Below are 51068 nucleotides of genomic sequence, written 5' to 3'. Positions count from 1 at the left end.
CCCGCTCCCCGCCTCGCTCGGCCGGGCGGCCGGGCGGCCGGTGGTCCCCCCCCCCCGCGCCCCCGCCCCCCCCCCCCCACGGCCCGCTGAACCCGGAGGGCCGACCGCCCGACCTGGTCGGCGACCAGGAACCGAACCGCCGGATAAGGGAGTTCCTCACGCCCCCGGACTAGCGGAGCGCCCCAGGGCGTCCCGTACCGCCTCCTGCGTACGCCCGAGAACCGCCGTGCCGTCGTCCGCCGTGATGATCGGCCGCTGGATCAGCTTCGGGTGCGCGGCGAGCGCCGAGATCCACTGCTCCCGCGCACCTGCCTCCCGCGGCCAGTCCTTCAGGCCCAGCACGACCGCCGCCTGCTCCTGGATGCGGGCGATGTCCCACGGCTCCAGGCCGAGCCGCCCGAGCACCGCCCGGATCTCCGCCTCGTCGGGTACGTCGTCGAGGTAGCGCCGCACCGTGTAGTCGGCCCCCTCCTCGTCGAGCATCTGCATGGCGGAACGGCACTTCGAGCACGCGGGATTGATCCAGATCTCCATGCCCCAAAGGTACCTCCCGCCCCACCGTTACCCGGGTCCAAATGCCGTCTGGCCAGCGGCGATTGTCAGTGGTGGGCAGTAAAATGGAGGCAGTTCGAGAGGGTTGACGACCGCATCAGGAGGATGCCCGTGGCCGCTGCCGTACTCATGACGAATACCCTGCCCAAGAAGCCGAGGAAGGCGGTTGGATCCGACCGGGGGCCGCTGCGGAAGAAGCCGCTGCCGGCCGGTCTGCCGCGCGAGTGGTACATCTCCCACAACCGCCGTCTCAAGGCCATGCGCCTGGCGATAGCCCTGATGGACACCGGGGTGTACGTCCCCGAGAAGGCGACCAACCGCAAGATCCGCGCCACCGCCGCCCGCGCGGGCATCCACCCGCCGTCCGCCACCACGTGCCGGATGGTCCGCGATCTGATCCGCGCCGAGCGGGGCTGATCGCACCACCCGCCGGGCCGCACCACCGGGCCGCACCGCCGTGCACACGGCCTCGCCCCGCGCACGACGGAGCCCCGCCACCTCCCGGGAAGGGCGGTGACGGGGCTCCTGTGGCGGGCGCTCCGGCCTAGAGGTCGAAATTTAGGTGGGAAGCGCGTCTGACATGCAGATACATACGAATCATCGAAGATGATTTCACAATCGGCGCACTCCCTGGGGAGGCTCGCGAGCGGAGAGGCCGCGCCCTCACCGGTACCCGCGCAAAGGTCGACCGGCGCGCCACTGGCGATCAGTGTGCACGGGCGATCCTCGGCCTGATCAACCAGCGGGCGTGGTTCGGCGCGGTCGATAGGGCGGCGGGCCAGAGCGGTCGGGGTCCGCAGGCCGAACCAGCCGGGGAGCGGAACGGGTTGACGCCGGGCGCCGCCGATGTCGAGCAGGTCGGTCAGCGCCGGAGGATACCGGCCAACACGCGCAACACGAGGAGCAGTTGGTTGAGCATCAGCTCCAGGATTCGCGCGGCCGCATGTCGACGATGGCTTCGGCGCGACCACACCGCAGGCAGGACAACGCCCAGATAGAGCAGCAGGAAGACGACTAGAACGACGCCCGGAGAGGAGAGCACGGCCGCACCGGTCCGGCCCGCATCGGCGTGTTGCACGAGAGGATCCCTTCGTGGAGAACAAGTCGACCGGACTCTCGCTGTTCGGCGGGCCCGTACGGAACCCGGTTTCTTCGTTTGTACAGTCGAAGCCGAGGGTGGGAGGTCACCGGGCGTACGCCGAAGGGCCGTCCAACGGCGAAGCGAGGCAGATCGGACAGGGAGCGGCATGCCGGGCAGTGCTGAGGAGCGGTTTCGATCGGACCTACGAGCCCTGGGGGAGTGGCGCCTCAGCAGGCTCAGGCCCGTGCCGGCTTTGCGCAGACTCGCGACCAGCGCCGGTGTCGAATCACCTTCGACGGTTGGCGGCTGGCTCCTCGGACGGAACCTGCCGACGTCCGCGGAGCGCCTGAGGGGGCTGGTCCGTGCGATCGGGGCCGAGGCGAAGCGCCAATGTGTGGAGCCGTTGCCCGATGAGCGGCACCTCTTTGACCTCGACCACTGGCGGCGTCGCCATCGGGATGCCGTGGCCGAGCGGATTCACAGGCAGAGCGGCGGGAGCGCGCGGCAGTCGGTGCGCTCGGACGGAGAGCCCGGCAGCATCGGCTCCCTCGATCTGCCACGTCCGATGGCCGACTGGCGACCCGACCGACTAGGCGTGCATGCGGCGATCGCCGATCCGCTGCGAACGGCCGCCACGGGCTTCTTGCTCCCGGAGTACATTGCCCGCCGTCACGACCAAGAGGTGCGAGACCTGCTGACGGTTGCCGCGTCTGAAGGGAACCCTCTCCTGCTCGTGCTGAACGGGTACAGCTGTACCGGGAAGACCCGCACGGCGTACGAGGCGGTTGCGGCCTGCCTTGCCGACTGGACCCTGGCGTATCCGAAGGACGCCGACAGCATGTATCGGCTGCTTGTGGCCGATGCCCTCACCCCACGCACCGTGCTCTGGCTCAACGAGGCACAGGAACTGCTCGGCGGCCCCGGAGGTGAGACCGCTGCCGCCGCCCTGCGCCGACGGCTGGAGCAGCCGGAGCCGCTAGTGGTCATCGCTACCCTGTGGCCGGCCCACCGACACGAACTGACCGAACGTCCGACTGGCGTGCAGGATCGCCATCCCCAGGCCAGGGCGCTGCTCGCGACGGCGCGCGTGATCACCGTTCCTGCGGTCTTCGACAGCTCGGCATTGAGGCGGCTGCACGAGACGGACGATGGTTCGCTGGCCGTTGCCGCGCGAAGCGCTCCGGACGGTTCCGTCACCCAGACCCTGGCGGGGGGCCCGGCCCTGGTCCAGTGGTACGAGCAGGCAGACGGAGCGCAGGATTGCTACGGCAAGGCTGTTGTCACTGCTGCGATGGACGCGCGCCGACTTGGCCACACGTCGCCGCTCCCTTTTGCGCTGCTGGAAGCTGCCGCATCCGGCTATCTCACGGACGCTCAGCGCGCCGCAGCGCCCGCGGACTGGTCCGAGACCGCGTTGACCTTCGCACGGACCAAGGTCAAGGACGTGGTTGCGGCGCTCGGCGACGTGGCGCGCGATCACGGCATGGGCGCTCGGACGGGACTGTGCCGCCTGGCGGACTACCTCGATCACTATGCCCGGACTGCTCGGCGTGAATGCTTCCCGCCTGCCTCTTTCTGGCACGCCGTCGAACACCACGCGGCGACCGCCACTGACCTGTACGAACTGGCCCGCTCCGCAGAGCACCGGGGGCGGCTGCGCCTGGCGGCCGCACTGCTGTGGCGTGCGGGGGATGCAGGGCACGGTCCGGCGTGGGAGGCGATCGTCACGATGATGGCGTACCGGGACCTGACCGAGGAAGCCGAGACACTGGCGCGATCGGTCCTCCGGAGCGGGGATCCGGAGCCGATGCTGGCTCTGGCCTGGACACTCAGCGAGTTCGATGATCCCGACGGGACAGAGCGGCTGGTCAGAGAAGCGGCCACGACGAGGAGGGCTTCCGCACTGACCTCGCTGGCGGCGGTTCTGTCCCACGGGCCGGAGGCAGAAGCGGCATTGGCGGATGCTGTCGCGCTCGGAGATCCGGAGGCACCCTTCCTGCTGGCTGAACTGCGCCGAAACGCGGGCGACCTCGTGGAGTACGAACGCCTCTTGAAGCTGGGCGCTTCGGCGGGTGACCGAAACGCCAAAGGTGCACTGGTGACGCTCAAGTGTCGTGCTGACGAGTGGGACGAGGCTGAGCGACTGGCTCGCACGTTCGCGGAGCGCGGCGACGGGTTCGAATTAGCCACGATGGCGATCGAGCGGGTTCGGGGCGGCGACCGGGCAGAAGCCGAACGGCTGGCCTGGACGGCCATTGAGCTGGCAGACCGGGACGCGCTCGACGCAGCGAAACCGCCTTGGCAGGGTGCGACGTTCGCTGCTGCCACTGTACTTCTGGGTCGGCACTTCGACGACGCGATCGAGGCGGAGCCGATTCTGCACCGGCTGGCGGAGTTCCGGAACCCGCAGACCTGGGCAGTGGCGGCCTGGCACCAGGAGGCACGCCACCCAGACCGGGCTGAGGCTCTGCATCGGCGAGCGGCAGAGAGGGGGGACCTCTACGCGTTGAGGCGGCTGGCCATGATGGAACGGCACCGAAACGCGGTCGACGCCGAGCGCACGCACCGTGCGGCGGTCGATGCTGGCGGTGGCGTCGGACTGCTTGCTGCTCTCTGGGAGGAGGAAGGCAGGGCGGAGGAGGCTGAGCAGGCGCGTTGCTACGGTCTGGAGATCGACGGTTCGATCGCCGATCCCTGGACTTTCTAGCACCTGACCTGCAGAGGTTGGCTTCAGCTGCTGGGCCCGGTGCACCTCGGGTGCATACCTGGTGGGGTCAGCGCCCGGGGCGGGAAAGGCGCCGGGTGAGGCCGGCGATGACGGTGGTAGCCAGGAGCCAACCGGCTATCGCGGTTGCCCAGGCGACCCACGCAGTGTTGCCGGAGGGCGTGAATGCCTTCTCCTGACCGAGGTCCAGGACGGGCAGGATGACGTCGAGGGCGAACGCGACTGGTTGGAAGGCTGGACCGTTGGCGCGGACGGGCTGTGGTGGTACCGCTGCGAAGACGATGGCGACAAGTGTGGTGAGGGCAAAGAGCCACACGAGAGCGCGCCCCGGACGGTATCCGTAGCCGACGGTGAGGTCTTCGAAGTACCCCCAGAGCCGGGTAGGTAGCTGTGCGGAGCTGCGTCGCCTTCGGTGGCGGGCCAGCTGCACGGTTTGGGCATCATCGTCATGGCCGAGCTGCTGGTAGTAGGCGGCCAGGCGCTCGTACGCGTGAGGGCTGTACTCGCTGCTGCGATTGAGCCATGCCAGACGTTGGGCAGCCGGCAGCAAAGGGCGGAGGTCTTGGTAGGTCAGTCCGTCCAGCTCGATTCGCGGCGGCCATGCGTGGGGGGAATCGTTGATACGACCGATGGTTGCAGCACGAAGGTCACACACGGCAGGCCGAGGGCCGGTCGAGGTCATGTCCAGGACCTCCACGGTTGCATGCTGCAGATCGATGGTCGACGCGTCGGCGAATTCGGAGTCGGCCAAGCGCAGCGTGCCCTTGATTTCGGCACGTGGCAAGGTGATGCCGCTTGTGATGGTCGCTCCGTCGTCAAGATTGAGGTTCGCTTCCACGCAGATTCCTGGGGCACGGAATGCGTGACCGCCGTGAGATGTGAGGGTGCAGCCGGAGAATTCGATTGACTCGCCGACGGTGGCAGCGAAAAGGTTGACACCGCCGTGTGCTGTCAGATGCTTGCTGTAGATTCCCCCGCCAACTCTTACCGAAGGGGCACTGACAGCCCAGCCGGTATGGTTGCTTATCGCAGCTCTGTTCAACCACCATTGACCGCCGATGGTCGCCCCGAAAAGCGAGATTCCGCCCCCGTCGATGGATAGTTCTGCACAGTGGAGATCTTGGGTGGTGCGGAGGCCGTCGCAGCGAAGAGAGGCATGTCCAGTGCTGCTCAGGCGGCCTTTGGTCACTTCAAGTGTGAAAGATTGAGCGCCCCAGAGGTTGATCCCACCCACGGCGTTGATGGCGTGTGCGTATAGTCCGCCGCCGACGCGTAGCTGGGGTGCATGCAAGGCATATCCTGAATCCTCGCTGGCCAACTCGGCTCCATTGATCCACATGTCGCCGGTGATATCGGATCTGAAGAGAGATACGGCTCCGCACACCGCTCGGGAGAGGGTGAGGTCGCCCTCTACTTTCATCCTGTCCGCATGCAAACCCGGAAGCGAAGAACCAGTGACGTCAACTGAGCGGAGGGAGGCGTCGCTTAAGTTGACGGCGTGAGTGAAACGGCAGTCAATGAAGGCTACGGGAATCTCAACTCTCGCGTGCGACAGCTGAAGACTTCCCGTGATGGTGGCGCCGATCAGATGCAGTCGTGGCACCGCACCGGGTTGCGGAAGCGGAGGGTGCAGTAGGAGCTGCGCGATGGCTTCTGCTGCTACCTCCCGGCCCTGCCCGGTTGTGCTCTCGGACGTAGGAGCGGAGAGATCCAGAGCCAGGCCCGCGCGAATCGCGTGCCATAACTGCTGAGCGTTGGGCGGCCATTGAGCCGGGGGCGTGGGCATAGCTCATTCCATCACCGCAGTCTCCATGTGACGGAGGGTTGCACAAGATCCTGCGCCTCTACCGGCACGAACTTCGCTGCCCGATGAGTCAGGGAACCGGGCGATCGTGGTGCCTTAACGGGGGCAAGGGGTGGCGGAGCGCCACGTGGCGACCAGAGGGCGAGGGTACGACCAGGCTTGAGGCGCGGAGGGATGACGGGCAGGAGCAGCCCAGGGGCGACGAGGCCGCCGGCGCCGAACACGGTAGTAGAGGCGACGAAGGTGGGGTTGCTCAGTCGGCCGTAGTGCGACCGTGCTCGGCGAATCTGGAGTCCTGCAAGGTCCAGGCCGGTGACTCGGATGCGAGGTGGGGCGGCGTTGTGGCCGGGCCCCAGCCGAGCTACAACACCCGCTTGAAGCTCAAGTCGGGGCTGAGAATCTCAGCGCGTGGTCCGCGTCCTGGTCTCGTCGGTCAGCCCATCCGTAATCATGCAGCCCTCGTCATGGTAGATCTCGGTGGGGCCGTGCCATAAAGCAAGTGAGGCCGCCACCCCCGTGGGGGCGGCAGCCTCACTGTTACTGACGCTACGTCAGGGAATCGGTCGGGCAGTGCGCCAGGGGCAGGAGCAAGCGGGAACAGGGCGCCCTGCGGTGAAGTGTTTTCGCAGGTCAACGTAAGTTCTCGGGATTGCTGCCCAGGTCGCCCAGACCTGATCTTTAGAGGTCGAAGTACAGCTCGAACTCGTGCGGGTGCGGGCGCAGCTGGATCGGGGCGATCTCCTGCGTGCGCTTGTAGTCGATCCACGTCTCGATCAGGTCGGGGGTGAAGACACCGCCGGCCAGCAGGTACTCGTGGTCGGCCTCCAGGGCGTCGAGGACGGCCGGCAGCGAGGTCGGGACCTGCTGGACGTTCGCGTGCTCCTCGGGGGCGAGCTCGTAGAGGTCCTTGTCGATCGGCTCCGGCGGCTCGATCTTGTTCTTGACGCCGTCCAGGCCGGCCATCAGCAGGGCCGAGAACGCCAGGTACGGGTTGGAGGACGGGTCCGGGGCGCGGAACTCGACGCGCTTGGCCTTCGGGTTGGAGCCCGTGATCGGGATGCGCATCGCGGCGGAGCGGTTGCGCTGCGAGTACACCATGTTGACCGGCGCCTCGAAGCCCGGGACCAGACGGTGGTAGGAGTTCACCGTCGGGTTGGTGAACGCCAGCAGCGACGGGGCGTGCTTGAGGATGCCGCCGATGTAGTAGCGGGCCATGTCGGAGAGACCGGCGTAACCCTGCTCGTCGTAGAACAGCGGGCTGCCGTTCTGCCACAGCGACTGGTGGACGTGCATGCCCGAGCCGTTGTCGCCGAAGATCGGCTTCGGCATGAAGGTCGCGGTCTTGCCGTTGCGCCAGGCGACGTTCTTCACGACGTACTTGAAGAGCATCAGGTCGTCGGCGGCGGCGAGCAGGGTGTTGAACTTGTAGTTGATCTCGGCCTGGCCGGCCGTGCCCACCTCGTGGTGCTGACGCTCGACCTGGAGGCCGTTCTTGTCCAGCTCCAGGGAGATCTCGGCACGCAGGTCGGCGAAGTGGTCGACCGGCGGGGTCGGGAAGTAGCCGCCCTTGTACTTGACCTTGTAGCCGCGGTTGTTCTCGGTGGAACCGGTGTTCCAGGCTCCGGCCTCGGAGTCGATGTGGTAGAAGCTCTCGTTCGCCGACGTCTGGAAGCGGACGTTGTCGAAGACGTAGAACTCGGCCTCCGGGCCGAAGTACGCGGTGTCCGCGAAGCCGGTGGAGGCCAGGTACGCCTCCGCCTTCTTGGCGATGTTGCGCGGGTCGCGGCTGTACTGCTCGCCCGTGATCGGGTCGTGGATGAAGAAGTTGATGTTCAGCGTCTTGTCACGACGGAACGGGTCCAGGCGGGCCGTCGACAGGTCAGCGCGCAGCGCCATGTCGGACTCGTGGATGGCCTGGAAGCCGCGGATCGACGAACCGTCGAACGCCAGCTCCTCGTCCGGGTCGAAGGCCGCTGCGGGGATCGTGAAGTGCTGCATCACGCCCGGCAGGTCGCAGAACCGGACGTCCACGAACTTGACGTCGTTGTCCGCGATGAACTTCTTGGCTTCGTCGGCGTTCCCGAACATCCAGCTCCTCCTACTCCCACCCGGGGCCGGGCAGGGTTGCCGCTCTTCTGCGGGTCTTCGTGCGGGTCCAGTGCGGTGGCACACGCTGGCGTCGACCATAGGCAGACGGGATTTCTCCAGCATGACCCATTTGTTTCGCCCAAGTTAACCAGCCCGGTCCGGCGGCGCCCCGCCGGGCCGCGCGACCGCCACCGCTCCGGGCGTATGCCCGCACGCGCTGCGGCCATACGCCCGCCCCGCCCGGACCGTCACGAAAGGGGGCGCAGTACCGTGGACGGGTGGACAACAGGCAAGCAATCGGATCGTGGCTCTCCGGGCCGCGCGCGGCGGCCGAGGAAATGGGCGCCGACTTCGGACACCGGGGCAAGCGCCTCGGCCTGCCCCCCGAGGGGCCGGGCTCGGTGGCCCCGGTGGGCCGCCGCTTCGGCGCCCTCTTCGTCGACTGGCTGCTGTGCCTGCTCATCGCGTACGGGCTCTTCGCCCGCGGCGACTCCCAGGCGGCGGGCAACTGGGCGCTCGGCATCTTCCTGGTGCTGAGCGTGCTGACGGTGGGCACCATCGGCTGCACCCCCGGCAAGCGGCTCTTCGGACTGAGGGTCGTCTCCGAGCACGGCGGCCGGCTCGGCTTCGGCTGGGTCGTGGTGCGCAGCGTGCTGCTCTGCCTGGCGGTCCCGGCCCTGATCTGGGACCGCGACGGCCGCGGCCTGCACGACCGCCTCGCCCGCGCCGTACAGGTCCGGATGTAGTGCCCTTGCCGCCCGGCGTACGCACGACAGCAGGACGGCCCCGGAACCAGTCGGTTCCGGGGCCGTCTTCTGCGTAGAAGGAACGGGAGGCGGGATCAGCGGCCGCGCGGCATCTTCATGCCCTTGGGCATCGGGCCCTTCGGCAGCGGCATGTTGCTCATCAGGTCGCCCATCGCGCGCAGCCGGTCGTTGGTCGCGGTGACCTGCGGGCCCGTGAGGGTGCGCGGCAGCTTGAGCATCTTGGTGCGGACCTTCTTCAGCGGCACCTGGTCGTCACCGTTGCCGACCATGATGTCGGTCACCGGGACCTCGGGGCCGACGATGCGGGCCATCTTCTTCTTCTCGGCCGCGAGCAGCGTCCTGAGCCGGTTCGGGTTGCCCTCGGCGACCAGCACGATGCCTGCCTTGCCGACGGCCCGGTGGACGACGTCCTGGTTGCGGTTCATCGCCACCGCCGGGGTCGTGGTCCAGCCGCGGCCGACGTTGTCCAGCACCGCGGCCGCAGCACCCGGCTGCCCCTCCATCTGACCGAAGGCAGCGCGCTCGGCGCGGCGTCCGAAGATGATCGCCATTCCGAGGAAGGCCAGCAGGAAACCGAGAATGCCCAGGTAGACCGGGTGACCGATCAGGAATCCGAGGCCGAGAAGGACACCGAAAATGACGATGCCCACGCCCGCGACGACAAGACCCACCTTGGGGTCGTTGCGCCGGGTCATCTTGTACGTCAGGGCAATCTGCTTGAGTCGCCCCGGGTTCGCAGTGTCCGCGTTCGCTGCGCGTTCCTTCCTCGCCATACGAGAAAGTTTACGTTGCCTAGGACGTACGAGCGGACACGGCCTCCAGCACGTGTTCCGTCTCCACCCGGTCCTTCGCCCGGCGCCGGTCCTCCAGTACGGAGGTCCAGGCGTTGCGGCGGGCGGTGCGCTGCCCGGTGCCGATCAGCAGCGACTCGACGAGCCGGAGGGCGTCGGTGACGGACGGGACGGTGTGGGCGCGTACGGCCTGCATGTCGGGGGTCTCCCTCGTGGGAACGGCGTATCGGCGATGACCGGAGAACTGCGGTGCGTCAACCCAGGGTCACCGAATGGTGTTACCAGGACGTGACCGACCGGTCAAACACCGATGAAACCTTGACCGTACGGGCGAAAACACCGCCGCGGCCCGTACGACGCCCCGACCTGCGGGAGCGGTACGGACCGCGTCCTTGCGGCCGGAGCCGGCACCGTCGTGCTGTGCCGGGATTCACATGGTGGTCACACCGCGGGCGATGCCGCCACCGGAGTGCCGCGGCGCTCCATCGCCTGGCCGTACAGCCGGCCCGCGCGGTAGGAGGAGCGGACCAGCGGCCCGGACATCACACCGGAGTAGCCGATCGCGTCGGCCTCGTCCTTCAGCTCGACGAACTCCATCGGCTTCACCCAGCGCTCGACGGGGTGGTGCCGCGGCGAGGGGCGCAGGTACTGGGTGATGGTGATGAGCTCGCAGCCCGCCTCGTGCAGGTCGCGCAGTGCCTCGCTGACCTCTTCGCGGGTCTCGCCCATGCCGAGGATCAGGTTCGACTTGGTGATCAGGCCGGCCGCGCGGGCCTTCGTGATGACGTCGAGGGAACGCTCGTAACGGAAGCCGGGGCGGATCCGCTTGAAGATGCGCGGCACCGTCTCCACGTTGTGCGCGAAGACTTCGGGGCGGGACTCGAAGACGACGTCGAGCAGCTCGGGCACCGCGTTGAAGTCGGGGGCGAGCAGTTCCACCTTGGTGCGGCCCAGCTCGCGCCCGGCCGTCTGCTGGTGGATCTGGCGCACGGTCTCCGCGTACAGCCAGGCGCCGCCGTCCTCGAGGTCGTCGCGGGCGACGCCGGTGATGGTGGCGTAGTTCAGGTCCATGGTGACCACGGACTCACCGACGCGGCGCGGCTCGTCACGGTCCAGCGCCTCGGGCTTGCCGGTGTCGATCTGGCAGAAGTCACAGCGCCTCGTGCACTGGTCGCCGCCGATGAGGAAGGTTGCCTCGCGGTCCTCCCAGCATTCGTAGATGTTGGGACAGCCAGCCTCCTGGCACACCGTGTGCAGTCCTTCGCCCTTCACCAGGGCCTGCATCTTGGTGTACTCGGGACCCATCTTCGCCCGGGTCTTGATCCACTCGGGCTTGCGCTCGATGGGGGTCTGGCTGTTCCGGACCTCCAGGCGCAGCATCTTGCGACCGTCGGGTGCGACAGCGGACACGTCCAGCACTCCCTTTTGCCAAAAACGGCTTCGATTCCTCGGCGGACACCAGGGTACGCCCGATATTTGTGCGGCTCTACGTCCGGACAACCTGCGGCCGGACAAGCGCATTCCCTAGGCGGAGGCCGTCTCGGGAGCCTTCTCCACCACGCGGGGCGCGAGGGCGGCCCCGGCCATCACCTCGCGCAGGTGCTTCTCCACCACCGGCAGCACCTCCCCGATGGTGATCTCCCGGCCCAGTTCACCGGCGAGCGAGGCGACCCCGGCGTCCCGGATGCCGCAGGGCACGATCCGGTCGAACCAGGTGTTGTCCGGGTTCACGTTCAGCGAGAAGCCGTGCATGGTGACGCCCTTGGCGACCCGGATGCCGATCGCCGCCAGCTTGCGGTCCTCGCGCCGCTGACCGGCGTTGGACGGCGCGTACTCGGGGCCGTTCAGCCGGGCGTCGAACTCGGGGTCGGAGAGCCGGGGGTCGAAGTCCAGCGAGAGGCCGCCGATCGCCGGACGCCGCTCGACGGGGTCGCCCAGCACCCACACCCCGCTGCGCCCCTCGATCCGGGTGGTCTCCAGGCCGAAGTCGGCACAGGTGCGGATCAGCGCGTCCTCCAGACGCCGCACGTGGGCGACGACATCGACCGGGCGCGGCAGCTTCTGGATCGGATAGCCGACCAGCTGCCCGGGGCCGTGCCAGGTGATCTTGCCGCCGCGGTCCACGTCCACCACGGGAGTCCCGTCCAGGGGGCGCTCGCTGTCGGCGGTGCGCCGCCCCGCCGTGTAGACGGGCCGGTGCTCCAGGAGCAGACAGGTGTCGGGCACCTCGTCCGCGAACCGGGCGGCGTGCACCTCACGCTGCTTCTGCCAGGCCTCCCGGTACTCGACGGCATCGCCGCCGAATCCCCATCGGACAAACCGCAGCTCACTCACGGTGGTGTCTCCTTCGTATCGCCACGCCCCAGCCACTGTACGGCGGCCAGGACCGCGCCCCGGTGGCAGGGCGAGGACAGGGCGCAGGCCGGGATCTCCGTCAGCGCCTTCAAGGAATCGTCACACGATCGGATGAAGCAGAGGCGCAGAGGCCTGTTGGCGGGCCCAGGATCGCTAAATTCGCGCCGTTCCATGAGGGCTGCCAGCCGGGGCCCGGAAGGCAGGAGAGCTCAGAGCTGATGACGGAACGACCTCCGCAGCGCATCCCCAACCGACAGCTCGCCGCGCTCATCGCGGAAGCGGGATTCTCCAACGCAGGGCTGGCCCGACGCGTGGACCAGCTGGGACTGGAGCACGGCCTGGACCTTCGGTACGACAAGACGTCCGTCACCCGCTGGCTGCGCGGCCAGCAGCCCCGCGGCACCACCCCCGCGCTCATCGCCGAGGTGTTCACCCGCCGCCTGGGCAGACGGCTGTCCGCCCAGGACCTGGGCCTGGACGCGTGCGCCCCGGTCTATGCCGGGCTCGAATTCGCGGCCACCCCCGAGGAGGCCGTCGACATCGTCAGCGGCCTCTGGCGCAAGGACTCCGGCAGCCACGCGGAACTGCGCAAGATCGCGTTCACCCCGGCCGGTCTGGTGGTCCCCAGCAGGGACTGGCTGATCGGGCGGGCGGACGACCGGGTGGGCCGGGGCGCCGAGCCGCCGCCGGGCGTGGCCGCCGCTGCCGCCCGGGTCCCCTCCCAGGGCAGGCCGGTCCTCGCGATGCCCCGGCAGCGGCAGACCGACCGGGGGCCGGGGCAGCGGGTCACCGGAGGCGACATCGCCGCCCTGCGCTCGGTGGCCGAACTCTTCCGCACCCTGGACCACGCCTACGGCGGCGGTCACGCCCGCCAGGCCCTCGTGCGCTATCTGGAGCACGAGGCGGAACCCATGCTCCGCGGGGTCTACGGCGAGGCCACGGGGCGGCGGCTGTTCTCCGCGGCCGCCGATCTGACCCGGCTGGCCGGCTGGACCGCGTACGACATCGCCGCGCACGGTCTCGCCCAGCGCTACTTCGTGCAGGCGCTGCGGCTCGCGCAGGCGGCGGGCGACCGGGCGTACGGCTCCTACGTGCTGGTCACCATGAGCCGCCAGGCCGTCTACCTCGGCCACGGGCGCGAGGCCGTCCAGCTGGCCAGGGTCGCCCAGCAGGGCGTCGGCGCCTCCGCGCCGCCGGTCGTCCAGGCCCTGCTGCACGCGGTGGAGGCGCGCGGGCACGGGGTGCTCGGCGAGGTGCGGGCCTGCACGTCCTCGCTGGTGCGGGCGGAGCGGGCGATGGAGGCGTCCAGGCCGGGGGACGACGTACCGCACTGGGCGTCGTTCTTCGACGAGGCACAGCTCGCCGACGAGTTCGGCCACTGCCACCGGGACCTCCAGCAGTACCGGGCCTCGGCACAGCACGCCGAGAAGTCCCTGCAACTGCGCCCGCACGGCTACGCGCGCAGCAGGCTGTTCTGCCGGGTGGTGCTCGCCCAGGCCAGACTCGGCCTCGGCGAACTGGACCAGGCGTGCGCGCTCGGCGCGGAGGCGGCCCAGCAGGCCCTGGAGATGCGGTCCGCCCGCGCCACCGAGTACGTGCGGGAGTTCGAGCGCAGGCTGGAGCCCTACCGGGACGCCGCCGCGGTCCGGGGCTACCGGGACCGGGTCGCCGCTCTGGGCTGACGGCCCGGCTGCGGGCCCGGGCTGACGGCCCGGTTCCGGCGGCGGCCGGGGGTGCGCGGAGCCGTTGTATACGGCGGCGGGCCCGGGGCACCGTCCGCGGGTTACGCGGAGCGGCGGGCTCCGCGTACCGGCCGCCGGTTACGCGCAGTGGCAGACCCCGGGCCCCGGGCACCTGCCGCCAGTTGTGCGGAGCGGCGGGCTCCGCGCACCGGCCGCCGGTTACACGCAGTGGCAGACACCGGGCACCTGCCGCCAGTTGTGCGGAGCGGCGGGTTCCGCACACCGGCCGCCGGTTACGCGGCCCCGCGCAGTTCGTCGGCCGCGTAGCCGGGGCGGATGCCGAAGTCGCGGAGGATCTCCCGGGCGGCGCGGCGGCCCGAGTGCAGGGCGCCCTGCACGGTGCTCGTCTCGCGGTGGTCGCCGCACACGTACAGACCGGACAGCAGCCGCACCGGCCGCCGCACGTCGTGCGGTGCGGGCATGGCCGGCACCGCCTCCGGGTCGTGGTGGACGGCCAGCAGCTCCCAGCCGTCCGTCGGCGTGCCGTAGAGCCGCGCCAGGTGCGCGCGGGCCTCGTCCGCGAGGCCGGGGCCCGGCGTGCCCAGGACCGTGGAGGAGATCAGCGCCCTGCCGTCGGGCGCCCGCGTGGGATCGACCGCGCTGACGACGGCGGTGTGCGAGACGGGGCCGCTCCGGTCGGCGTCCAGGACCAGGGCGGAGCCGGTCGGGGGCGCCGATTCGGCTGTGTGGTGCAGCACGGTGACGGGATGGAAGCCGGGCACCCGCAGCCCGGGCAGCAGTTCGGCGGCGGTCCGCGCCCCGGTCGCCACCAGGAGGGAACGGCAGCCCAGTACGCCGTCCTCCTCGGTGGTGACCGAGGAGATCGACGCCCCGGTGACATGCACCCCGGTCCGTACGGTGCCCGGCGGCAGGGCGGCCGCCAGCAGCTCGGGAAGAGTCGCCGCTCCGCCCTCGGGCAGACAGAGCCGGCCGCGGGCGAAGCCGCGCAGTGCGAGATCGGCGCACCGGCTGGAGGTGGTGAGGGCGGGGTCGCAGAGCAACGCGGAGAGCAGGGGCCGCAGGAAGCCGTCGACCGTGCGGGACGGCAGACCCCGGCGGGTCAGGGCCTCCAGCGCCGGGAGCTCGGGCCGCGAGAGCAGCCGGTCCACCGGGGTGGTCGCGAACCGGCCCAGGGCGGCGCCGAGCCGCGCCTGGTCGAGCGGACCGCCCAGCGGGCGGGCCGCCCCGGACTGCGCGGGGAGCCCGGCCCGGGGATGCGTACCTGCGCGGCCCCCGGCACCCCGGGGGGCGCTCGCGAGGGCGCGCGCCGCAGTGAGTGCGCCCCGCGCGCTCCGTACCCCGCCGGTCTCGCCCGCCCGGTGGCGGCGGCCCTCGCTGTGGACCAGCACGCCCGGGGCGAACGGGCGGAGCACCAGCCCCTCCAGGCCCGGAGTGCGCGTCAGCTCCGGGTACGCGGTGCTGAGGACCTGACCGATACGGTCGAGCCGGAACCCGTCGATCCGTTCGGTGGACATCCGGCCGCCCACGCGGGGGGCGGCCTCCAGGACCCTGACGGTGACACCTGCGCCGATGAGCTGGTGGGCCGCGCAGAGTCCGGCGACCCCGGCCCCCACGACGACGACGTCCGCATGGTGTGCTGTGGTGAGCACGTGCCCCTCCCCGAGGTCGGCCCGGCTGGGCTGTGGTGCAGGGCTCATGCCCCGAACAGCCGTGCGGAATGCCCGCGCCGGGGGTGCAGCGTAGAAGTCGGCACACCCTCTCCGGCAGGCGCGCACCGGCCGGGCACCGGTGCACGGCGGTCGCACGCGACGGGCGGAACCGGACCGTGGACGCGGCCGTGCGCCCCTGCTACGGGACGCTCCTCGGCCGCTTGCGGGGACACGCCGCAGGCCTCCGCGGCGGCCCCAACCGTCAGCGGCGGCCCCCGCAGCGGCCCACACGGCGGCAGTGGTCCACGGCCCCCGCGGCAGCCCACCCGTCAGCAGCGGCCCACACGGCAGCAGTGCCTCATGGCCCCCGCCTCGGCCGCTTCTGAGCCGCGGCCCGTGGCCGGCCGCCCGGCCCGTTCCTCACCCGCTGCGCAGCGCCGCCCCGATCGCGTCGTCGACCGCCGGGAAAGCGAACGAGAACCCGGAGTCCAGGAGCTTGCGCGGCACCACCCGCTGACTGCCCAGCACGTCGTCCGCCAGCTCGCCGAGGGCGACCCGCAGCACGGGCTCCGGCACGGCGAAGAGCGTGGGCCGGCGCAGTACCCGCCCCATCGCCGCCGTGACCTCCCGGTTGGTGACCGGTTCGGGGGCGGTCAGGTTCACCGGGCCGGACAGCGACTCGGTGTCGAGGAGGTGCCGCAGCGCCGCCACCTCGTCGTGCAGGGCGATGAAGCTCCAGTACTGGCGGCCGTTGCCGAGCCGCCCGCCCAGGCCCGCCCTGAAGAGCGGGAAGAGCCGGCCCCAGGCCCCGCCCTCCCGCGCCACGACCAGGCCGGTCCGGGGGAACACCGTCCTGATCCCCGCCTCCTCGGCCGGGGCCGCGGCCTCCTCCCAGTCCACGCAGAGCGACGGCAGGAACCCGTCACCGGGCGGAGCGTCCTCGTCCACCTTCCGCTCGCCGGTCTCCCCGTAGAAGCCGAGCGCGGAACCGCTGACGAACACCCGCGGCGGCACGTCGAGCGAGGCGACCGCCTCCGCGACGGCGGAGGTGCCCAGCAGCCTGCTCTCCCGCAGCTCCCGCTTGTACGCATCGGTCCACCGGTGGTCGCCGATGCCCGCACCCGCCAGATGTACCACCGCCTCGCACCCGACGAGCCCGCGGGTGTCGACGTAACTGCGCTTCGGGTCCCAGGTCACCTCGTCCCGGGACCTGGCCGGGCGTCGTACGAGACGCACCACCTCGTGTCCGTCCGCGCGCAGGGAGCGTGTCAGTGCCGTGCCGATGAGGCCCGTCGAGCCGGTGATGGCGATCCGCATGGGGTCATCCTGCCCCGGAACCGGGCACGCGTGCGCGCCGTGGCACAGTGACCGCCATGTCAGAGCCCGCGCCCCCGCGCCCCGCCGCTCCCTCGATACGCCCCGCCACCGCCGCCGACGACGTGGCACTCGGCCGGCTCGACCGGGAGACCTGGTCCCCGCTGCACGCCGTGACACCGCTGCCCGAGCCGCCGTACGGCCCGTACTTCGACGACAGCCACCGCCCCGAGGACGTCCTGGTCGCCGAGGACACGCCCGGCGGCGAACTCTGCGGCTACGTCCGCCTGGTGCACCCCACCCCGCTCGCCTGCAACATGCACGTCCTGCAGATCAACGGCCTCGCCGTGGCCGAGCACGCCCGCGGCCGGGGCATCGGCCGGCTGCTGGTGCGGGCCGCGCGCGCCGAGGCCGCGCGACGCGGCGCCCGGCGCATCACCCTGCGGGTGCTCGGCCACAACGCGCCCGCACGCGCGCTGTACGAGGCGGAGGGCTACGTGGTGGAGGGCGTGCTGCCCGGCGAGTTCTACCTGGGCGGCGCGTACGTGGACGACGTACTGATGGGACGCCCGGTCCAGGACGGCTGACCGGCGGAGGGGCACCGCACCCCGCCGATCCCGAACGGCGCGAAGGGGACGGCGCGGGCATAGTGATCAGCAGGGTTGCGCGTACGGGACGACTCCCGCGCGCGTCGCCCGCTGTCCCTGTCGTCGGCCCCGAGGAGCCCTGAGCGCGATGAGCTCGGTCCGCGCGCGACGGGGGGACGAGGTCCCCCGATGGCTCAGGGGCGAGAGGGCGCCGCTCTGGCTGCGGCTGCTGCCCGTGGCGGTCATCGTGGTGCTGATGGTGGCCGACCGGGTCACCCCCGACGAGGTGGAGCTGAGCTACTACCTCGCCGCGCTGCCGCCCCTTTCCGCCCTGCTGTACGGGCCGCTGAGCACGGCGGCCGTGGGGGTGGTGGTCGCCCTCTTCGCGCTGCACGGCGGCGACGACTGGGGGCACCGCGACGGAGTGCTGCTCTCCCTGGTGCTGCTCTGCGCGACGAGCGTGGTCATCTCCTGGTCGCGCACCCGCAGGGACGCCCGGCTGGTGACGGTCGGGACGGCCGCCGAGGTCGCCCAGTTCGCCGTGCTGCCCCCGCTGCCGGAGACGGTCGGCCGGGTGCACTGCTTCGGCCTCTACCGCGCCGCCGAGCTGGGCGCCCTGGTGAGCGGGGACCTGTACGACGTGCGCGCGGGACCGAACGGGGTGCGTGCGGTGCTCGCCGACGTGGAGGGGCACGGGCCGGGCGCCGTCGCCACCGTCTCCGCACTCCTCGGCGCCTTCCGCGAGGCGGCGCTCGACGACGCGGACCTGCCCGCGGTGGCCGCCCGGCTGGACCGGCGCCTGGTCGTCGACTCGGCGCGGGTGGAGCACGCGGAGCTGTTCGCGACCGCCGTGCTCATGGAGTTCGCCGAGGACGGCCTGTCCGTACGGGTGGTCTCCTGCGGCCACCCGCCGCCGCTGCTGCTGCGCGGGGGCCGGGTCAGCGAGATGTGCCTCGACCCCGCGCCGCCGCTGGGACTGGGGCTGACCGGGATCGGCCCGCCGGCGGTCACCGTCGTACCGCTGGAGCCCTGCGACCGGATCCTGGCCCACACCGACGGCATCACCGAGGCCCGCAACGCGGCCGGTGAGTTCTACCCCCTGGCCGACCGGCTCGAGGCACTCGGCCCGTCCGGCGGAGACCTGGGCGACCTGGCGGAGGCCGTCCAGCGCGACCTGGTGCGGTTCGCGGTACGGGTCGAGGACGACGTGGCGCTCCTGCTGGTGGAGCCGGACCCGGAGAACTGCCCCGAAGGCCGGAACTGAGTCTGCCCGGGCGCGGGGGCCCGGGCAGACGGAGGGTGGGGGCAGGCCTAAAGACGGCAGAGGCGGTCGCCTCGGCGTTCACGGAGCTGGGCTGGTCGTCTTCGCGGAGCTGGGCCGGTCGTTTTCGCGGAGCTGGGCCGGTCGTCTTCGCGGAGCCGGGCCGGTCGTCTTCGCGGAGCCGGGCTAGTCGCCGAAGCGTTCCCAGAGCTGGGGGTAGCGCTCCGCGAGCGCCGCGTCGTCGTCCAGGTCGATGGCCGTCCCCTCCGGTTCGGCGCTCTGGGCCGGCACCCCCAGATCCGGCGCCACCGACCCCGTCAGCTGTTCGTACGCCTCGTCCGCCGCGTACCCCAGCTCCTCGCCGTCCCCGTCCAGCTCGTCGTCGAAGTCGTCCAGCAGAGCGGCCAGGTCGTCCGGCTCGTGCAGCGCGCCCTCGAAGACCTCCCGGCCCTGGCCGATCAGCCAGCACCGGAAGTAGTCGAACGCGTCGTCGCTCGCGCCGCCGAGCAGCACGACCGCCGCCCCCCACAGATCCCACCGGTACGCGCGGTTGTAGCGCACCTCGAAGTGTCTGGCGAAGTCGAGCACGGAGTCGGGGTCCGACTGGAGCAACCTTTCGACCAGCAGGTCGGCGTGGTCCTCGGGGTCGCCCCCGGCGGCCTCGCGGGTGCTGTCGACCATCTCCCAGAATTCCGTCTCGTCCATCACGAGGTACAGCATCGGGCTTCGGCGGGTGCGGCGCACGCGGAGAGCCCGGATCACAGCTGTCTCGTTACTCACGTTCCCGCTGGTGGCGTTCGCCGATGCCGGTCCGGGCGGCCTCCCGTTCGAGACACACCACTTCCGGTGGGTACTTCGTGTGACCGTCCCAAGATTCACTCGTTTGAAGGGCAAAGCGACGCACACACACTCACTCGCGAAGGGGATGCCCCCGCCATGGACACCGAAGACCGTACGGAGCCGGCGGCCCGGGCCGCCGCCCCGCGGCCCCCACTCAGCGTGGAACAGGCCGAAGCGGCACTCGTCGAGCACTACCCGCGCCTGGTCCGGCTCGCCTTTATCACCCTCGCGCCCTCACTCGGCCGCCACCGCAGGGTCCTGGCCGCCCACGGGATCGTCCAGCGCGCCCTCCCGGCCCGCCGGACGCGCAAGAGCCCGCCCGTCCCCGCCCCGCGCACCGGCCCCGCCCCACCGGCCTCCGCCCCCCACAGCGCCGCGTACGCCACCCTCCGGGCCCGGGTCCTGCGGGAGGCCCTCGCGTACGGCAAGCGCCCCGGCTGGTGGCCCAGGAGGGGCCCGGGGCCCGGGACGCTGCGCCATCCGCTGCCCGCCGTCTGGGGGCTGCGGATCTTCCCCGCCGCGGGCGGCGCCGACGAACTCACCCTGGAACAGGCCCTGTCCGGGGCCGACGCCGCCACCCGCGCAGCTCTCGCCCTGCGCCGCGTGGAGGGCCTGGACGAGGGGGCGGCCCGCACCCTCCTCGCCGAGGCGGGCGCCCCCGAGCCCGCCCTCTCGGTACGCACCGCCGAGCGCCTCGGCAGGCAGGCCCTGGGGGAGCAGGACCGGGAGGGGAGCGCCGGAGCCCGGCACCCGCTGCTGTCCGGCGAGTTCGACCCCTGCTTCGTGCACACCCGCCCCACGGACCTGCTGCGCCGCCGCCACCGCGTCCGTACCGCCGCGGCGGCGGTCGTGGTGGCCGCGGTGGCGGCCGCGACCCTGCCGCTCGTGCTGCGGGACGGCACGGGGGACTCCGCTCGGCGGGCCGCGGCCACCGGCCCCGTCAACGCCTCCATAGCCCAACGGGTTCTGGACCCCGCGAACCTGGTGCGCGCCGGGAGCCAGGAGTGGGCCGACACCTCACGCGTCGACTTCACCGTCTGGCCCGCCAGGGGCGACCGCAAGGACGACACCGCCCTGCTGGGCCGCGCCCTGAAGGTGTGGTCGAGCCCGGCCCCCGCGGTGCGCCTCACCAGCACCCCCGGCACCGGAACGGAACCTCCCACCCGGCCGCCCCGGCTGCTGTACGCGGGAGACGTCGACGGCACCTCGGTCGTCCTGCTGAACGACGGCGACCGCACCGTCCGCTACGCCGAGCCCGCCGGACCCCCCGGGGCGGAGCAGGCCCCGGCGCTCGACTTCGTCCGCACCGACGACGCCGACGTGGTCACCGGCGCCGCCCTCGTCGTCACCCGCGACGGCGCCCGCACCCGCTTCCTGCTGGCCCCCTGGATCGACGAGAGCACCACCCGCGACCTGCTCAGGCCGGGAGCGCCCGGCCGCGGCCTGGACGTACGCGGCGACGGCGTCACGGACCCGGTGCCCCGCCCCGGCGCGAGCGGGACCTGCGACTCCTGGCCGGTGCTCCAGCTCCGCTCCTCCGAGCTGATCGTCGAGAAGCACGCGTTCCTCCTCACCGACCTCGGCGACCTGGCCCCCGTACACCTGACGTACACCCCGCCGCCGGGCAGCGGCGCTCCCGCCAGGCAGCCGCGTGAGGCGACCGGTGCCTCCGCCCTGCGGAGCTGGGCGCGCACCGCCTGCCACCTGCCGTCGCTGCGCGGCGCGGGCGTACGGGCCGTCAACAACTGGGTGTACGCCCAGCAGACCCTCCCCGAGGCGGCGGGCCGGGCCGACTGGGTGTGCACCCGTGCGGACACCTGGCGGGGCCCCGGCCGCGTACTGGTCCAGCTCCAGCTGCCCGGGACCGCGCCGACCGCGCCCGGTGTGCCGGTCGCCGCGGTGCGCGACACCGCGTCGTGCAGCCGGTTCGGCCAGCACGTGGTCGCCGGGGCCGGCTGGCGGGCGCCGAAGTCGGGCGCCTGGTACCTGCTGGCCGCGGGCAGCAGGAAGGTCACCAGGGTCGAGGCGAGCGGTGGGGTGAGGGCCGCCGCCGCCGGACCGTTCCTCGCGGTCCGGGCACCGCAGGGGGTGAAGGCGGAGCTCCTGGCCCGGACGGCGGACGGATCCCGGCTGCCGGGGCTGCGCTGAAGTTCCTCGCGGCCCGCCGGAAAACCGGACAGGAGCTGTCCGGTTGGGCAGGAATGCTCGGTCGTACCGCACGAGGACGACGAAGGTCGTACCGCACCAGGACGACGAAGGAGCACACCATGGGCGATCTGACCGGCAGGACCGTACTGGTCGCAGGAGCCACCCGGGGCGCAGGGAGGGCCATCGCGGTCCAGTTCGGCGCTCGGGGCGCCACGGTCTACGTCACCGGCCGCACCACCCGCGCGAAGGCGAGCGAGGTCGGCCGTACGACGGAGACCATCGAGGAGAGCGCGGAACTCGTCACGGCGGCGGGCGGCGAGGGCATCGCCGTCCCCACCGACCACCTGGAGGTGGACCAGGTCCGCGCACTGGTCGAGCGCATCGACCGGGAGCGGGGCCGGCTCGACGTCCTGGTGAACGACATCTGGGGCGGCGAGCACCTGGTCGAGTTCGGCAAGAAGATGTGGGAGACCGAACTCGCGCACGGCCTGCGGATGCTGGAGCTCGGCGTCAGGAGCCACATCATCACCAGCAGCTGCGCCCTGCCGCTGCTGGTGCGTCACGAGGGCGGACTCGTCGTCGAGATCACCGACGGCACGGCCGAGACGAACAAGGAGTTCCGCGAGAACTTCTACTACGACCTGGCGAAGAACGCCCCGATCCGGATGGCCTCGAACCTCGCGCACGACCTCAAGGACGTCGCAGGCACGGCGGTCTCCGTCACCCCCGGATTCCTCCGCTCCGAGCAGATGCTGGACCACTTCGGGGTGACGGAGGCGAACTGGCGCGACGCGATCGCCCAGGAGCCCGCCTTCGCCATCGCGGAGTCACCGCTCTACGTCGGCCGGGGCATCGCGGCACTCGCCGCGGACCCGGAGCGGGCGCGGTGGAACGGGCAGTCGCTCTCCAGCGGACAGCTGGCCAAGGAGTACGGGGTGCGCGACGCGGACGGGTCGCAGCCGGACGCGTGGGGATTCCTCAAGCCGTTCACGGCGGGGGAGGCGGTGTCGGCGGAGGACTACCGCTGAGAGCACGCACAGCCGGGGCGCGGGGCGGGAGCCCCGGCCGTGCGGCATCGCGTGCGCCCGGCCGTGCGGCACCGCGTGCGCCCGGCGGTACGGCACCGCGTGCGCCCGGCGGTGCGGCATCGCGTGCGCCCGGCGGTGCGGCACCGCGTGCCCCCGGTCCCCGGCCGGGCCTGCACTGCCCGCCCGCGCGCCCTCACTCGCCGGAGCCGGCCGGGCCGCCGTACAGCTCCGCCATCCGGTGGGCCGCGCCGGCCAGCAGCGCGCGCAGTTCCGGCGGGGACAGCACCTCCGCCTCCGCCGCCAGCCCCAGGAACTGGGAGTACGCGACGTCCACCGACTCCACCGGTACGGTCACGGTCACCCGGCCCCGCCCGTCCGGCGGGCCGGCGGCCGCCAGGGCCTCCCGGGCGGCCACCGGGTCCGTGACCCGGGGCAGGGCCAGGGCGCCGGCCGGAGTCAGCCTCAGCACCGCCTCCGCGCGCAGGATCGAACGGTTGAACTCCGCCGCCCGCTCCTCCCAGAACCGCGGGAGGTCGAAGTCCTCGTCCCGTACGAAGGGTTCGTCGGTGACGGTCACCGCGGTGAAGCGCTCCAGCCGGTAGACCCGTACGTCACCGGACTCCGTCCGCGCGCACACGTACCAGATGCCGCCCTTGAGGACGAGGCCGTAGGGCTCCAGCCGGCGGGCCACCTCGCGGTCGGGCCGGCCGTAGCGGGTCTCGGCCACCCGGTCGCCCCACACCGCCTCCGCCATCGCGGGCAGCAGCTGGGGGGTGCGGGGCTCCTGGTACCAGCCGGGGGCGTCCAGGTGGAAGCGCTGCGCGGCGTTCGCGGAGGCGTCCCTGAGGGAGGGCAGCAGCGCCGCGGAGACCTTCAGCCGGGCCGCCGACGCCGCGTCCTCGAGGCCCATCTCCCGCAGCGCGCCCGGCAGTCCGGACAGGAACAGGGCCTCCGCCTCGGTGCGGGCGAGCCCCGTCAGGCGGGTGCGGTAGCCGCCGATCAGCCGGTAGCCGCCCGTCCTGCCCCGGTCCGCGTACACCGGGACGCCCGCCTCGGACAGGGCCTGGGCGTCGCGGGTGACGGTCCGCTCGGAGACCTCCAGCTCCCTGGCCAGCTCGGCGGCGGTCATCATCGGCCGGGACTGGAGGAGCAGCACCATCTTGATCAGCCGTGCAGCGCGCATGCCCCACATCATGCGGGACGGCGAAGGGCCGGTGCCCGGTACGCGCGGGGCACGTGCCAGGACGGCCGGTGCCCCGCACGCACAGGGCGTGCGGGGCACCGGCCGGACAGGGACGGGCAGGCCGTCAGAGGCCGTACCGCTCGCGGGCCTCCTTCACCTGCGAAGCCGGGACGGTGCCCTTCTTCGCGAGCTGGGCCAGCGTCGCCACGACGATCGACTGCGCGTCGACGCCGAAGTGGCGGCGGGCCGCCTCACGGGTGTCGGAGAGGCCGAAGCCGTCCGTGCCCAGCGAGGTGTAGTCCTGCTCGACCCACTGGCTGATCTGGTCCGGGACCTGACGCATCCAGTCGCTGACCGCAACGACCGGACCGGGCGCGTCGGCAAGGGCCTGCGTCACGTACGGGATCCGCTGCTCGCCGCGCAGGAGGGCCTCGTCGGCCTCCAGCGCGTCGCGCCGCAGCTCGCCCCACGAGGTGGCCGACCACACGTCCGCGTGCACGTTCCAGTCGGCGGCCAGCAGCTCCTGGGCCTGAAGGATCCAGTGGATGGCCGTACCCGAGGCGAGCAGCTGGGCGCGCGGCGCGTCCGCGGGAGCGGCAGCGGCCTCCTTGAAGCGGTAGAGACCGCGGACGATGCCCTCCTCGACGCCCTCGGGCATCGCGGGCTGCGGCATCGGCTCGTTGTAGACCGTCAGGTAGTAGTAGACGTCCTCCGGCTTCTCGCCGTACATCCGCCGCAGACCGTCCTGGACGATCACCGCGACCTCGTAGGCGAACGCCGGGTCGTAGTTGAGCGACGCCGGGTTGGTGGCGGCGATCAGGTGCGAGTGGCCGTCCGCGTGCTGGAGGCCCTCACCGGTGAGCGTCGTGCGGCCCGCGGTCGCGCCGACGATGAAGCCCTTGCCGAGCTGGTCGGCGAGCTGCCACATCTGGTCGCCGGTCCGCTGCCAGCCGAACATCGAGTAGAAGATGTAGAACGGGATCATCGTCTCGCCGTGCGTGGAGTACGCGGTCGACGCGGCGATGAAGTCCGCCATGGCCCCGGCTTCGGTGATGCCCTCGTTGAGGACCTGACCGTCCTTGGCCTCCTTGTAGTACATCAGCTGGTCGCGGTCGACCGGGTCGTACGTCTGGCCGAGCGGCGAGTAGATGCCGGCCGAGGGGAACAGCGCCTCCATGCCGAAGGTGCGCGCCTCGTCGGGGACGATCGGCACCCAGCGCCTGCCGGTCTCCTTGTCGCGCATCAGGTCCTTCACCAGGCGGACGAACGCCATGGTGGTGGCCATGCCCTGCTTGGAACCCTTCTTCAGGGCGGCGAAGGACTTCTCGGCGGGCATCGGCAGCGGCGCCACCGGGTGCACCCGGCGGGCCGGGGCCGGGCCGCCGAGGGCCGCGCGGCGCTCCTGGAGGTAGCGGACCTCGGGGGAGTCGGCGCCCGGGTGGCCGTAGGGGACGAGCGAGTCGTCCAGCTGCGCGTCCGGGATCGGCAGCTCCAGGAGGTCGCGCATGGCGCGGAACTCCTTGCCGGTGAGCTTCTTCATCTGGTGGTTGGCGTTGCGCGACTCGAAGGTCGGGCCGAGCGTGTAGCCCTTCACCGTCTGCGCGAGGATCACGGTCGGCGCGCCCTTGTGCTCGACGGCCGCCTTGTACGCCGCGTACACCTTGCGGGCCTCGTGGCCGCCGCGCGAGGTGTGGAAGCACTCGGCGATCTTCGCGTCGGTCAGGACGTCGGCGAGCTGCTTGAGGGCGGGCTCGGCGCCGAAGAAGTGCTCGCGGATGTACGCCACGTCACGGGTGGCGTACGTCTGGAACTGGGCGTCCGGGACGGCCCGCAGACGGCGCACCAGCGCGCCCGTGGTGTCGAGCTGGAACAGCTCGTCCCAGGCGGAGCCCCAGAGCGTCTTGACGACGTTCCAGCCGGCGCCGCGGAAGGCGCCCTCCAGCTCCTGCACGACGCGGAAGTTGGCGCGGACCGGACCGTCCAGGCGCTGGAGGTTGCAGTTGATGACGAAGGTCAGGTTATCCAGGCCCTCGCGCGCGGCCAGCGTGAGCGCCGCCGTCGCCTCGGGCTCGTCCATCTCGCCGTCGCCCAGGAACGCCCAGACGTGGGAGTTCGAGGTGTCCTTGATGCTGCGGTTCTCCAGGTAGCGGTTGAACCGCGCCTGGTAGACCGCGGACAGCGGGCCCAGGCCCATGGAGACGGTGGGGAACTCCCACAGCCAGGGCAGCCGGCGCGGGTGCGGGTAGGAGGGGAGGCCGTCGCCGCCCGCCTCCTGCCGGAAGTTGTCGAGCTGCCGCTCGTTGAGGCGGCCGTCGAGGAAGGCGCGCGCGTAGATGCCGGGGGAGGCGTGGCCCTGGATGTAGAGCTGGTCGCCGGAGCCGTCCCCCTCCTTGCCGCGGAAGAAGTGGTTGAAGCCGGTCTCGTACAGCCAGGCCGCGGAGGCGAAGGTGGCTATGTGGCCGCCGACCCCGTACCGGGAGCCGCGGGTCACCATGGCCGCCGCGTTCCAGCGGTTCCAGGCGGTGATCCGGCTCTCCATCTCCAGGTCGCCGTCGAAGGCGGGCTCGGAGGCGGTCGGGATGGTGTTGACGTAGTCCGTCTCCAGCAGCTTGGGCAGCGCGAGACCGGCGGCCTCGGCGTGCTGGAGGGTGCGGCGCATCAGGTATTCGGCACGGTTCGAACCGGCGGCCTTCGCGACGGCGTCGAGGGAGGCCGCCCATTCGGCGGTCTCTTCGGTGTCGCGGTCCGGGAGCTGGTCGAGCTCGCTCGGACGGTTGCGTACGGAGTCGGTCATGACGCCGCCTTCCGGTAAAGGAGGGGGTGGGGTGAAGAGGTGGAACAGGGGTGGTGCGGGGGTCTGTGTCTGGCAGGACGGGACCCGGGGTGCGGACCGGATGAGGTCCGTCGTCGACTGTAAGCAACTGATCGATGATCGATCAAAGTTTGGGAGCAAAAAATTCTCCCGTGGACCGAAATAGGCATTCCGTGCCACGAAAGTGGGCACGAGGTGTCAGTGCCAAAAGTCCCGATCGGGACAATCCGGGCGCCACCTCGCTCGTCTCACGCGCGCGGCGCACATCCGAGCACATGGGCCTTGACCAGCTCGCCGATCCGCGGATCCCGCCTCCGGAAGGCGTCCACGAGCGCCTCGTGCTCCTCCGCGTACGACTTCTGCACCGTCCCCAGCCACCGGATCGACAGCGCGGTGAACACCTCGATGCCCAGCCCCTCCCAGGTGTGCAGCAGCACCCCGTTGCCCGCCGCCCGCACCAGCTCCCGGTGGAAACCCACGGTGTGCCGCACCTGAGCGGTCCCGTCCACCGCCCGGTCCGCCGCGTACAGCGCCACCACGTGCGGCTCCAGCGCCGACACGTCGTCCGCGAGCACCGGCGCGGCCAGCTCGGCGGCGATCTGTTCCAGGCCCGCCCGCACCGGGTAGCTCTCCTCCAGATCGGCGGCCGTCAGATTCCGTACCCGTACGCCCTTGTTGGGCGCCGACTCGATCAGCCGCAGCGTCTCCAGCTCCCGCAGCGCCTCCCTCACGGGTGTCTGGCTGACCTGGAGCTCGGTGGCGATCCGCCGCTCCACGATCCGCTCGCCCGGCTTCCAGCGCCCGCTGACGATCCCCTCCACGATGTGCTCGCGGATCTGCTCGCGCAGCGAGTGGACGACGGGCGGGGTCATGAGGTGCTCCTTCGGGGACAACCGGCACGCCGGACAACCGCGCGCGGGGTAACCATACGGCGGCGCCCCCGCCCGGAAAGGACCCGGGCGGGGGCGCACACGTACCGAGGGGAGCCCTACAGGCCGAGCTCGACCTCGAACTCGCCGGCCTCCAGGATCGCCTTGACCGTCGTCAGGTAACGGGCCGCGTCGGCGCCGTCCACCAGACGGTGGTCGTAGGAGAGGGCCAGGTAGGTCATGTCGCGGATCGCGATGGTCTCGCCCAGGTCCGGGTGGTTGATGACCACGGGACGCTTGACGGTGGCACCGATGCCGAGGATGCCGACCTGGTTCGGCGGAACGATGACCGTGTCGAACAGCGCACCGCGCGAGCCGGTGTTGCTGATCGTGAAGGTCGCGCCGCCCAGCTCGTCCGGGGTGATCTTGTTCCCGCGGACCTTGCCCGCGAGCTCCGCCGTCTTCTTGGAGATGCCGGCGAGGTTGAGGTCGCCCGCCCCCTTGATGACCGGGGTCATCAGACCCTTTTCGGAGTCCACCGCGATACCGATGTTCTCGGTGTCGAAGTAGGTGATCGTGCCCTCGTCCTCGTTGATCCGGGCGTTGACGACCGGGTGGGCCTTCAGCGCCTGGGCCGCCGCCTTGACGAAGAACGGCATCGGGGACAGCTTGACGCCCTCGCGGGCGGCGAAGGAGTCCTTGGCGGCCGCACGCAGCTTCATCAGCTTGGTGATGTCCACCTCGACGACCGAGGTGAGCTGCGCCTGGCCGTGCAGCGCCTTCATCATGTTCTCGCCGATGACCTTGCGCATGCGGGTCATCTTGACCGTCTGGCCACGCAGCGGGGAGGCCTCCAGCTTGGGGGCCTTCGACGCGGCGGGAGCAGCGGCGGCCGGAGCCGGAGCGGGAGCCTTGGCGGCCTCCGCGGCGGCGACGACGTCCTGCTTGCGGATACGGCCGCCGACGCCCGTGCCCTTGACCTGGCCCAGGTCGACGCCGTTCTCGGCGGCGAGCTTGCGGACCAGCGGGGTCACGTACGCGCCGTCGTCACCCGAGGTCGCGGCCGGAGCCGGGGCCGGGGCGGCGGGCTGAGCGGCCGGAGCCGGTGCGGCCGGAGCCGCGGGGGCCGGTGCCGGAGCGGCGGGTGCGGCCGGAGCCGGTGCCGGAGCGGCGGGGGCCTCCTGCTTCGGAGCCTCCTGCTGCTTCGGAGCCTCCTGCTGGGGCGCCTCCTGCTTCGGCGCCTCCTGGGCGGGGGCGGCCGGAGCCGGAGCGGCGGCCGGGGCCGCGCCCTTCGCGCCGATGACGGCCAGCTTGGCGCCGACCTCGGCGGTCTCGTCCTCGGCGACGACGATCTCCAGGAGAACGCCGGAGACGGGGGCCGGGATCTCGGTGTCGACCTTGTCCGTCGAGACCTCGAGGAGGGGCTCGTCCTCGGAGACCTCCTCGCCGACCTCCTTCAGCCAGCGGGTGACGGTGCCCTCGGTGACGCTCTCGCCGAGCGCCGGAAGGGTGACGTCGGTGCCCTCGGCGGAGCCCGAAGCGGCGGGGGCCTCCTGTGCGGGAGCCTCCTCCTGCTTCGGGGCCTCGGCGGCGGGGGCGGCCGGGGCCTCCTCCTGGGCCGGGGCGGCCGGAGCCTCTTCGGCAGCCGGAGCCTCTTCGGCGGCCGGCGCGGCGGCGGCCTCGCCACCGCCCGTGCCGTCGTCGATGATCGCGAGCTCGGCGCCGATCTCGACGGTCTCGTCCTCGGCGACCTTGATGGAGGCCAGGATGCCCGCGGCCGGGGCCGGGATCTCGGTGTCGACCTTGTCGGTCGAGACCTCGAGCAGCGGCTCGTCGGCCTCGACGCGCTCGCCCTCGGCCTTGAGCCAGCGGGTGACGGTGCCCTCGGTGACGCTCTCGCCGAGCGCCGGCAGGGTTACGGAAACCGACATGGTTTCAGTTGCTCCTAACGGAAGATGTGGTGGTCGTCGCGCCCAGCGGACTGACCGGCCGGTCGTGTTCGACCGTATTAGTCGTGGGAGTGAAGCGGCTTGCCGGCGAGGGCCAGGTGGGCCTCTCCGAGCGCCTCGTTCTGCGTCGGGTGCGCGTGGATGAGCTGCGCGACCTCGGCCGGCAGGGCTTCCCAGTTGTAGATGAGCTGCGCTTCGCCGACCTGCTCGCCCATCCGGTCACCGACCATGTGGACGCCGACCACGGCACCGTCCTTGACCTGGACGAGCTTGATCTCGCCCGCGGTCTTCAGGATCTTGCTCTTGCCGTTGCCGGCCAGGTTGTACTTCAGAGCGACGACCTTGTCCGCACCGTAGATCTCCTTGGCCTTGGCCTCGGTGATGCCGACGGAGGCGACCTCGGGGTGGCAGTACGTCACCTTCGGGACACCGTCGTAGTCGATCGGCACGGTCTTGAGACCGGCGAGACGCTCCGCCACCAGCATGCCCTCGGCGAAGCCGACGTGCGCGAGCTGGAGGGTCGGGACGAGGTCGCCGACCGCGGAGACGGTCTCGACGTTGGTGCGCATGTACTCGTCGACCAGGACGTAGCCGCGGTCCATGGCGACGCCCTGCTCCTCGTAACCGAGGCCCTGCGAGACCGGGCCGCGGCCGATCGCGACCAGCAGCACCTCCGCCTCGAAGGTCTTGCCGTCGGCCAGGGTGACCTTGACACCGTTCTCGGTGTACTCGGCGCTCTGGAAGAAGGTGCCCAGGTTGAACTTGATGCCGCGCTTGCGGAACGCGCGCTCCAGGAGCTTCGAGCTGTTCTCGTCCTCGACCGGCACGAGGTGCTTGAGGCCCTCGATGACGGTGATCTCCGAACCGAAGGACTTCCACGCCGAGGCGAACTCGACGCCGATGACGCCGCCGCCCAGGATGATCGCCGACTCCGGGACGCGGTCCAGGGTGAGCGCGTGGTCCGAGGAGAGGATGCGGTTGCCGTCGATCTCCAGGCCCGGCAGCGACTTCGGTACGGAGCCGGTGGCGAGGAGCACGTGGCGGCCCTGGACGCGCTGGCCGTTCACGTCGACGGAGGTCGGGGAGGAGAGCCGCCCCTCACCCTCGATGTACGTCACCTTGCGGGAGGCGACCAGGCCCTGGAGGCCCTTGTACAGGCCCGAGATGACCTCGTCCTTGTACTTGTGCACGCCCGCGATGTCGATGCCCTCGAACGTGGCCTTCACGCCGAACTGCGCGGACTCGCGCGCCTGGTCGGCGATCTCGCCCGCGTGCAGCAGGGCCTTCGTCGGGATGCAGCCGTTGTGCAGGCAGGTGCCGCCGAGCTTGTTCTTCTCGATCAGTGCGACGTCGAGGCCCAGCTGGGCTCCGCGCAGCGCCGCGGCGTAACCGCCACTGCCACCGCCGAGGATCACTAGGTCGAAAACGGTGCTGGCGTCGTTCGCCACGTCACGTCCTCCATGCATGTGCGCCGGTCGCCGGTCATCGCATGACCGGTCGGCGGGGGTGTACGGCCGCTTGTTGTTCGGCCCTGTGGTGGGGGCCCTGTCCTGCCGGTGAACCATCTTCGCACTTGTTCACGGATGGCGGGACGCCGGGCCGGGTTCCGGGACGGGCGGTGGACCGCCCGCCCGGAGTGCCTCTGAGTTACCAGCGCGTACGTGGTGACAAATATTTCGTTGAGGGCGAAACGGTACATACGCGCACACGGGGCCCCGGCCTGATCCGCCCGGGGCCCCGCACGGATCCGTCAGCCGAGGTCGCCGGCGGCGGTGCGCTCCGCCAGCTTGACCAGGGTGCGGATCGAGGATCCGGTGCCGCCCTTGGGGGTGTACCCGAATGGGGCGGACTCGTGGAACGCCGGGCCCGCGATGTCCAGGTGCGCCCAGGCGATGTCCTCGCCGACGAACTCCTGGAGGAACAGACCGGCGACCAGGCCGCCGCCCATCCGCTCGCCCATGTTGGCGATGTCGGCGGTGTCGGAGTTCATGCCCTTGCGCAGCTCGGCGGGGAGCGGCATCGGCCAGGACTGCTCGCCGACCTCCTCCGCGATCTCGTGGATCGCGGTGCGGAAGGACTCGTCGTTGCCCATGATGCCGAAGGTGCGGCTGCCCAGCGCCATCATCATCGCGCCGGTCAGAGTGGCGACGTCGACGATCGCGTCCGGGTTCTCCTCCGAGGCGCGGGTCAGCGCGTCGGCCAGTACCAGGCGGCCCTCGGCGTCCGTGTTGAGGACCTCGACGGTCTTGCCGCTGTACATGCGCAGCACGTCGCCGGGGCGCGTCGCGGTGCCGGACGGCATGTTCTCGGCGAGCGCCAGCCAGCCGGTGACGTTCACCTTGAGGCCGAGACGGGCGACCGCGACGACGGCGGCGAACACGGCGGCGGCGCCGGCCATGTCGCACTTCATCGTCTCGTTGTGGCCGGCCGGCTTGAGCGAGATGCCGCCCGAGTCGTAGGTGATGCCCTTGCCGACGAAGGCGAGCGACTTCTCCGCCTTGGCGTGGGTGTAGGAGATCCGCACCAGGCGGGGACCGTGCGCGGAGCCCGCGCCGACGCCCAGGATGCCGCCGTAGCCGCCCTTCACGAGGGCCTTCTCGTCGAGGATCTGGATCTTGAGGCCGTGCTCCTTGGCGGCGGCCTGGGCGACCGCGGCGAACGACTCGGGGTAGAGGTCGTTCGGCGGGGTGTTCACCAGGTCGCGGGCCCGGTTGATCTCCTCGGCGACGGCACTCGCGCGCTCGGCGGCGGCCTTGAACGCCTTGTCGCGCGGCTTCGCGCCGAGCACGGCGATCTCGGCGAGCGGCAGCTTCTCGCCCTTGTCGCCCTTGTCCTCCTGGTAGGCGGTGAAGGCGTACGCACCGAGCAGCGCGCCCTCGGCGACGGCCTCCGCGTCCTCGACGGACCCGACCGGCAGGGCGAAGCCCGCCTTCTTCGTGCCGGTCAGCGCGCGGGCCGCCACGCCGGCGGCGCGGCGCAGCGACTCGGCGGCGTACGTCTCGTCCTTCTCCGGGACCGGGCCGAGGCCGACGGCCAGCACGAGCGGGGTCTTCAGACCGGACGGCGCGGCCAGCTTGGTCACCTCACCCTCGGCACCCGAGGCGCCCAGGGTCTCCAGAACGGAGGCCAGCTTTCCGTCGAACGCCTTGTCCACGGCCTCCGCGCCCGAGGCGAGGACCGGACCCTTGGGGCCCTTGGCGATGCCGATGACGAGCGCGTCGGCGCGCAGCGTCGCGGCACCGGAGGTGCTGAGAGTGAGAGCAGTCACTGTGGTGAAATCTCGCTTTCTGGGTTCCTGGTGGTGGCGGGAGTGTGCGCCTGTCGGTCGAGCCTACGCGCGTGGGGGTGCTTCGCTCACGGCAGCGACCGGTTCACTCATCAGTGGTGTCTCTCCGAGGTTTCGGGAGCGCGGAGCGTGAGCGATGCGTCACACTCCAGAAAGTTCGTGCAAGGGATCAGGGGATTGCTTTGCATGATTTCCACAGTTCTTCCGTGACGCGTCCGCAAGGATGTCGTCCGGAAGCGTTCGAGGGGGAGGGGAGTACGGGATGCCGTACGGGAAAATCGCAGGACAGAGGCGTACGTCGGGGGCGATGCGCGCAGGCAGAACAGGGGCGGCGCTGCTGACCGCCGGGCTGCTCGGCGTGGTGCTGGCGCTGCCGCCCACCGGTGCGACGGCCGCGGAGGCGGCCCCGCGCATCGATCTGAAGGTGCTCGTCGTCGACGACGGCGGGGAGGCCGTGTCGGCCATCACGGACGAACTGCGCGGCAGCGGAGTGCCGTTCACCCGGCTCGACCTCGCGGCGGCGGGGCGCCCGGTGATCGACGCCGCGTTCCTCAGCGACACCGTCGACGGCCGCCCGCGCGCCAAGTACCAGGGTGTGGTCCTGCCCAACGAGACGCCGTTCGGCGCCGGTTCGCCGGAGTCCTCCGCCCTCGTCGCGTACGAGAAGACCTTCGGGATCCGCCAGGTCGACGCCTACACCTGGGCGCACCCGGGCGTCGGTCTCGACTACACCGACCAGGAGGGCTACGCAGGCCCCATGGACGGCGTCGACGCCACCGTCACCGCCGCCGGGAAGGCCGGGCCCTTCGGGTACCTCGACGGGCCGCTGAAGTTCGAGGACAACTCGCCCTCGGTGATGGAGAGCTACGGCTACGCGGCCCGCCCCCGGGCCGGCTTCACCAGTTACGTCGACATGCCCACCGGTACCGCCACCCGCGGCAGCCTGGTCGGCGAGTACGCGCACGACGGGCGCCGCGAACTGGTCGTCACCTTCGCCTACAACAAGTACCAGCGGCAGTTCCGGGTGCTGGCGCGCGGTGTCGTCGAATGGCTGACCCAGGGCGTACACCTGGGACGCAACCGCAACTACTTCTCCGTTCACGTCGACGACGTCTTCGCCCCCGACGCTCGCTGGGACAGCGCGCTCAACTGCACCCCGGGCGACTTCGACTGCAAGGGCGGTGAAGGTGAAGGCGGCAATCCCATCCGCATGACGGCGGCCGACGCGCAGTACGCCGCCCAGTGGCAGCAGGAGAAGAACTTCACGCTCGACATGGTGTACAACGCCGGCGCGGGCGAGGAGTGGAAGGCCGAGCACGGCGGCACCGACGCGCTGACCGCGCGGCTGGTGGCCGACAGGGCCCAGTACCGCTGGATCAACCACACGTACACGCACCCCTTCCTCGGCTGCAAGCAGGACAACACCGTCGTGCCGTGGAAGTGCGCCACCGACGCCACGGGCAAGACCCTGTGGATGAGCCGCGCGGAGATCTCGAAGCAGATCTCCGACAACCACAAGTGGGCCACCGCCAGGGGCATCGCGGTCGACAGGACCGAGCTGGTCACCGGTGAGCACTCCGGGCTCAAGACCAGCCCGCAGCAGCCCGTGGACAACCCGAACCTGGCCCCCGCGCTCGCCGACAACGGCGTGAAGTGGATCGCCAGCGACGCCTCGCGCGAGCCGCAGCAGCGCGCCGTGGGCAGCGCCCTGACCGTGCCCCGGCACCCGATGAACGTGTACTACAACGTGGGCACCGCCGCCGAGATGACCGACGAGTACAACTGGATCTACACCGGCAGGGCCGACGGCGGCAGCGGCGCCTGCGAGGACAACCCGGCCTCCACCTGCATGACGGCACCTCTCGACACCGCCGGCGGCTACCAGGACTACATCGTCCCCCAGGAAGCGCGCACCGCACTGAGCCACGTCGTCGGCAACGACCCGCGCCCGCACTACGTCCACCAGTCCAACCTCGCGGAGGAGCGGCTGCTCTACCCGGTGCTGGACAAGACCCTGGGGGACTACCGGGCCCTGTTCGCGGACAACGCACCCGTGGTGAACCCGACCCAGCGCGAGACCGGTGTGGAGTTCACCCGGCGCGCCGCCTGGGACAAGGCGCTGGCGGCGGGCACGGTCACCGCGTACCGCATCGGGGACACCGTCACCGTCAAGGCACCGGCGGGCGTCGTGGCGCCGGTCACCGCACCGGAGGGCACAAGGAAGCAACTGCTGCTCGGCACCGCCGCGTTCGGGACGCCGTACGCGGGAGCGCGCTCCGCGTGGGCCGGGCCGGAATCTCTCCAGTCCGCCGTCACACTGAAGCTGCCGCCGGTCACCGCGTAGCACCGACGGCGGCCCGCGGCCAGGCCACCGCACCGCACACCGCACGAGGGCACCAGCCGTCGGCGACTCGTCCTGGGGGGACACGAAACATGAGCCGTGGGCGTCATGTCAGCATGCTCACCGAAGGCACCTACCCGCATGTCCAGGGGGGTGTCAGCACCTGGTGCGACCAACTGGTGCGGGGCATGCCCGACGTCGATTTCCATGTCGTGTCCCTCACGGGCAGCGGGCGCGAACCCGTCACCTGGGAGCTGCCGGCCAACGTCTACCGGCACACCGTCGTCCCGCTGTGGGGCGCGGCCGACAGCTCCCGCTCCGCCCGGCCCCGGGGGCGGGAGAAGCGCGAGTTCCTCGCCGGCTACGAGCGGTTCCTGCTCTCCGTCCTGGACCCGTCGGCGGGCTGCGACTTCGGCCGCGAGCTGTACGCACTGGCCGAACTCGCCCGGCAGGGGCGGCTCACCGCAGCCCTGGGCTCCGAGGACGTGCTGCGCGCCCTGACCTGGATCTGGACCATGCCGCACCTGGACACGGCCAGGGCCAGGCCCACCCTGCACGACGCACTCATAGCCACCGACCTCCTCGACCACCTGCTGCGCCCGCTCGGCGCCCGGATACCGGAGGGCAGCATCGCCCACGCGGTCAGCAGCGGACTTGCCACCCTGCCCGCGCTCGCCGCCAAGCACTTCGACGGCGCCCCCTTCCTCCTCACCGAGCACGGCATCTATCTGCGCGAGCGCTACCTCGGTTACCGTTCGGCGGCCCAGCGCTGGCCCGTCAAGGCCCTGCTGCTGGGCTTCTACCGCGAGCTGAACTCGCTCGGCTACCGCGAAGCCGACCTGATCACCCCCTGCAACCAGTACAACCGCAGGTGGGAGGAGCGCGGCGGCGCCTCCCCCGACAGCATCCGCACCGTCTACAACGGCGTCGACCCCCAGCTCTTCCCGCACGCGGGGCCCGAACCGGAGGTCCCCACGCTGAGCTGGGCGGGCCGGATCGACCCCATCAAGGACCTGGAAACCCTGGTCAGGGCGTACGCGATCTGCCGCGCCGAGATCCCGGCCCTGCGCCTGAGGCTCTTCGGGGGAGTGCCCGAGGGCGGCGAACCGTACCGGACGAAGCTGGAGAAGCTCGCCGCGGAGCTCGGCGTCAGCGACGGCATCAGCTACGAGGGGCGCATCTCGGACGTGGCCCGCGCCTACGCCGCGGGAAGCGTCGTGATGCTCTCCAGCATCAGCGAGGGCTTCCCCTTCAGCATCATCGAAGCCATGTCCTGCGGCCGCACCACGATCTCCACCGACGTCGGCGGAGTGCGCGAGGCGGTCGGCGACACCGGACTCGTCGTCCCGCCGCGCGAACCCGAGGCGATGGCCCGCGCCACCCTGGAACTGCTGCGCGACGACGAGCGGCGGGGGCGGCTCGGCGAGGCGTCCCGGCAGCGGGTCATCGACCAGTTCACCCTGCGCCGCTCCATCGAGGGCTTCCGCGGCATCTACGAGGAACTGGACGGCGTGCCCGAGCCGGTGCTCCAGGAACTGCCGGCCGAGTGGACGATGCAGCTGCGGCTGCCCGACCCGTGGCGGGCGATGGCGGCGGACGGGTCCACCTGGTGAGCACACCGGTCCGCCGGGTAAGCCCACCGGTCCACCTGGCAAGCACACGGGTCCACCTGGTGAGCGCACACCCCACCACGTCCGGCGGGGCCCGCGCGTCCGCCGCGAAAGGCACCTCATGAGCGGCCCGATGTGGCTGACGCCCGACGACCGGCAGGACACCCTGCCGGCCATACCGCGACCGCGCCCCGCCTGGGCCACCGCCGCGGACCCGATGGACGAACTCGCCGGGCGGCTGCACGACCTGATCGAGGCCGCCGTCCACCCCGACGAGATCGCCGCCATCCTGGAGTCCGACGGGATGAACGACGAGCACATCCGGCTCACCTACGGCCGGACCGACTCCTTCGCACTCGCCGAGGACCTCTACGCGCGCGTGCCCCGGGCCTACCCGGAACCGGAGATCGCGCCCGGCGACCCCTGGCACATCAGCCTGCTCCCGTGCCTGCTGCGCGGCCTGGTCTTCGCCCTGCCCGGCCTCGCTTACGTGCTCGGGGCGCCCTTCGCCACCGGCGCCACCCCGATCGCGGTGCTCGTCGCCAGCGCGCTGACGGGCTGGGCGTGGAACCAGGCACTGGCCCACCGGGCCTACACCTGGCTCGGCCTCGGCGACCGCCCGGCGGCCGCCCGCTGCCTGCTCGCCGGGGCGCCGCTCGGCGCCCTGCTGGGGACGGCGGTGGCGCTCGCCGTCGCCGGCCCCGGCGAAGGAGCCGCCGTCGCCTTCGCCTCCGTACAGGCCCTGTACCAGGGGGCCGCCACCGTCCTGCTGGTCCTGGGCCGGGAGCGGCTGCTGCTGCTCGCGCTCGCCCCGATGTCGGCGGGCGCCGTAGCCGCCCTCCTCTACGACGTCCCGGACGCGGCCCGCGTCGCACTGCTCGCCCTCTCGCCGCTGGCCGTGCTCGTCCTGGCGGCCGTGGAACTGCTGCGCGGGGCCGGCGGCCGGGTGCGCGGTCCTGGCGGGCCGAAGGTGCTGGCCTCCGTGCCGTACGGGGTGTTCGGCCTGGCCACCGGTGTGCTGGTGCTGCACGCGGCGCTCGGCGACGTGCTCGCGGGCGGCACCGCGGGGGCGGCCGCCGCGCCGGGGGCGGTGGCTCTCACGCTCAGCATGGGCCCGGCGGAGTGGCTGCTGCACAAGTTCCGCAGCGGCACCCTGGCCGGGCTGCGGGCCTCCACCACACCGGGACAGTTCCGGCGCGCCACCGCGTGGACCCTGCTGCGGTGCCTGGGCCTGTACCTGCTGGTCCTGGCGGGGCTGGCCGCGGCGGGCACCCTGTTGTGGCCGCAGGCGGGTGGCTTCGACGGGTGGCGCGCTCTCGGGCTGCTGCTCATCGGCACCCTGATGTGGACCGGGCTGCTCCTCCAGGCGTTCGGTGCCGTGCTGGTGGCGGCCTCGGTGTGCGGGGCGGCGGCACTCGTGCAGACGCTGGCCGTGCTGGGCGGCGCGAGCCAGCAGACCTCGCTGGCCGTGCCGGGGCTGGCGGCGGTGCTGCTGACCGGCCTGGTCGGCGTCATGCTGGGCAGGGCGGCCGCCCACCGGCCGTGAGAGGAAGCACCCCGTGACCCACCTGCTCGTGCCGTTCTACGAACACCCCGCCCACCGCCCCGAGGACTGGGAGGCTCTCCTGCGCGCGCCCGAGCGGCTGCACGGGGTGGTCCTCAACCCGGCCAGCGGCGCGGGCACCGCCCCCGACCAGGCGTTCGCGGCCCTCGCGGAGCGATTGCGCGCGCAGGGGGTGCGCGTCCTCGGCTACGTCGACACGGACTACGCCCGGCGCCCGCACGCCGCCGTGGTGGAGGACCTGCTCCGCCACCGCGACTGGTACGCCACCGACGGCACCTTCTTCGACCAGGTCTCCTCGGGGCCCGACGCGCTCGCCCACTACCGCAGGCTCGCGGTGGCGGCCCGCCAGACGGGTGCGCGGACCCTGGTGCTGAACCACGGGGTGCACCCCGACCCGGCCTACCTCGCGCTCGCCGACGTACTGGTGACGTTCGAGGGCACCTGGGACACCTACCTGGCGCAGGGCCCGGTGCCGGAGTGGACCCGGGAGCACCCGGCGGGCCGCTTCTGCCACCTGGTGTACGCGGCCCCCACCGGCATCGCGGCGCTGGCCGCGCTGCGCGGCGCGGCGGTGCACTGCGCGGTGCCGGGCGACGGCGCCCACCCGTGGGGCACCCTGCCGCACGGACTCGGCGACCGGGGCCGGGACGCGGGGGCACGACGATGAGGCGCGCGTCGCGGACCAGGCGCGCCGGGTGGCCGGCCGTGCTGCTGCTCCTGGTGGCGGGGTGCGGCACGTCGTCCGATCCGGACCCCGGACCCGGACCCGGACCGGTGCCGGGGCCCACCACCACCGCCTCCGGGCCCGCCACCCCGTCGCCCCGGCCCGGCGGCCCCCGCTGGCAGCCGCGCCCGGGCACGGACTGGCAGTGGCAGCTCAGCGGGACGCCCGACCTGTCCGTCGACGTACCGGTGTACGACATCGACGGGCACACCAACTCCGCCGCGACGGTGGCCGAGCTGCGCGCCCAGGGCCGCAAGGTCATCTGCTACCTGTCGACCGGCGCGTGGGAGAACTTCCGCCCCGACGCCGGCCGCTTCCCCGCCGAAATCCTCGGCCGGGGCAACGGCTGGGAGGGCGAGCGCTGGCTTGACATCCGCCGCACCGACGTCCTGGAACCCCTGATGGCCGCCCGTATGGACATGTGCCGCGACAAGGGCTTCGACGCCGTCGAACCGGACAACATGGACGGCCACCTCAACAAGACGGGCTTCCCGCTCACCGCCGCCGACCAGCTCCGCTACAACCGGCTGATCGCCCGTCTCGCCCACGAGCGGGGGATGGCGGTCGGCCTGAAGAACGACCTGGAGCAGATCCCCGAGCTGGTCGGCGACTTCGACTTCGCGGTCAACGAGCAGTGCGCCGAATTCGACGAGTGCGCCCTGCTGACCCCCTTCATCGAGGCACGGAAGGCGGTCTTCCATGTGGAGTACGAGCTCCCGGTCAGCGAATTCTGCGCGGAGTCACGGCGGCTGAAGCTCAGTTCGATGCTGAAGCGGTACGACCTGGGGGCCTGGCGGCGCGCCTGCTGAGGGCGCGGCCCCGGCCGCCGCGCGGCTCAGCCCAGGGCCAGGACGACCAGAACCGCCGTCGCGGCCGTTTCCGCCAGGGCGCCGAAGACATCACCCGTCACCCCGCCGAAGCGGCGCACGCAGTGCGTCAGGAGCAGGTGGGCCGCACCCAGGGCGGCGACCGCGGCCAGGCCGTGGTGCAGGGCGCCGTACGGACCGGCGACCAGGCCCGCGGCCGCGCACAGAAGGGTGCCGACGAGGCCCGCGACGAGAGCGCCGGGGGCCGGGACGACGCCCGCCACCGCGGCCCCCAGACCTCCGGGGCGGGCGGCGGGGACGCCCGTGCGGGAGGCGAGGGTGAGGGCGAGCCGGGCCACGAAGCCGGCGGTCAGTGCGGCCAGCGCGCCGCGCACCCAGCCGTCCGCGTACAGCTGCGCGTACACCGCCACCTGCGCCAGCAGCGTGAACAGCAGGGTGATGACGCCGAACGGGCCGATGTCCGACTGTTTCATGATGTCCAGCGCCGCCGCGGCGGGCTTGGCGCTGCCGAGCCCGTCGGCGGTATCCGCGAGCCCGTCCAGGTGCAGCCCCCGGGTGAGCACGGCGGGCACAGCGGCCGTGGCGACGGCGGCGAGCAGCGGGCCCGCTCCCAGCAGGAGCAGCAGGGCGCCGAGCGCCGCGGCGCACAGCCCCACCACGGCGCCCGCGAGCGGCGCGCACCACATGCCCCTGCGGGCCGCCTGCCGGTCCCAGCGGGTGACGCGCACGGGCAGGACGGTGAGGGTGCCGAAGGCGAACCGCAGTCCGTCCTGGAGAGAGGCGTGCGCGGGCGGCGGCGGGTCAGGAGTGCTCACCGGGCGCAGGCTATCGGGCAGCACGGGCCGGTAAGTTACCTATTGCGCACAAAGTGGACAAGGTGGAGTGGGTGGCATGGGTCACTGGATGTACCGGAACATCGTCGAGCCGGGAAAGCTGCCGCTGTTCGTCGCCCTGCTGTCCTTCGTGCTGTCCTTCGTGGTCACCCGCACCATCACCCGGCTGATCCGGGCCGGGAAGGGCCCGTTCCGCAACGTCACGCCGGGCGGACTGCACATCCACCACGTGGTGCCCGGGGTGGTGCTCACCCTCATCGGCGGCTTCGGCGCCGTGGCCAGCGGCCGGCACGGGGTGGGGGCGGCTCTCTGCGCGTTCCTCTTCGGGGTCGGGGCGGGTCTCGTCCTGGACGAGTTCGCGCTGATCCTCCACCTCGACGACGTCTACTGGAGCGAACAGGGGCGCACCAGCGTCGAGATGGTCGTCCTCACCGCAGCCCTGGTGCTGCTGGTGCTCACCGGGTCCCTCCCGTTCGGTGTGAACGAGCTGACGGAGGAGGAGGCGCGCAGCAGGGGGCTCTTCATCCTGAACATCGTCCTCAACGGGATGTGGTCGGTGGTGGCCCTGTTCAAGGGGAAGGTGCGCACCGCCCTGTTCGGGATCGTGATCCCGCTCGTCGGCGTGGTCGGCGCGGTCCGTCTCGCCCGCCCCAACTCGCCCTGGGCGCGCCGCTTCTACCGGCGCCGCCCCCGGGCCAGGGCGCGCGCGATGCGCCGGGTCTACCGGCACGACCGCCGCTGGGCCCGGCGCAGCCGCGCCGTTCAGGACTGGATCGGCGGTGCGCCCTCGCCCGGACCCTGAGCGCACCGCGCGGCCCTGCGCCTGCGCAGGGCCCCTTCGGCCAGCATCAGCAGGAACACGCCCAGCAGTGCCGCTATGTGCTCCTTGCCGGCCAGGTTCGTCTTCACGACCACCTCGACCACCATCGCCAGGACCACGGCCCCCGCCGTCCACCGCGCGCCGTACCGCCAGCACACGTACAGGGCGAGACCCACCACCGCGGCCGAGGGGCCGGTGTCCACCACGGCCTTGTCGGCCTCCGGCAGCCCGGCCGGGTGGTCAGGACCCAGCGCCACGCCCACGCGCGCGTAGAGCGTCCCGGAGAGGGTGGCGACGTACGCCAGGAACAGCGTCCTGACGCGGCCCAGACAGATCTCCGCGATGCCGAACACCAGCAGCACCTGGGCGAGCGCACCCCACACCGGCAGGTCGAGCGCCGGCACGAACAGCGACAGCGGGGTGCGCAGCAGCGCCAGCGGCAGCGGGTCCTCGGCCCGCACCGCGCCGATGTTCTGCACGGTCTGGTAGCCCCAGGACTGGTTCTGCACGACCTGGAACAGCGCGGTCAGGCAGACCGCGGCCAGCGTCATCCAGGCGGCCCGCCAGCCGCGGGCGGTCAGCGCCGCGCGCACGCGCGCGTACAGCGGGCCCCACTCGCGCCGGGCGAAGCGGCGGGGCCAGGGCTCGGGAACGGCGCCCGCGCTCACGTTCTCCTTCCCGTCTCCAGGTGCTTGCGGTGCAGCCACTTGGGCAGCCCGGGGGCTTCCAGGAAGCCTTCGGCGCGTCCGGCGGCGACGCCGATGCGCAACAGGTCGGCACTCTTCTCGAAGAGCATGAAGCGAGGCTCCCAGATCGGTCGGTACTTGGCATTGGCCCGGTACAACGACTCGATCTGCCACCAGCGCGAGAAGAAGCTCAGCAGCGAGCGCCACAGCCTCAGCACCGGTCCCGCACCGAGGCGTGCACCACGCTCGAAGACCGACCGGAACATCGCGAAGTTCAGCGACACCTGAGTGATGTTGATCTCGCCTGCGCGCTGGAGGAGTTCGATGACCATGAACTCCATCAGCCCGTTCTCGGAGTCCCGGTCGCGGCGCATCAGGTCCAGCGAGAGACCCCCGGGACCCCACGGCACGAAGCTGAGCACCGCCCTCAGCTCGCCCGCGCCGTCCGTGCACTCCAGCATCACGCAGCGCCCGTCGCCCGGATCACCCAGCCGTCCCAGCGCCATCGAGAAGCCGCGTTCGGTGGCCCCGTCCCGCCAGTCGTCGGCCCTGCGGAGCAGCTCGGCCATCTCCGGCCCGGGGATCTCCTCGTGACGGCGGATGCGGACCTGGTACCCGGCCCGCTGCACCCGGTTGTACGCCTGCCGCACGGTGCGCATCGCACGGCCCTGAAGGGTGAACTCGGCCGTCTCCACGATCGCCTCGTCCCCCAGCTCCAGGGCGTCGAGACCGTGCCGGGCGTAGATCGTGCCCGCCTCCTCGCTCGCGCCCATCACGGCGGGCACCCAGCCGTGCTCGCGGGCCTGCGCCAGCCACGGCTCGATCGCCCCCGGCCAGGCCTCCGGGTCGCCGATCGGGTCACCGGAGGCGAGCGAGACCCCGCCGACCACCCGGTAGGTGACGGCGGCCTTCTGCGTCGGCGACCAGATCGCGCTCTTGTCGCGGCGCAGCGCGAAGTAGCCGAGGGAGTCGCGCTCGCCGTGTGTGGCCAGCAGGGCCCGCAGCTTCTCCTCGTCCTCGTCGGAGAGCGGGTCGACGGCCCGGCGGGCCCGGAAGGCGGCCAGCAGGACACCGATCAGCAGGGCGGTGCTCATGATGTTGATGAGGACGTTGACCCAGCCCGGCGTCATGATCCCGGCGAACTGGTCCTCCGGCGCGGCCAGCGAGATCAGCCGGGCCACCCCGTACCGCCAGCGCTCCAGGAACGTCGAGGAGCCCGCGCCGTGCGAGGCGGTGTTGGTGACGGTCACCAGCAGTGCCGCCAGCAGCGAGGTGACCATGAGCCCGCCCACCGCGACGGCGCCCGCCAGCCTGGGGTTGGACCGGTCGCCCTTCGCGTAGAACTCGCGCCTGCCCAGCAGCAGCGCCGCGAAGAACGCCCCGGTCAGCACCAGCGAGACCCAGTTGCGCGGGTACTGCCGGATCTCGGGGAAGAACATCACCAGGGCGAACAGCATGAACAGCAGCCCGCTGAGCACCGTGTTCACGATCCACGCGGCCCGCTTGCGCCGGCGCATGGTGACGGCCATGACCAGGGCGAACAGGCCCGCCGAGAAGCCGGCCGTCAGCAGGTACGGGGTGAAGTAGTCACCCTCGTTGTGCCGGCGCAGGTCCTGGCCGAGGGAGACCCACACGGCGCTCAGGAAGCAGATGAACGTCACGGCCCGCAGGTACCAGACGGCGAAGGCGGCGCTGCGCCGGGACAGCGGCGTACTGCGGCGCGCCTTGGAGGCGGGCGGCGCTGCCTTGGATGTTCCTTCGGTGACCAAGCGGACATCTCCCATGAAACGCGATGATATGGGGCATTGCGTTCCGCAAGAGACCGTGCCGGTGGCGAACCGCCGCGCCCGCCGGGAGGCCCGGGGGCACCGCTGCGACTCAGCCGCCCGTCACTGCCCCGGCGTCCTTCGCGTCATCGGCCGGCTCCTCCCGTACGGGCAGCTCCGCGGCGAGCGCGGCAGCGGCCTGGACCAGCGGAAGCGCCAGCAGTGCCCCCGTTCCTTCCCCCACAGTGACGCCCTGGTCGAGCAGAGGGTTGAGTGCCATCCGGTCGAGCGCCTTGTCCTGCGCAGGCTCCCCGCTGACCTGCCCGGCCAGCCACCAGTCCGGCGCCCGGAACGCCGCCCGCTGCGCCACCAGCGCACAGGCCGCCGAGACGACGCCGTCCAGGATCACCGGTGTGCGGCGCACCGCGCACTGGAGCAGGAACCCGGTCATCGCGGCGAGGTCCGCCCCGCCCACGGCGGCCAGCAGCTCCAGCTGGTCGCCCAGCACCGGCCTGGCCCGCCGCAGCGCGTCGCGCACCGCCGCGCACTTGCGCATCCACGCCAGGTCGTCGATGTACGCGCCGCCGCGCCCGGTGACCACCGAGGCGTCGGTGCCGCAGAGCGCGGCGACCAGGGTGGCCGCGGCGGTGGTGCCGCCCACGCTCAGATCCCCGAGCACCACCAGGCCGGTCCCCGCGTCGGCCTCCTCGTCGGCGATCGCCATGCCCATCCGGACGGCCCGCTCGGCCTCCTCGACGGTCATCGCGTCCTCGATGTCGATACGGCCCGAGCCGCGCCGCACCCGGTGCCGTACCACCTCCTCGGGCAGCAGCTCCGGGTCGCAGTCCAGGGCGGCGTCGACGACCCGCAGCGGGGTGCCGGTCCGCCGCGCCAGCACGGCCACCGGACTCTCCCCTTCCAGCACCGCCCGCACCAGCAGCCGGGCCGAACCGGCCTCGCGCGCCGACACCCCGAGCCCGGCGACCCCGTGGTCCCCGGCGAACAGCACCACCTTGGCCCGCTCGAGGGGCCGCACCGGTACGGACCCCTGGGCCGCCGCCAGCCACTCGCCCAGCTCGTCGAGCCGGCCCAGCGTCCCGGGCGCCACGGCGAAACGTTCCCGCCGCTCCTCGGCCTCCCGGCGCACGCCACTGTCAGGACGCTCGATCAGATCGGAGAAGTCATCAAGATTCAACGCGCTCATTCGCCGAACAGTACCGGCCTGCCCCGGCCTTCACCGCAGTCTCAGCGCCTGTCCCGCCGCCACCAGCAGAACCTCCTCGCACTCCGCGGCGACACGTGCGTTGAGCCGGCCGAGCTCGTCCCGGAAACGCCGTCCCGACGGCGTCGCCGGCACCACCCCCGACCCCACCTCGTTGCTCACCGCGACCACGGTCCTGCCGGTCTCCCGTACCGCCCGCACCAGCTCCTCCACCCGCTCGCGCAGCGCCGCCCGCCCGCCTGCCGCCCATTTCTCCTCGTCCCACGCGCCGACCCGGTCCATCGCGTCCGTCAGCCACAGCGCCAAGCAGTCCACCAGCAGTGGCGGCCCGTCCTGCGCCAGCAGCTCCGCCACCTCGCAGGTCTCCTCCGTGCGCCAGCTGCCGGGCCGCCGCTCCCGGTGCAGCCCGATCCGCTCCGCCCACTCGGCGTCGCCGTCCCGCCGGCCGCCGGTCGCCACGTACACCACTCCGGGGAAGCCCTCCAGCCGCCGCTCGGCCTCCACCGACTTGCCCGACCTGGCCCCGCCGAGCACCAGCGTGCGCCGCGGCACGTCCGGCACCTCCTCGTACGCCCCGACCTCCAGGGTGGTGCCGTCCGCCACCGCCCTGGCCCCGAGCGCCGCCAGCCGCCGGTCCGTCTCCGCCCCCGGCGGCACACCGTGGTCCAGGTGCACGGCGACGACATCGGTGGACGACAGCACGGCACCCCAGGACCGGAGCCTGGCCAGGGCGTCCGGCCGGCCGAGGACGTCCAGTACGACCAGGTCGTACGGCCGCACCCTGCCGTCCCCGGCGGGCGCCCCGCCCGGCGGCAGGTACAGCAGCCGGTCGCCCTCCACGGAGGTCACCTCGTACCCGGTGCCGGGGGAGTCCATCGGCACCGCCCGCACCCGGTGCCCGCTGATCAGCGTCAGCTCCTGGCCGTCCGGCACCCGCCCGGCCCGGGGCAGCCCGGGCGGCAGCTCGACGGGCGGCCCGTCGTGCGGATGCGTGAGCAGCACCTGCCGTACACCGCCCAGCGAACGCCCCGCCCGGGCCGCGGCCAGCGCCGCCCCGGGGGTGAGGTCCAGCAGCAGGGCCCCGTCCACCAGCAGCGCGGTGGCACCGCGGGCACGCGGTCCCCGGGCGGTGGCGCAGTCGGCGCAGGGGCAGTCCGGGCGGGGCAGGCCGGCCGGTGCGCCGGTACCGAGGAGAGTCAGTTCCACGGGACGATCCTCCCGCGTCCTTGTGCGCGCTGCGCGCCCGGCTACGCTGCCAGCAGCATCGAACGACCCGGGAGGCGTACATGGCGTGGACGTGGCGGTTCGAAAAGGCGGACGGAACGGAGACCCAACCGGCCGTGGAGCCGGAGGAGTTCACCACGCAGGGCGACGCGGAGTCCTGGCTCGGAGAGGTCTGGAAGGACCTCCTGGAGGGCGGGGCGACGCAGGTGACCCTGTCGGAGGACGGCAAGAAGATCTACGGCCCGATGAGCCTGAACCCGGAGGACTGAGGAAAGGGCCCCGCGCCCCTGAGTACCTCAAGGGGGCGCGGGGCGGGGCCGGGCAGAAGGGGCCACCCGCGCCACCGGCGCCCCCCGGGCGCCTACATCTCGCCCAAAGTGGCCTCCGCCGACTTCTTCACGCCGTCCCGCAGGAACTCCACCCCCACCTTCTGCCCCGGCCGCGCCGAAGCCAGTTCCTCGGTCAGGGCCGTGATCGTCGGCACCGGTTTCCCGCCGAGCGTCACGATGACGTCCCCCGGCCGGATTCCCGCCCCGGCCGCCGCCCCGCCCTTCGCGACGGCCGCCACGGCCACCCCGGTGGGCCGGAAGTCGTCGTCCAGGACCGTCCGGCCGGAAATGCCCAGCGCCGCCCGCCCGGAGTCCGTCACCTTGCCGCTCTTGATGATCTGGTCGGCGACCGTGCGCACCATCGAGACCGGGATCGCGAAGCCGATTCCCGGCGCGGCCCCGCCCCCCATCTGCGGATCGCTGGCGGCCAGGGTGGGGATGCCGATGACCTGACCGTCCAGGTTCACCAGGGCGCCACCGCTGTTGCCCGGGTTGATCGCCGCCGAGGTCTGCACCATGTTGCCGATCGTGGCACCGGTGCCGCCGCCGGTGCGCGGCTCGCTCACCGTACGGCCGACCGCCGAGACGATGCCCTGGGTGACGCTGCTGGACAGGCCGAGCGGGCTGCCCATCGCCAGGACGATCTGCCCGACCTCCACCTTCGCGGAGTCACCGAACCGGGCCGCCTTCACCCCGGCGGGAACCCGGTCCAGCTTGATGACGGCCAGGTCCTGCTCCGGGTACGCGGCCACCAGCTTCGCGCCGATCGTCTCGCCGCCCGTGGCCACGGTGACCTTGAAGGTCTTCTCCTGGCCGACCACATGGGCGTTGGTCACGACGTGGCCCTTGCCGTCGTACACGACGCCGGAACCGAGGCCCTCGCTGGCGTCGATCTGCACGACCGAGGGCAGTGCCTCCTGGATCACCTGCTGGTAGTCCTTCTCCAGCTCCCGCGTGCTGCCGGAACTGCCGCGCGGCTCGGCGGCGGGAGAGGAGGAGGCGGCGGACGAGGAGGCGGGGGACTCGGCGGCGGCACCGGTCGGCGCCGGATCCGAGCAGCCCGAGAGCAGCGTCACCGCGCAGCACCCCGCGACCAGCGGCAGCAGCAGCCGGCGGGGTGCGGGGGCGCGAGCGGGGACGGGGGTGGCGGTGCGGGCGGGGCGAAGTGATCCATCCATGTCCGGAGTGTCCCTTCTGTCCGTGCGAGGTGGCCTCCCGGCAGCGGCCGAACAGGGGGCGGGTCACCCGGAACGGCCCCCTGCATGCCTACCCCGTAAGCCTGCCCGCGCCGCAGGCCGTCAGCCGCGTACTCCGCACGGATGAGGCGCCAGCGCGGCCGACCGCGCCGCGCACCGTCAGCCGCGTACCCCGCACAGATGCAGCAGCGCCGCCACCCGCCGGTACGGGTCCGTCCTGGCCACCCGGTCCTCCAGGGCCAGTACCCGCGCCAGCTCCTCCTCGGAGAGCTCCGGGCCACCGGGGCGCACGCCGTCGGTGAACACCCGCACCCCGTACCAGGCGTGCAGCGGGGCCGCGATGCCCGCGAGGGTCGCCGTCAGGGCGTCCAGCCGGTCCGCGCGGACCGCGAGGCCCTGCCGGTCGGTGTACGCGTCCGTGTCCAGCGCGGCCAGCGCCCCTGCCCAGTCCCCGGCCAGCCCCGGTCCCATGGCCAGTGCGTCCGCGTTCCGTACGAGCAGCGACAGCAGGCCGCCGGGGGCCAGCATCCTGCCCAGACCCGCCACCAGGGCGTCCGGCTGCGCCACGTGCATCAGCACCCCGTGGCACAGCACCACGTCGAAGCTGCCGGGCAGGAAGTGGACGCCGGTGTCGTGCCCCGTGCCCTCGATCAGGCGGACCCGTTCGCGGATCCCGGCGGGCTCGCCGCAGAGGGCGTCGCGGGCCGAGGCCAGCAGGCCGGGGTCGGACTCCAGGCCCGTCACCCTGTGCCCGGCGCGGGCCAGCCGCAGCGCCTGGGCGCCGTGCCCCATCCCGACGTCGAGCACCCGCAGTCGCCTGCCGACCGGGAACCGGCCGGATATCTGTTCGTCGAGCTGCCGGGTCACCAGTTCCTGGCAGACCCGGCTCCGCAGTCCCCCCGGACCGGCCGCCGATGTGGCGGAAGCCCCGCCGAAATCCGCCGGTGCGGCGGTCGACGGGGCTCCCGGAGCCTGGGGGGCGTCCCTGCTCAGGGCCGTTCCCCGCGCTTCACCTGCGGCTTCGGCAGGCGCAGACGGCGCATCTGGAGGGAGCGCATCAGACCGTACGCGGTGGCACCGCGCAGCGACTCGTCCGGGAAGCGGGTCTTGAGCTGCTTCTTCAGGCGGATGGCCAGACCGATCGAGTCGATCACGATCAGCACGATGACGACCATCCACAGCATCAGCGCGATGGTCTGCAGGTTGCCCACCTGCACCATGCTCAGCACCAGGATGATCACCGCCATCGGCAGGAAGAACTCCGCGACGAAGAAGCGCGAGTCGACGAAGTCACGGGTGAAGCGGCGCACCGGACCCTTGTCACGCACGGGCAGGTACCGCTCGTCACCACTGGCGAGGGCCTCCCGCTGCTTGGCGAGGTCGGCGCGGCGGGCCTCCCGCTGGCGCTTCATCGCCTCCTTGCGGTTCGTCGGCGCGGTCACGGCGCTGCGGCGCTGCGACTGCGCGACGGCGCGCTTGGGAGTGGGGCGGCCCTTGGGCGCCTGCGGGTCACGGGGCGTCTTGGAGAGATCGATGGTCACCTTGTCGGTGGCGGCGGTCTTCTCGGCGCTGGAGTTGGCACGGCTACGGAACACAAAACCCAAGGGTACGGGGTGCCGGGCATGGCGTGCGGTCCGACGGGGAACGATCCGGCAACAGCTGTGCCCGGATCCGCTCCCGAGCCGCCCGCCGCCGACGTCCGAGCCGGCGGCGGAAGGCGGCGGCGGGGTCCGGTGGCGGGGTCCGGCGGGGAGGCCGCCGTCGTCCCGTACCAGGGTTGCCTCTACTCCCTACGCCCGAGACCGGCTTCGCACAGTCGTCCTGGAGGAGGAGCACATCGACGCCGGAACAGTGCGGTAATGGAGACAGGGCCCGTACTGTGGGTTCTGTTGGAGTGGCCAGGTTCCGGAGTCCGTCAGAAGGGGGCGCGCGAAGCCCATGAGCGGTGTCATGAAGCGTATGGGGATGATCTTCCGCGCGAAGGCGAACAAGGCCCTTGACCGGGCCGAAGACCCGCGGGAGACACTCGACTACTCGTACCAGAAGCAGCTGGAACTGCTGCAGAAGGTGCGCCGCGGAGTCGCCGACGTAGCGACGTCGCGCAAGCGGCTCGAACTGCAGCTGAACACGCTGCAGAACAACTCCTCCAAACTGGAGGACCAGGGCCGCAAGGCGCTCGCGCTCGGCCGGGAGGACCTCGCCCGCGAGGCGCTGTCCCGCCGGGCCGCGCTGCAGCAGCAGGTCTCCGACCTGGAGGTGCAGCACCAGACCCTCCAGGGCGAGGAGGAGAAGCTGACCCTCGCGGCCCAGCGCCTCCAGGCCAAGGTGGACGCCTTCCGTACGAAGAAGGAGACCATCAAGGCCACCTACACGGCGGCGCAGGCGCAGACCCGGATCGCGGAGTCCTTCTCCGGCATCTCCGAGGAGATGAGCGACGTCGGCGTCGCGATCCAGCGCGCCGAGGACAAGACGGCCCAGCTCCAGGCGCGGGCCGGTGCGATCGACGAGCTGCTCGCCTCGGGTGCGCTGGACGACCACTCCGGACTCGCCAAGGACGACATCCAGGCCGAACTGGACCGTCTCTCCGGCGGTACGGACGTCGAGCTGGAGCTCCAGCGGATGAAGGCGGAGCTGGCCGGCGGCCCCTCGCAGCAGGCGATCGAGGGCGGCCAGGGCCAGCAGGGCTCCGCGCAGAACGGGCAGAGCCAGTCCCACCCGAAGTTCGACAAGCAGTAGGGCAGGAGAACCATGATCGTCCGCATCATGGGGGAGGGTCAGCTCGATCTGGCCGACAGCCACTTCGCCGAGCTCAACAAGCTCGACGACGAGTTGCTGGCCGAGATGGAGAACGGGGACGGGCCCGGCTTCCGGCGCACGCTGGAGGCTCTGCTGGAGGCGGTGCGGTCGCTGGGCACGCCCCTGGCGGACGACTCCCTGGCACCCTCCGAGCTCATCCTCCCGGCCCCGGACTCCACCCTGGAAGAAGTCCGCGCCCTCCTCACCGAAGACGGCCTCATCCCCGGCTGACCCCGCCGCCTCCGCCCCCTCGGGCGGCGGAGCCGCACCCGCACCCCACCCCCCCCCCGCCCCCTTGGGCGGCGGGGCCGCACCCGCACCCCCCCGCCCCCTGGGCG

The 51068-nt window shown here is 72.0% G+C and carries 42 protein-coding genes and 1 pseudogene; 17 read left to right on the top strand and 26 right to left on the bottom strand.

Going from position 1 to position 51068, the window contains the following annotated elements; all coding sequences use genetic code 11:
- Positions 1-156: 156 nt before the first annotated feature.
- The gene (locus ACFWVV_RS28345) at positions 157-534 is read right to left on the bottom strand and encodes an arsenate reductase family protein (protein WP_384344931.1); all 378 of its coding nucleotides are present in this window, start codon (positions 532-534) and stop codon (positions 157-159) included.
- A 147-nt stretch (positions 535-681) separates the two neighbouring features.
- On the opposite strand from ACFWVV_RS28345, the gene ACFWVV_RS28340 reads away from it, so the two are divergent.
- On the top strand, positions 682-969 hold the full coding sequence (locus tag ACFWVV_RS28340; protein WP_384345115.1) for a hypothetical protein: 288 nt from the start codon (positions 682-684) through the stop codon (positions 967-969).
- 445 nt (positions 970-1414) lie between these two features.
- Here ACFWVV_RS28340 and ACFWVV_RS28335 read toward each other — a convergent pair whose 3' ends face one another.
- A complete protein-coding gene (locus ACFWVV_RS28335) occupies positions 1415-1630 on the bottom strand; it encodes a hypothetical protein (RefSeq protein ID WP_384344928.1) in 216 nt (71 codons plus the stop codon).
- 247 nt (positions 1631-1877) lie between these two features.
- Here ACFWVV_RS28335 and ACFWVV_RS28330 point away from each other — a divergent pair, with 247 nt between their 5' ends.
- Positions 1878-4340 (top strand): hypothetical protein, encoded by a 2463-nt coding sequence (locus tag ACFWVV_RS28330; RefSeq protein ID WP_384344925.1) that lies wholly within the window; start codon positions 1878-1880, stop codon positions 4338-4340.
- A 67-nt stretch (positions 4341-4407) separates the two neighbouring features.
- Here the strand turns inward: ACFWVV_RS28330 and ACFWVV_RS28325 are convergent, their stop codons facing one another.
- From ACFWVV_RS28325 to glnA, 3 genes and pseudogenes are all read right to left on the bottom strand, one after another.
- Complete coding sequence (locus ACFWVV_RS28325) at positions 4408-5196, bottom strand: hypothetical protein (protein ID WP_384344923.1); 789 nt, start codon at positions 5194-5196, stop codon at positions 4408-4410.
- A gap of 1046 nt (positions 5197-6242) precedes the next feature.
- Positions 6243-6562, bottom strand: a pseudogene (locus ACFWVV_RS28320) (SAM-dependent methyltransferase); the annotation flags it as partial.
- A gap of 278 nt (positions 6563-6840) precedes the next feature.
- Complete coding sequence (glnA, locus tag ACFWVV_RS28315; protein ID WP_384344920.1) at positions 6841-8250, bottom strand: type I glutamate--ammonia ligase; 1410 nt, start codon at positions 8248-8250, stop codon at positions 6841-6843.
- Between the two features lie 278 nt (positions 8251-8528).
- Here glnA and ACFWVV_RS28310 point away from each other — a divergent pair, with 278 nt between their 5' ends.
- Positions 8529-8996, top strand: coding sequence for an RDD family protein (locus ACFWVV_RS28310; RefSeq protein ID WP_384344917.1), 468 nt, complete (start codon positions 8529-8531; stop codon positions 8994-8996).
- A 95-nt stretch (positions 8997-9091) separates the two neighbouring features.
- Here the strand turns inward: ACFWVV_RS28310 and ACFWVV_RS28305 are convergent, their stop codons facing one another.
- From ACFWVV_RS28305 to lipB, 4 genes are all read right to left on the bottom strand, one after another.
- The gene (locus tag ACFWVV_RS28305; RefSeq protein ID WP_384344915.1) at positions 9092-9790 is read right to left on the bottom strand and encodes a DUF4191 domain-containing protein; all 699 of its coding nucleotides are present in this window, start codon (positions 9788-9790) and stop codon (positions 9092-9094) included.
- Positions 9791-9809: 19 nt separating this feature from the next.
- Entirely contained in the window at positions 9810-10004 is a 195-nt protein-coding gene (locus tag ACFWVV_RS28300; protein ID WP_384344913.1) for a hypothetical protein, read from the bottom strand.
- A gap of 245 nt (positions 10005-10249) precedes the next feature.
- Positions 10250-11218, bottom strand: coding sequence for a lipoyl synthase (lipA, locus tag ACFWVV_RS28295; RefSeq protein WP_384344910.1), 969 nt, complete (start codon positions 11216-11218; stop codon positions 10250-10252).
- A gap of 114 nt (positions 11219-11332) precedes the next feature.
- Positions 11333-12142, bottom strand: a complete 810-nt coding sequence (lipB, locus tag ACFWVV_RS28290) for a lipoyl(octanoyl) transferase LipB (RefSeq protein ID WP_384344907.1) — start codon at positions 12140-12142, stop codon at positions 11333-11335.
- A 239-nt stretch (positions 12143-12381) separates the two neighbouring features.
- Here lipB and ACFWVV_RS28285 point away from each other — a divergent pair, with 239 nt between their 5' ends.
- Positions 12382-13845 (top strand): regulator, encoded by a 1464-nt coding sequence (locus ACFWVV_RS28285; RefSeq protein ID WP_384344904.1) that lies wholly within the window; start codon positions 12382-12384, stop codon positions 13843-13845.
- A 293-nt stretch (positions 13846-14138) separates the two neighbouring features.
- Here ACFWVV_RS28285 and ACFWVV_RS28280 read toward each other — a convergent pair whose 3' ends face one another.
- Together ACFWVV_RS28280 and ACFWVV_RS28275 are read right to left on the bottom strand one after the other, a co-directional pair.
- Positions 14139-15515 (bottom strand): NAD(P)/FAD-dependent oxidoreductase, encoded by a 1377-nt coding sequence (locus ACFWVV_RS28280; protein ID WP_384344901.1) that lies wholly within the window; start codon positions 15513-15515, stop codon positions 14139-14141.
- A 420-nt stretch (positions 15516-15935) separates the two neighbouring features.
- Positions 15936-16832 carry a TIGR01777 family oxidoreductase gene (locus tag ACFWVV_RS28275; protein ID WP_384344898.1) on the bottom strand — a complete coding sequence of 299 codons (897 nt, stop codon included), beginning with the start codon at positions 16830-16832 and terminating at the stop codon, positions 15936-15938.
- Between the two features lie 56 nt (positions 16833-16888).
- On the opposite strand from ACFWVV_RS28275, the gene ACFWVV_RS28270 reads away from it, so the two are divergent.
- Together ACFWVV_RS28270 and ACFWVV_RS28265 are read left to right on the top strand one after the other, a co-directional pair.
- Positions 16889-17416 carry a GNAT family N-acetyltransferase gene (locus ACFWVV_RS28270; RefSeq protein ID WP_384344894.1) on the top strand — a complete coding sequence of 176 codons (528 nt, stop codon included), beginning with the start codon at positions 16889-16891 and terminating at the stop codon, positions 17414-17416.
- Between the two features lie 148 nt (positions 17417-17564).
- On the top strand, positions 17565-18680 hold the full coding sequence (locus tag ACFWVV_RS28265) for a PP2C family protein-serine/threonine phosphatase (protein WP_384344891.1): 1116 nt from the start codon (positions 17565-17567) through the stop codon (positions 18678-18680).
- A 183-nt stretch (positions 18681-18863) separates the two neighbouring features.
- Here ACFWVV_RS28265 and ACFWVV_RS28260 read toward each other — a convergent pair whose 3' ends face one another.
- The gene (locus ACFWVV_RS28260; RefSeq protein ID WP_384345112.1) at positions 18864-19382 is read right to left on the bottom strand and encodes a DUF4240 domain-containing protein; all 519 of its coding nucleotides are present in this window, start codon (positions 19380-19382) and stop codon (positions 18864-18866) included.
- Positions 19383-19613: 231 nt separating this feature from the next.
- Between ACFWVV_RS28260 and ACFWVV_RS28255 the strand changes: the two genes are divergently transcribed.
- Positions 19614-21665, top strand: coding sequence for a hypothetical protein (locus ACFWVV_RS28255; RefSeq protein ID WP_384344888.1), 2052 nt, complete (start codon positions 19614-19616; stop codon positions 21663-21665).
- A 119-nt stretch (positions 21666-21784) separates the two neighbouring features.
- Positions 21785-22693, top strand: a complete 909-nt coding sequence (locus ACFWVV_RS28250; RefSeq protein WP_384344885.1) for an SDR family oxidoreductase — start codon at positions 21785-21787, stop codon at positions 22691-22693.
- A 193-nt stretch (positions 22694-22886) separates the two neighbouring features.
- Here the strand turns inward: ACFWVV_RS28250 and ACFWVV_RS28245 are convergent, their stop codons facing one another.
- From ACFWVV_RS28245 to ACFWVV_RS28220, 6 genes are all read right to left on the bottom strand, one after another.
- The gene (locus ACFWVV_RS28245; RefSeq protein ID WP_384344882.1) at positions 22887-23876 is read right to left on the bottom strand and encodes a helix-turn-helix transcriptional regulator; all 990 of its coding nucleotides are present in this window, start codon (positions 23874-23876) and stop codon (positions 22887-22889) included.
- A 124-nt stretch (positions 23877-24000) separates the two neighbouring features.
- Positions 24001-26670, bottom strand: a complete 2670-nt coding sequence (gene aceE / locus ACFWVV_RS28240; protein WP_384344879.1) for a pyruvate dehydrogenase (acetyl-transferring), homodimeric type — start codon at positions 26668-26670, stop codon at positions 24001-24003.
- Between the two features lie 266 nt (positions 26671-26936).
- The gene (locus ACFWVV_RS28235; RefSeq protein ID WP_384344876.1) at positions 26937-27560 is read right to left on the bottom strand and encodes a GntR family transcriptional regulator; all 624 of its coding nucleotides are present in this window, start codon (positions 27558-27560) and stop codon (positions 26937-26939) included.
- Between the two features lie 116 nt (positions 27561-27676).
- Complete coding sequence (sucB, locus tag ACFWVV_RS28230; RefSeq protein WP_384344873.1) at positions 27677-29488, bottom strand: 2-oxoglutarate dehydrogenase, E2 component, dihydrolipoamide succinyltransferase; 1812 nt, start codon at positions 29486-29488, stop codon at positions 27677-27679.
- A gap of 77 nt (positions 29489-29565) precedes the next feature.
- Positions 29566-30954, bottom strand: coding sequence for a dihydrolipoyl dehydrogenase (lpdA, locus tag ACFWVV_RS28225; RefSeq protein WP_384344871.1), 1389 nt, complete (start codon positions 30952-30954; stop codon positions 29566-29568).
- 302 nt (positions 30955-31256) lie between these two features.
- Complete coding sequence (locus ACFWVV_RS28220) at positions 31257-32774, bottom strand: leucyl aminopeptidase (RefSeq protein ID WP_384344869.1); 1518 nt, start codon at positions 32772-32774, stop codon at positions 31257-31259.
- 325 nt (positions 32775-33099) lie between these two features.
- Here ACFWVV_RS28220 and ACFWVV_RS28215 point away from each other — a divergent pair, with 325 nt between their 5' ends.
- The 5 genes from ACFWVV_RS28215 to ACFWVV_RS28195 all read left to right on the top strand — a co-directional run bounded on the left by ACFWVV_RS28215 (position 33100) and on the right by ACFWVV_RS28195 (position 39840).
- Positions 33100-35136: a hypothetical protein gene (locus ACFWVV_RS28215; RefSeq protein ID WP_384344867.1), complete on the top strand. Its 2037-nt coding sequence runs from the start codon at positions 33100-33102 to the stop codon at positions 35134-35136.
- Positions 35137-35225: 89 nt separating this feature from the next.
- On the top strand, positions 35226-36746 hold the full coding sequence (pelF, locus tag ACFWVV_RS28210) for a GT4 family glycosyltransferase PelF (protein ID WP_384344864.1): 1521 nt from the start codon (positions 35226-35228) through the stop codon (positions 36744-36746).
- A gap of 118 nt (positions 36747-36864) precedes the next feature.
- The gene (locus ACFWVV_RS28205; RefSeq protein ID WP_384344862.1) at positions 36865-38289 is read left to right on the top strand and encodes a hypothetical protein; all 1425 of its coding nucleotides are present in this window, start codon (positions 36865-36867) and stop codon (positions 38287-38289) included.
- Between the two features lie 13 nt (positions 38290-38302).
- On the top strand, positions 38303-38974 hold the full coding sequence (locus ACFWVV_RS28200) for a spherulation-specific family 4 protein (RefSeq protein ID WP_384344859.1): 672 nt from the start codon (positions 38303-38305) through the stop codon (positions 38972-38974).
- Complete coding sequence (locus ACFWVV_RS28195; protein WP_384344857.1) at positions 38971-39840, top strand: endo alpha-1,4 polygalactosaminidase; 870 nt, start codon at positions 38971-38973, stop codon at positions 39838-39840. Before ACFWVV_RS28200 ends, ACFWVV_RS28195 begins: the two co-directional genes overlap by 4 nt.
- 26 nt (positions 39841-39866) lie before the next feature.
- On the opposite strand, the gene ACFWVV_RS28190 is transcribed toward ACFWVV_RS28195, so the two are convergent.
- Positions 39867-40673, bottom strand: a complete 807-nt coding sequence (locus tag ACFWVV_RS28190) for an adenosylcobinamide-GDP ribazoletransferase (RefSeq protein ID WP_384344854.1) — start codon at positions 40671-40673, stop codon at positions 39867-39869.
- A 76-nt stretch (positions 40674-40749) separates the two neighbouring features.
- Between ACFWVV_RS28190 and ACFWVV_RS28185 the strand changes: the two genes are divergently transcribed.
- Complete coding sequence (locus tag ACFWVV_RS28185) at positions 40750-41493, top strand: hypothetical protein (protein WP_384344851.1); 744 nt, start codon at positions 40750-40752, stop codon at positions 41491-41493.
- Here ACFWVV_RS28185 and ACFWVV_RS28180 read toward each other — a convergent pair.
- The 4 genes from ACFWVV_RS28180 to ACFWVV_RS28165 all read right to left on the bottom strand — a co-directional run bounded on the left by ACFWVV_RS28180 (position 41454) and on the right by ACFWVV_RS28165 (position 46391).
- Positions 41454-42179, bottom strand: a complete 726-nt coding sequence (locus ACFWVV_RS28180; protein WP_384344848.1) for a hypothetical protein — start codon at positions 42177-42179, stop codon at positions 41454-41456. The two genes, ACFWVV_RS28185 and ACFWVV_RS28180, sit on opposite strands and share 40 nt — an antisense overlap.
- Entirely contained in the window at positions 42176-43981 is a 1806-nt protein-coding gene (locus ACFWVV_RS28175; protein WP_384344845.1) for a phosphatidylglycerol lysyltransferase domain-containing protein, read from the bottom strand. Before ACFWVV_RS28175 ends, ACFWVV_RS28180 begins: the two co-directional genes overlap by 4 nt.
- A 94-nt stretch (positions 43982-44075) precedes the next feature.
- On the bottom strand, positions 44076-45167 hold the full coding sequence (gene cobT / locus ACFWVV_RS28170; protein WP_384344842.1) for a nicotinate-nucleotide--dimethylbenzimidazole phosphoribosyltransferase: 1092 nt from the start codon (positions 45165-45167) through the stop codon (positions 44076-44078).
- Positions 45168-45197: 30 nt separating this feature from the next.
- Entirely contained in the window at positions 45198-46391 is a 1194-nt protein-coding gene (locus tag ACFWVV_RS28165; RefSeq protein ID WP_384344839.1) for a bifunctional adenosylcobinamide kinase/adenosylcobinamide-phosphate guanylyltransferase, read from the bottom strand.
- A gap of 80 nt (positions 46392-46471) precedes the next feature.
- Here ACFWVV_RS28165 and ACFWVV_RS28160 point away from each other — a divergent pair, with 80 nt between their 5' ends.
- Positions 46472-46678 (top strand): hypothetical protein, encoded by a 207-nt coding sequence (locus tag ACFWVV_RS28160; RefSeq protein ID WP_384344836.1) that lies wholly within the window; start codon positions 46472-46474, stop codon positions 46676-46678.
- Positions 46679-46770: 92 nt separating this feature from the next.
- Here ACFWVV_RS28160 and ACFWVV_RS28155 read toward each other — a convergent pair whose 3' ends face one another.
- The 3 genes from ACFWVV_RS28155 to ACFWVV_RS28145 all read right to left on the bottom strand — a co-directional run bounded on the left by ACFWVV_RS28155 (position 46771) and on the right by ACFWVV_RS28145 (position 49529).
- A complete protein-coding gene (locus ACFWVV_RS28155; RefSeq protein ID WP_384344833.1) occupies positions 46771-47916 on the bottom strand; it encodes a S1C family serine protease in 1146 nt (381 codons plus the stop codon).
- Positions 47917-48093: 177 nt separating this feature from the next.
- Positions 48094-48828: a class I SAM-dependent methyltransferase gene (locus ACFWVV_RS28150; RefSeq protein ID WP_384345110.1), complete on the bottom strand. Its 735-nt coding sequence runs from the start codon at positions 48826-48828 to the stop codon at positions 48094-48096.
- A gap of 95 nt (positions 48829-48923) precedes the next feature.
- Positions 48924-49529, bottom strand: a complete 606-nt coding sequence (locus ACFWVV_RS28145) for a DUF3043 domain-containing protein (RefSeq protein WP_384344830.1) — start codon at positions 49527-49529, stop codon at positions 48924-48926.
- A gap of 343 nt (positions 49530-49872) precedes the next feature.
- Between ACFWVV_RS28145 and ACFWVV_RS28140 the strand changes: the two genes are divergently transcribed.
- Complete coding sequence (locus ACFWVV_RS28140) at positions 49873-50670, top strand: PspA/IM30 family protein (protein ID WP_384344827.1); 798 nt, start codon at positions 49873-49875, stop codon at positions 50668-50670.
- 12 nt (positions 50671-50682) lie between these two features.
- Positions 50683-50961, top strand: a complete 279-nt coding sequence (locus tag ACFWVV_RS28135) for a hypothetical protein (protein WP_384344825.1) — start codon at positions 50683-50685, stop codon at positions 50959-50961.
- Positions 50962-51068: the final 107 nt, after the last annotated feature.

The organism is Streptomyces sp. NPDC058663 (assembly GCF_042716745.1).
In the GTDB taxonomy this organism is placed as follows: domain Bacteria; phylum Actinomycetota; class Actinomycetes; order Streptomycetales; family Streptomycetaceae; genus Streptomyces.
The sequence above is the reverse complement of the archived record's forward strand: the minus strand, read 5'-3'. Positions and strand labels throughout refer to the sequence as shown.

Coding starts and splice junctions, on each gene's coding strand:
- ACFWVV_RS28185 (WP_384344851.1), top strand. CDS start 40,750: ATGGGTCACTGGATGTACCGGAACATCGTCGAGCCGGGAAAGCTGCCG.
- ACFWVV_RS28175 (WP_384344845.1), bottom strand. CDS start 43,981: ATGGGAGATGTCCGCTTGGTCACCGAAGGAACATCCAAGGCAGCGCCG.
- ACFWVV_RS28235 (WP_384344876.1), bottom strand. CDS start 27,560: ATGACCCCGCCCGTCGTCCACTCGCTGCGCGAGCAGATCCGCGAGCAC.
- sucB (WP_384344873.1), bottom strand. CDS start 29,488: ATGTCGGTTTCCGTAACCCTGCCGGCGCTCGGCGAGAGCGTCACCGAG.
- ACFWVV_RS28195 (WP_384344857.1), top strand. CDS start 38,971: ATGAGGCGCGCGTCGCGGACCAGGCGCGCCGGGTGGCCGGCCGTGCTG.
- ACFWVV_RS28270 (WP_384344894.1), top strand. CDS start 16,889: ATGTCAGAGCCCGCGCCCCCGCGCCCCGCCGCTCCCTCGATACGCCCC.
- cobT (WP_384344842.1), bottom strand. CDS start 45,167: ATGAGCGCGTTGAATCTTGATGACTTCTCCGATCTGATCGAGCGTCCT.
- ACFWVV_RS28340 (WP_384345115.1), top strand. CDS start 682: ATGACGAATACCCTGCCCAAGAAGCCGAGGAAGGCGGTTGGATCCGAC.
- ACFWVV_RS28205 (WP_384344862.1), top strand. CDS start 36,865: ATGAGCGGCCCGATGTGGCTGACGCCCGACGACCGGCAGGACACCCTG.
- ACFWVV_RS28260 (WP_384345112.1), bottom strand. CDS start 19,382: ATGGACGAGACGGAATTCTGGGAGATGGTCGACAGCACCCGCGAGGCC.
- ACFWVV_RS28255 (WP_384344888.1), top strand. CDS start 19,614: ATGGACACCGAAGACCGTACGGAGCCGGCGGCCCGGGCCGCCGCCCCG.
- aceE (WP_384344879.1), bottom strand. CDS start 26,670: ATGACCGACTCCGTACGCAACCGTCCGAGCGAGCTCGACCAGCTCCCG.
- ACFWVV_RS28305 (WP_384344915.1), bottom strand. CDS start 9,790: ATGGCGAGGAAGGAACGCGCAGCGAACGCGGACACTGCGAACCCGGGG.
- ACFWVV_RS28245 (WP_384344882.1), bottom strand. CDS start 23,876: ATGCGCGCTGCACGGCTGATCAAGATGGTGCTGCTCCTCCAGTCCCGG.
- ACFWVV_RS28265 (WP_384344891.1), top strand. CDS start 17,565: ATGAGCTCGGTCCGCGCGCGACGGGGGGACGAGGTCCCCCGATGGCTC.
- ACFWVV_RS28135 (WP_384344825.1), top strand. CDS start 50,683: ATGATCGTCCGCATCATGGGGGAGGGTCAGCTCGATCTGGCCGACAGC.
- ACFWVV_RS28160 (WP_384344836.1), top strand. CDS start 46,472: ATGGCGTGGACGTGGCGGTTCGAAAAGGCGGACGGAACGGAGACCCAA.
- ACFWVV_RS28285 (WP_384344904.1), top strand. CDS start 12,382: ATGACGGAACGACCTCCGCAGCGCATCCCCAACCGACAGCTCGCCGCG.
- ACFWVV_RS28140 (WP_384344827.1), top strand. CDS start 49,873: ATGAGCGGTGTCATGAAGCGTATGGGGATGATCTTCCGCGCGAAGGCG.
- ACFWVV_RS28275 (WP_384344898.1), bottom strand. CDS start 16,832: ATGCGGATCGCCATCACCGGCTCGACGGGCCTCATCGGCACGGCACTG.
- ACFWVV_RS28215 (WP_384344867.1), top strand. CDS start 33,100: ATGCGCGCAGGCAGAACAGGGGCGGCGCTGCTGACCGCCGGGCTGCTC.
- ACFWVV_RS28345 (WP_384344931.1), bottom strand. CDS start 534: ATGGAGATCTGGATCAATCCCGCGTGCTCGAAGTGCCGTTCCGCCATG.
- ACFWVV_RS28155 (WP_384344833.1), bottom strand. CDS start 47,916: ATGGATGGATCACTTCGCCCCGCCCGCACCGCCACCCCCGTCCCCGCT.
- glnA (WP_384344920.1), bottom strand. CDS start 8,250: ATGTTCGGGAACGCCGACGAAGCCAAGAAGTTCATCGCGGACAACGAC.
- pelF (WP_384344864.1), top strand. CDS start 35,226: ATGAGCCGTGGGCGTCATGTCAGCATGCTCACCGAAGGCACCTACCCG.
- ACFWVV_RS28300 (WP_384344913.1), bottom strand. CDS start 10,004: ATGCAGGCCGTACGCGCCCACACCGTCCCGTCCGTCACCGACGCCCTC.
- ACFWVV_RS28250 (WP_384344885.1), top strand. CDS start 21,785: ATGGGCGATCTGACCGGCAGGACCGTACTGGTCGCAGGAGCCACCCGG.